At 48.1% G+C, this 57,164-nt stretch carries 58 protein-coding genes and 1 pseudogene (2 of these 59 running past the window's edge); 40 read left to right on the forward strand and 19 right to left on the reverse strand.

Features of this window, described 5'->3' with window-relative positions; genetic code table 11:
• Positions 1-1,247, reverse strand: the 5' portion of a protein-coding gene (locus BUB81_RS15310; RefSeq protein ID WP_073324209.1) for a S9 family peptidase. The gene continues 919 nt to the left of window position 1, outside the view; only the first 1,247 of its 2,166 coding nucleotides appear in the window; the start codon lies at positions 1,245-1,247; its stop codon lies beyond the left edge, outside the window.
• Between the two features lie 151 nt (positions 1,248-1,398).
• Between BUB81_RS15310 and BUB81_RS15315 the strand changes: the two genes are divergently transcribed.
• On the forward strand, positions 1,399-2,166 hold the full coding sequence (locus tag BUB81_RS15315; protein ID WP_073324210.1) for a sulfite exporter TauE/SafE family protein: 768 nt from the start codon (positions 1,399-1,401) through the stop codon (positions 2,164-2,166).
• 18 nt (positions 2,167-2,184) lie between these two features.
• On the opposite strand, the gene BUB81_RS15320 is transcribed toward BUB81_RS15315, so the two are convergent.
• Together BUB81_RS15320 and BUB81_RS15325 are read right to left on the reverse strand one after the other, a co-directional pair.
• Positions 2,185-3,363, reverse strand: coding sequence for a diguanylate phosphodiesterase (locus tag BUB81_RS15320; protein ID WP_073324211.1), 1,179 nt, complete (start codon positions 3,361-3,363; stop codon positions 2,185-2,187).
• A 107-nt stretch (positions 3,364-3,470) separates the two neighbouring features.
• Positions 3,471-4,784: a sigma-54 interaction domain-containing protein gene (locus BUB81_RS15325; protein ID WP_245819236.1), complete on the reverse strand. Its 1,314-nt coding sequence runs from the start codon at positions 4,782-4,784 to the stop codon at positions 3,471-3,473.
• 238 nt (positions 4,785-5,022) lie between these two features.
• Between BUB81_RS15325 and BUB81_RS15330 the strand changes: the two genes are divergently transcribed.
• The 7 genes from BUB81_RS15330 (at position 5,023) to BUB81_RS15360 (ending at position 13,277) form a co-directional block, all read left to right on the forward strand.
• Entirely contained in the window at positions 5,023-6,312 is a 1,290-nt protein-coding gene (locus BUB81_RS15330) for an NAD(P)/FAD-dependent oxidoreductase (protein WP_073324212.1), read from the forward strand.
• On the forward strand, positions 6,302-6,883 hold the full coding sequence (locus tag BUB81_RS15335; protein ID WP_073324213.1) for a Tll0287-like domain-containing protein: 582 nt from the start codon (positions 6,302-6,304) through the stop codon (positions 6,881-6,883). The genes BUB81_RS15330 and BUB81_RS15335 overlap by 11 nt, the downstream gene beginning before the upstream one ends.
• A gap of 449 nt (positions 6,884-7,332) precedes the next feature.
• Positions 7,333-8,907, forward strand: coding sequence for a cytochrome ubiquinol oxidase subunit I (locus BUB81_RS15340; RefSeq protein WP_073324214.1), 1,575 nt, complete (start codon positions 7,333-7,335; stop codon positions 8,905-8,907).
• The gene (gene cydB, locus BUB81_RS15345; protein WP_073324215.1) at positions 8,904-10,040 is read left to right on the forward strand and encodes a cytochrome d ubiquinol oxidase subunit II; all 1,137 of its coding nucleotides are present in this window, start codon (positions 8,904-8,906) and stop codon (positions 10,038-10,040) included. Before BUB81_RS15340 ends, cydB begins: the two co-directional genes overlap by 4 nt.
• An 11-nt stretch (positions 10,041-10,051) precedes the next feature.
• On the forward strand, positions 10,052-10,165 hold the full coding sequence (cydX, locus tag BUB81_RS15350; protein ID WP_073324216.1) for a cytochrome bd-I oxidase subunit CydX: 114 nt from the start codon (positions 10,052-10,054) through the stop codon (positions 10,163-10,165).
• Entirely contained in the window at positions 10,162-11,781 is a 1,620-nt protein-coding gene (locus BUB81_RS15355; RefSeq protein ID WP_073324217.1) for an ATP-binding cassette domain-containing protein, read from the forward strand. Before cydX ends, BUB81_RS15355 begins: the two co-directional genes overlap by 4 nt.
• The gene (locus tag BUB81_RS15360) at positions 11,778-13,277 is read left to right on the forward strand and encodes an ATP-binding cassette domain-containing protein (RefSeq protein WP_073324218.1); all 1,500 of its coding nucleotides are present in this window, start codon (positions 11,778-11,780) and stop codon (positions 13,275-13,277) included. The genes BUB81_RS15355 and BUB81_RS15360 overlap by 4 nt, the downstream gene beginning before the upstream one ends.
• Before the next feature lie 14 nt (positions 13,278-13,291).
• Here the strand turns inward: BUB81_RS15360 and BUB81_RS15365 are convergent, their stop codons facing one another.
• On the reverse strand, positions 13,292-13,618 hold the full coding sequence (locus BUB81_RS15365; RefSeq protein ID WP_073324219.1) for a YkgJ family cysteine cluster protein: 327 nt from the start codon (positions 13,616-13,618) through the stop codon (positions 13,292-13,294).
• 94 nt (positions 13,619-13,712) lie between these two features.
• Complete coding sequence (locus BUB81_RS15370; protein WP_073324220.1) at positions 13,713-14,087, reverse strand: VOC family protein; 375 nt, start codon at positions 14,085-14,087, stop codon at positions 13,713-13,715.
• Between the two features lie 162 nt (positions 14,088-14,249).
• Between BUB81_RS15370 and BUB81_RS15375 the strand changes: the two genes are divergently transcribed.
• The 7 genes from BUB81_RS15375 to BUB81_RS15405 all read left to right on the forward strand — a co-directional run bounded on the left by BUB81_RS15375 (position 14,250) and on the right by BUB81_RS15405 (position 18,796).
• Positions 14,250-15,215: a CsgG/HfaB family protein gene (locus BUB81_RS15375; RefSeq protein ID WP_073324221.1), complete on the forward strand. Its 966-nt coding sequence runs from the start codon at positions 14,250-14,252 to the stop codon at positions 15,213-15,215.
• Positions 15,212-15,535, forward strand: coding sequence for a hypothetical protein (locus BUB81_RS15380; RefSeq protein ID WP_073324222.1), 324 nt, complete (start codon positions 15,212-15,214; stop codon positions 15,533-15,535). The genes BUB81_RS15375 and BUB81_RS15380 overlap by 4 nt, the downstream gene beginning before the upstream one ends.
• Positions 15,532-15,900: a DUF4810 domain-containing protein gene (locus BUB81_RS15385; protein WP_073324223.1), complete on the forward strand. Its 369-nt coding sequence runs from the start codon at positions 15,532-15,534 to the stop codon at positions 15,898-15,900. Before BUB81_RS15380 ends, BUB81_RS15385 begins: the two co-directional genes overlap by 4 nt.
• Entirely contained in the window at positions 15,897-16,574 is a 678-nt protein-coding gene (locus tag BUB81_RS15390; protein ID WP_073324224.1) for a GNA1162 family protein, read from the forward strand. The genes BUB81_RS15385 and BUB81_RS15390 overlap by 4 nt, the downstream gene beginning before the upstream one ends.
• Positions 16,575-16,728: 154 nt before the next feature.
• Entirely contained in the window at positions 16,729-17,598 is an 870-nt protein-coding gene (locus BUB81_RS15395) for an MBL fold metallo-hydrolase (protein ID WP_073324225.1), read from the forward strand.
• A gap of 2 nt (positions 17,599-17,600) precedes the next feature.
• Complete coding sequence (locus tag BUB81_RS15400; protein WP_073324226.1) at positions 17,601-18,356, forward strand: sulfite exporter TauE/SafE family protein; 756 nt, start codon at positions 17,601-17,603, stop codon at positions 18,354-18,356.
• Positions 18,356-18,796 (forward strand): protein tyrosine phosphatase family protein, encoded by a 441-nt coding sequence (locus tag BUB81_RS15405; RefSeq protein WP_073324227.1) that lies wholly within the window; start codon positions 18,356-18,358, stop codon positions 18,794-18,796. The genes BUB81_RS15400 and BUB81_RS15405 overlap by 1 nt, the downstream gene beginning before the upstream one ends.
• Positions 18,797-18,864: 68 nt before the next feature.
• Here BUB81_RS15405 and BUB81_RS15410 read toward each other — a convergent pair whose 3' ends face one another.
• Positions 18,865-21,372 carry a glycoside hydrolase family 3 protein gene (locus tag BUB81_RS15410; protein WP_073324228.1) on the reverse strand — a complete coding sequence of 836 codons (2,508 nt, stop codon included), beginning with the start codon at positions 21,370-21,372 and terminating at the stop codon, positions 18,865-18,867.
• 2 nt (positions 21,373-21,374) lie between these two features.
• Positions 21,375-22,616, reverse strand: a complete 1,242-nt coding sequence (locus BUB81_RS15415; RefSeq protein WP_139241603.1) for a sugar MFS transporter — start codon at positions 22,614-22,616, stop codon at positions 21,375-21,377.
• A gap of 746 nt (positions 22,617-23,362) precedes the next feature.
• Here BUB81_RS15415 and BUB81_RS15425 point away from each other — a divergent pair.
• The 5 genes from BUB81_RS15425 to BUB81_RS15445 all read left to right on the forward strand — a co-directional run bounded on the left by BUB81_RS15425 (position 23,363) and on the right by BUB81_RS15445 (position 30,179).
• Positions 23,363-24,715 (forward strand): GH1 family beta-glucosidase, encoded by a 1,353-nt coding sequence (locus BUB81_RS15425; RefSeq protein ID WP_073324230.1) that lies wholly within the window; start codon positions 23,363-23,365, stop codon positions 24,713-24,715.
• A 5-nt stretch (positions 24,716-24,720) separates the two neighbouring features.
• Positions 24,721-26,058 carry a glycoside-pentoside-hexuronide (GPH):cation symporter gene (locus BUB81_RS15430; protein WP_073324231.1) on the forward strand — a complete coding sequence of 446 codons (1,338 nt, stop codon included), beginning with the start codon at positions 24,721-24,723 and terminating at the stop codon, positions 26,056-26,058.
• A gap of 15 nt (positions 26,059-26,073) precedes the next feature.
• Complete coding sequence (locus BUB81_RS15435) at positions 26,074-27,075, forward strand: LacI family DNA-binding transcriptional regulator (RefSeq protein WP_073324232.1); 1,002 nt, start codon at positions 26,074-26,076, stop codon at positions 27,073-27,075.
• A gap of 107 nt (positions 27,076-27,182) precedes the next feature.
• On the forward strand, positions 27,183-28,271 hold the full coding sequence (locus BUB81_RS15440; protein WP_073324233.1) for a methyl-accepting chemotaxis protein: 1,089 nt from the start codon (positions 27,183-27,185) through the stop codon (positions 28,269-28,271).
• Between the two features lie 327 nt (positions 28,272-28,598).
• Positions 28,599-30,179 carry a methyl-accepting chemotaxis protein gene (locus BUB81_RS15445; RefSeq protein WP_073324234.1) on the forward strand — a complete coding sequence of 527 codons (1,581 nt, stop codon included), beginning with the start codon at positions 28,599-28,601 and terminating at the stop codon, positions 30,177-30,179.
• Between the two features lie 115 nt (positions 30,180-30,294).
• On the opposite strand, the gene BUB81_RS15450 is transcribed toward BUB81_RS15445, so the two are convergent.
• A complete protein-coding gene (locus tag BUB81_RS15450) occupies positions 30,295-30,582 on the reverse strand; it encodes a YebG family protein (RefSeq protein WP_073324235.1) in 288 nt (95 codons plus the stop codon).
• A 95-nt stretch (positions 30,583-30,677) separates the two neighbouring features.
• Here BUB81_RS15450 and BUB81_RS15455 point away from each other — a divergent pair, with 95 nt between their 5' ends.
• Together BUB81_RS15455 and BUB81_RS15460 are read left to right on the forward strand one after the other, a co-directional pair.
• Positions 30,678-31,094 (forward strand): S24 family peptidase, encoded by a 417-nt coding sequence (locus BUB81_RS15455; RefSeq protein WP_073324236.1) that lies wholly within the window; start codon positions 30,678-30,680, stop codon positions 31,092-31,094.
• Positions 31,082-32,338: a Y-family DNA polymerase gene (locus BUB81_RS15460; RefSeq protein WP_073324237.1), complete on the forward strand. Its 1,257-nt coding sequence runs from the start codon at positions 31,082-31,084 to the stop codon at positions 32,336-32,338. The genes BUB81_RS15455 and BUB81_RS15460 overlap by 13 nt, the downstream gene beginning before the upstream one ends.
• 37 nt (positions 32,339-32,375) lie before the next feature.
• Here BUB81_RS15460 and BUB81_RS15465 read toward each other — a convergent pair whose 3' ends face one another.
• Positions 32,376-32,807, reverse strand: a complete 432-nt coding sequence (locus BUB81_RS15465; RefSeq protein WP_073324238.1) for a hypothetical protein — start codon at positions 32,805-32,807, stop codon at positions 32,376-32,378.
• 597 nt (positions 32,808-33,404) lie between these two features.
• Here BUB81_RS15465 and BUB81_RS15470 point away from each other — a divergent pair.
• Positions 33,405-33,658 (forward strand): annotated as a pseudogene (locus tag BUB81_RS15470) (type II toxin-antitoxin system Phd/YefM family antitoxin).
• On the forward strand, positions 33,651-33,920 hold the full coding sequence (locus BUB81_RS15475) for a Txe/YoeB family addiction module toxin (RefSeq protein WP_073324239.1): 270 nt from the start codon (positions 33,651-33,653) through the stop codon (positions 33,918-33,920). The pseudogene BUB81_RS15470 and the gene BUB81_RS15475 overlap by 8 nt, the downstream one beginning before the upstream one ends.
• 87 nt (positions 33,921-34,007) lie before the next feature.
• Here BUB81_RS15475 and BUB81_RS15480 read toward each other — a convergent pair whose 3' ends face one another.
• Positions 34,008-34,325 (reverse strand): helix-turn-helix domain-containing protein, encoded by a 318-nt coding sequence (locus BUB81_RS15480; RefSeq protein ID WP_073324240.1) that lies wholly within the window; start codon positions 34,323-34,325, stop codon positions 34,008-34,010.
• Positions 34,326-34,335: 10 nt separating this feature from the next.
• On the reverse strand, positions 34,336-34,767 hold the full coding sequence (locus BUB81_RS15485; RefSeq protein ID WP_084526632.1) for a hypothetical protein: 432 nt from the start codon (positions 34,765-34,767) through the stop codon (positions 34,336-34,338).
• Positions 34,768-35,737: 970 nt separating this feature from the next.
• Between BUB81_RS15485 and BUB81_RS15490 the strand changes: the two genes are divergently transcribed.
• Entirely contained in the window at positions 35,738-39,277 is a 3,540-nt protein-coding gene (locus tag BUB81_RS15490) for a response regulator (RefSeq protein WP_175555824.1), read from the forward strand.
• A 21-nt stretch (positions 39,278-39,298) separates the two neighbouring features.
• On the opposite strand, the gene BUB81_RS15495 is transcribed toward BUB81_RS15490, so the two are convergent.
• Positions 39,299-40,018 carry a substrate-binding periplasmic protein gene (locus BUB81_RS15495; RefSeq protein ID WP_073324242.1) on the reverse strand — a complete coding sequence of 240 codons (720 nt, stop codon included), beginning with the start codon at positions 40,016-40,018 and terminating at the stop codon, positions 39,299-39,301.
• Between the two features lie 113 nt (positions 40,019-40,131).
• Entirely contained in the window at positions 40,132-40,515 is a 384-nt protein-coding gene (locus BUB81_RS15500) for a hypothetical protein (protein ID WP_073324243.1), read from the reverse strand.
• Positions 40,516-40,671: 156 nt separating this feature from the next.
• Between BUB81_RS15500 and BUB81_RS15505 the strand changes: the two genes are divergently transcribed.
• Both BUB81_RS15505 and BUB81_RS15510 read left to right on the forward strand, forming a co-directional pair.
• On the forward strand, positions 40,672-41,010 hold the full coding sequence (locus BUB81_RS15505; protein ID WP_073324244.1) for a P-II family nitrogen regulator: 339 nt from the start codon (positions 40,672-40,674) through the stop codon (positions 41,008-41,010).
• A 127-nt stretch (positions 41,011-41,137) separates the two neighbouring features.
• A complete protein-coding gene (locus BUB81_RS15510; RefSeq protein WP_073324447.1) occupies positions 41,138-41,839 on the forward strand; it encodes a sugar-binding protein in 702 nt (233 codons plus the stop codon).
• Here the strand turns inward: BUB81_RS15510 and BUB81_RS15515 are convergent.
• The 3 genes from BUB81_RS15515 to BUB81_RS15525 all read right to left on the reverse strand — a co-directional run bounded on the left by BUB81_RS15515 (position 41,829) and on the right by BUB81_RS15525 (position 47,722).
• Positions 41,829-43,346, reverse strand: coding sequence for a sensor domain-containing diguanylate cyclase (locus tag BUB81_RS15515; protein WP_073324245.1), 1,518 nt, complete (start codon positions 43,344-43,346; stop codon positions 41,829-41,831). The two genes, BUB81_RS15510 and BUB81_RS15515, sit on opposite strands and share 11 nt — an antisense overlap.
• 153 nt (positions 43,347-43,499) lie before the next feature.
• The gene (locus BUB81_RS15520; protein ID WP_084526636.1) at positions 43,500-45,719 is read right to left on the reverse strand and encodes a GspE/PulE family protein; all 2,220 of its coding nucleotides are present in this window, start codon (positions 45,717-45,719) and stop codon (positions 43,500-43,502) included.
• Positions 45,720-45,976: 257 nt separating this feature from the next.
• Positions 45,977-47,722, reverse strand: coding sequence for a DUF4153 domain-containing protein (locus tag BUB81_RS15525; protein WP_073324246.1), 1,746 nt, complete (start codon positions 47,720-47,722; stop codon positions 45,977-45,979).
• 104 nt (positions 47,723-47,826) lie between these two features.
• Here BUB81_RS15525 and BUB81_RS15530 point away from each other — a divergent pair, with 104 nt between their 5' ends.
• Positions 47,827-48,309: an acyl-CoA thioesterase gene (locus tag BUB81_RS15530; protein WP_073324247.1), complete on the forward strand. Its 483-nt coding sequence runs from the start codon at positions 47,827-47,829 to the stop codon at positions 48,307-48,309.
• Between the two features lie 712 nt (positions 48,310-49,021).
• Here BUB81_RS15530 and BUB81_RS15535 read toward each other — a convergent pair.
• Complete coding sequence (locus BUB81_RS15535; RefSeq protein WP_073324248.1) at positions 49,022-49,216, reverse strand: hypothetical protein; 195 nt, start codon at positions 49,214-49,216, stop codon at positions 49,022-49,024.
• Positions 49,209-49,367 (reverse strand): hypothetical protein, encoded by a 159-nt coding sequence (locus BUB81_RS22190; protein ID WP_175555825.1) that lies wholly within the window; start codon positions 49,365-49,367, stop codon positions 49,209-49,211. Before BUB81_RS22190 ends, BUB81_RS15535 begins: the two co-directional genes overlap by 8 nt.
• Before the next feature lie 395 nt (positions 49,368-49,762).
• Here BUB81_RS22190 and rpsJ point away from each other — a divergent pair, with 395 nt between their 5' ends.
• The 11 genes from rpsJ to rpsQ are packed head-to-tail and all read left to right on the forward strand — an operon-like array spanning position 49,763 to position 54,699.
• On the forward strand, positions 49,763-50,074 hold the full coding sequence (gene rpsJ, locus BUB81_RS15540; RefSeq protein WP_010179497.1) for a 30S ribosomal protein S10: 312 nt from the start codon (positions 49,763-49,765) through the stop codon (positions 50,072-50,074).
• A gap of 18 nt (positions 50,075-50,092) precedes the next feature.
• Positions 50,093-50,731 carry a 50S ribosomal protein L3 gene (rplC, locus tag BUB81_RS15545; protein ID WP_073324249.1) on the forward strand — a complete coding sequence of 213 codons (639 nt, stop codon included), beginning with the start codon at positions 50,093-50,095 and terminating at the stop codon, positions 50,729-50,731.
• Between the two features lie 18 nt (positions 50,732-50,749).
• A complete protein-coding gene (gene rplD, locus BUB81_RS15550; RefSeq protein WP_073324250.1) occupies positions 50,750-51,355 on the forward strand; it encodes a 50S ribosomal protein L4 in 606 nt (201 codons plus the stop codon).
• A complete protein-coding gene (gene rplW, locus BUB81_RS15555; protein WP_073324251.1) occupies positions 51,352-51,651 on the forward strand; it encodes a 50S ribosomal protein L23 in 300 nt (99 codons plus the stop codon). Before rplD ends, rplW begins: the two co-directional genes overlap by 4 nt.
• Positions 51,652-51,665: 14 nt before the next feature.
• Entirely contained in the window at positions 51,666-52,490 is an 825-nt protein-coding gene (gene rplB / locus BUB81_RS15560; RefSeq protein ID WP_073324252.1) for a 50S ribosomal protein L2, read from the forward strand.
• 15 nt (positions 52,491-52,505) lie between these two features.
• Positions 52,506-52,781: a 30S ribosomal protein S19 gene (rpsS, locus tag BUB81_RS15565; protein ID WP_070125806.1), complete on the forward strand. Its 276-nt coding sequence runs from the start codon at positions 52,506-52,508 to the stop codon at positions 52,779-52,781.
• A gap of 10 nt (positions 52,782-52,791) precedes the next feature.
• Positions 52,792-53,124, forward strand: coding sequence for a 50S ribosomal protein L22 (gene rplV / locus BUB81_RS15570; RefSeq protein WP_073324253.1), 333 nt, complete (start codon positions 52,792-52,794; stop codon positions 53,122-53,124).
• A gap of 9 nt (positions 53,125-53,133) precedes the next feature.
• Positions 53,134-53,838, forward strand: coding sequence for a 30S ribosomal protein S3 (gene rpsC / locus BUB81_RS15575; protein WP_073324254.1), 705 nt, complete (start codon positions 53,134-53,136; stop codon positions 53,836-53,838).
• Between the two features lie 2 nt (positions 53,839-53,840).
• A complete protein-coding gene (gene rplP, locus BUB81_RS15580; protein WP_073324255.1) occupies positions 53,841-54,251 on the forward strand; it encodes a 50S ribosomal protein L16 in 411 nt (136 codons plus the stop codon).
• On the forward strand, positions 54,251-54,442 hold the full coding sequence (rpmC, locus tag BUB81_RS15585; RefSeq protein ID WP_073324256.1) for a 50S ribosomal protein L29: 192 nt from the start codon (positions 54,251-54,253) through the stop codon (positions 54,440-54,442). The genes rplP and rpmC overlap by 1 nt, the downstream gene beginning before the upstream one ends.
• Positions 54,442-54,699, forward strand: coding sequence for a 30S ribosomal protein S17 (gene rpsQ, locus BUB81_RS15590; RefSeq protein ID WP_073324257.1), 258 nt, complete (start codon positions 54,442-54,444; stop codon positions 54,697-54,699). The genes rpmC and rpsQ overlap by 1 nt, the downstream gene beginning before the upstream one ends.
• A gap of 569 nt (positions 54,700-55,268) precedes the next feature.
• Here rpsQ and BUB81_RS15595 read toward each other — a convergent pair.
• Positions 55,269-56,324 (reverse strand): NAD(P)-dependent alcohol dehydrogenase, encoded by a 1,056-nt coding sequence (locus tag BUB81_RS15595; protein ID WP_073324258.1) that lies wholly within the window; start codon positions 56,322-56,324, stop codon positions 55,269-55,271.
• 331 nt (positions 56,325-56,655) lie between these two features.
• Here BUB81_RS15595 and waaA point away from each other — a divergent pair, with 331 nt between their 5' ends.
• Positions 56,656-57,164: the start of a lipid IV(A) 3-deoxy-D-manno-octulosonic acid transferase gene (gene waaA, locus BUB81_RS15600; protein ID WP_073324259.1), read on the forward strand. The gene runs 802 nt beyond the window's last position; only the first 509 of its 1,311 coding nucleotides appear in the window; its start codon is at positions 56,656-56,658; its stop codon lies off the right edge, out of view.

Raw genomic sequence — 57,164 nt, forward strand, 5'->3', positions numbered from 1 at the left:
ATGCGTACTGTATTGGTGTCTACCTGGGTATTACCTGAAAAGTAAGCCGTGTAGATGGGATCTTCAGTGGGGATCACATAGCTTTCGCCGGTCTTCAAAGACACCGCGTTCAGGCTGAGTATGCCGTCTTTCTTCGCTTTATAAACCAGGAAATCCTGTAGTAGTTCAATGTCCTGAATGAATACGTCCGGATCATGTGCGATGACTTCCTGCCACTTACTCTTATCTGAGGTATTGGCGGCATCCACTTTCATAATACGGAAGTTCTTTGCATTGTCGTTGGTCAGGATGTAGTAGTCATCACCGTGCTTAGCAACAGAATATTCCAGACCTTCTTCAATAGGATAGAAAGGCGTGGGGGCTGCTTTAGGATTGCTGGTGGCGATCAGGGTCATACCGGTTTTCTCGGTATTGTCATGACGAATATAGATGACTTCACCATCTTTACTCATGCCCAGAGAGGTGTAGAAGGTGGTGTCTGTCTCTTCGTAAATCAGTTCATCGTCGGTTTGCGGGGTACCCAATACGTGGCGATACACCTTAGAGCCCAGTAATGTTTGTGGGTCGCGGTCTATGTAATACAGGGTTTTATTGTCTTTCGCCCAGTACACCTGTCCGGTGGTATTGGTAATTTCGTCGCTTAACAGTTCACCGGTTTCCAGGTTTTTAACCTTTAGCGTATACATGCGGCGGCTCACGGTATCAACGGTGTAAGCCAGCAGTGTATTGTCTGGTGAGGCTTCGTAGCTGCCAATACTAAAATAGTCATGACCCTTGGCCATTTCATTGCCGTTTAACAGGATTTCATTGGTGCCATCCAATGTTGCCCGGCGAACATAAATAGGGTATTCGCCATCACCTTCGTACAGTCGCTGATACCAGTAGCCGTTCTCTTTTACCGGCACAGACGCGTCGTCTTTAGGAATGCGTGCCACAAATTCTTCGTAAAGCGCTGCTTGTTGTTTTTCCAGCGGTTTGAGTACGGCTTCTGCGTAACTGTTCTCTTTCTCCAGGTGGCCAAGTACCTCGGGATCTTCGCGCTCGTCGTCGCGCATCCAGTAATATTCATCATTGCGGGTGTCACCGTGAGCGGTCATTTCGTGAGGCACTTTTTTCGCTACGGGTGGGGCTACTGATGTGGTTAAATTCATTGGCTCTTTTGCGTTGATCTGTTCTGTCGATGCTTGTTTATCGGAGCAACCGGCGAGCATGAGGCCGATGCTAAGCGTAAGCAGTGTTCTTTTCATTATTGTCCCTTGCCACGAGGCATGCTTTATTGAAGAGGGTACAACATAGCGTATCTGTATAAACGCTGCAAAGGTTGTTGACCGGTAAATCGTAACCAGTTGCAAACTGCGGGAGTGAAGGCGAAAATTACGACAACCTCCCATTTTTGTTATGGATAGCATGTTCGATTTACTCACCGCCGGCGTGTTAGAGCCGGTTACTGCGCTGGGCCTTATTTTGTTAGCGGGCTTCACTTCGTTTGTTACCGGTGCAATGGGTCTGGGAGGCGGTATGTTGTTACTGGTGGTAATGGCGTCCACTCTGCCCATTGCTGCATTGATTCCGGTGCACGGCCTGGTGCAATTAGGGTCCAATGCCAGTCGCTCGGTAATGACTTTCCGACACCTGGATCGCACCATGTTTAAGTACTTTGCGGTTGGTACTGTCATTGGTGCACTAGTCGCGTCATTAGTGGTGGTGCAACTGCCATTGCTGCTTATTCAACTGGCGATTGCGGTATTTTTGTTGCTGGTGGTGTGGGGCGTTAAGCCGAAACAACGGGAAACCTCGCCATCGGGCAGTGTGGTCGCGGGCGCGTTCACCACGTTTCTTTCGATGTTTGTGGGGGCCAGTGGTCCTATGGTGGCCTCCGTGGTTTTTCGCAACGGCTACGACAAGCTTACGCATACTGCTACCTTTGCAACCTGCATGACCTTTCAGCACAGTTTGAAGGCGGTGGTATTTACGTTCGTTGGTTTTGCTTTCTGGCAATGGTTACCACTGGTGGTGGCTATGATTGCCAGCGGCGCTGTCGGCACCTGGCTGGGGCTAAAACTGCTCAACAAAATCCCGGTAGAGAAATTCAAGCTGCTGTTTAAAATTATTCTGACGGTACTTGCGCTGCGTTTGTTGTATCAGGCTGTATTGAGTCTGTTGTGAATATCTGAATAGTCACAGTCAGGTTTGAAAACGAATTGCCTCAACACCACCCAATTTCGGTTTGGCAAATAAAAAGCCCTGGAATTTCTGAATGCCTATATGTTGCAGCCATAGCCATTCGTCCATTTTTTCTATGCCTTCTACGATAAGCGGAATGCCCAGTGTCGTTGCGAACTCCATGACTGCGTTCACAATGGCTTGCCTGGGGCCGTGCTCGTGAATATTGCAGGCAATGGCCCGGTCCAGTTTGATTTTGTCGGGCAGAAAATCGGCCAGAACAGATAATCCGGCATAGCCGGAGCCAAAGTCGTCCATAGCAACCCGGATGCCTTTTGCTCTCAGGGCTTCTATGGCACTCATAAAGGCATCGCCTTCATTGAGGATTTCGTTTTCTGTGACTTCCACAATAAGTTGTTGCGGTCTGAGTCCGTAAGTTTTTAAGTAAGACAGCAGGTAGTCGCCGGCGTCTGGAAACTGGGTAAGGGCGCCAGGCATGAGGTTGATGGAAACCGACTGACTGGGTTGTAGCATTTCACTCGCCATAGCGATGGCGTATTGTTTGGACGTCAGGTCAAATTCGTAGCGTTTTGACTTGTCTAAATCCGCTAATATTTGCTCCGGGTAACGTCCACTGTTGTCTCGTAACAGCGCTTCTATTGAAGAAATACGGCCTAAATGGGTGTCTATGATGGGTTGGAAGGCGAATTGATACTCACTTTGTTCGTCTAACTTTGCAGCTAATGGCGATGTATTAATCGCTCTATGTAAATCTGCCCGGTGTGCTTCTGGTAAGCAGCCTCGCCAGCGGCCGTTGGCGAAACTGTTGATAAGGCCGTACACCTGGCTGTCACGCTTGAGATAAATATCATCAGGTAGCCAATAACAGGAACGGTCACTTTTGAGAGTGAGGGTTCTTAAGTTCCACTCGCCGAAGTCACGTTGTGATATTGGATGTTCACAAATCTTAACGATATTGTTGTGACGGGCGTCGGCCTTTATCTTTTCGAAAAGCGCCTGTACGTGCTCACCTGGTCCTTCAATAACCTGAAAAAAGTACTCGCCGTCGGTTAGCAGTAGACCGGTAATGGAATTGTCAGTATTAAATCGCAGTGAGTCTGTTTCGATTTGCGAAATTTGCTGGAATGCATCCGAATGGGTCGAACGACTTCGGTAAACAAGTTGCCTGAGTACTGTCATTTACATCACCTTCATACCACGGGCCCAGCAAAACGGGTTTAATCAATACAAACATAGACACCAGATAGGATCATTTCAAATAACTAGCTATGGTAAGGATACAGAGACTAATTGCCCAAGCGAATGTTGTAACGCTGAAGCTTGCGGTAGAGTGTACGTGTGCTGACATCAAGCTGTTTAGCCAGCTCATCTGGTGTGCCTTCGTAGGTTTTGCAAATACGCTCAAGGTAGACTTGTTCAGCCTGATCAAGGGGCAATATCTGTTGGCTGACGTTTTCACCATCTGCAACACTGATCTCGCTCTTGCCAAGGATTTGCGGTGGTAAATCGCTGACCAGTATTTCATCATCATTCGCCATCAACGCTGATTGTTCTACCACGCTGATCAACTCGCGTATGTTGCCGGGGAAAGCATAGCGGCAGAGCGCATCGATGGCCTGTTTAGAAAAGTGTTTGTGGCGGTGCTCTCCGGCAGACAGAAAGTGTTTGCACAGCATCGCTATATCAGACTGGCGTTCACGGAGTGCCGGGAGGTGAATCGGAAACCCGGCAATGCGATAGTAGAGGTCTTGTCTGAATTCGCCTTTCTCCACCATAGACAGCAGGTTTTTGTGACTGGCACATACCAGCCGAAAGTCGGCTTTTTTCTGTTTTAGGCCTCCTACTGGCCGATAGCACTGGGTTTCCAGTAACCGCAGTAATTTAACCTGCATATTGAGCGGCACGTCACCAATTTCGTCGAAAAATACCGTGCCACCATTAGCGACTTCAATGAGCCCTTTTTTGGCATTTGTTGCCCCGGTGAACGCGCCTTTTTCGTAGCCGAAGAGTTCTGACTCAAACAAGCTTTCGTTTAGTCCGGTACATTCAATAACCACAAAGGGTTTGTCTTTGCGTCGACTGGATTCATGGACAGCCTGCGCGACCAGTTCTTTACCACTGCCGGTTTCGCCCTGAAGCAGCACCGCAATTTCAGACTGGGAGGCGCGGTTGATTCGATTCAGCATGGCTTTAAAGGCATCAGACTGGCCAATCATTTTGTTGGTCTTTGAATCAGCTGACGCGTAACTAATACGGTCGAGAATTTCCAGAAACCCCACGGTCATGCCATCCTCATCGCGTACCGGTTTCATCAGAATATCGCAGTAAGTGCGACCTGCAGCGGTATTGTGAATATGCACAACACTGCTGGGGCGAAGGGTTTGTTTACTCTGGGTCAGCGGGCAATCTTCGCCGTGGTTATCACAAGGCCCGGGGTTGTTGTGTGACACGGCGTAACACGTGCTGGTACCAACAGTGACCTCCGTATCGTAGGTTTCCCGGTAAGCTTCGTTGACAGCCTGAATGACATAGTCGGGTGTAATAAAAATGGCGGGCTTGTCGATGGCATTGATCATCGATTGGATCAGTGATGCGTTCATGGCCCCTCCCGGTACGACATTTTTGGCAAAGTTAAGCAGTTGAGCGCTGTCAAATTTGGCACAGCTATTTCTCAATCTCAACCACTTACGATTAAAGATATAATATAAATCTAATATAAACAGCAGTGTAGCAAGTAAATCCGGGTTTGGCACGATAATTGGTAACACAGTGTTAACAACTAACCGGCCGTTAACGCTGAACAGACATACACGGCCCTACAAAACAAAGAGAACGACTATGGCAAAAGTAGTGGTGTTAGGTGCCGGGACAGGAGGCATGCCCGCAGCCTATGAAGTAAAGGAAGCCCTGGGTAAAGATCATGACGTACTGATGGTCAATGAGCGTGAAGAGTTTCGGTTTGTGCCATCAAACCCCTGGGTGGCGGTAGGCTGGCGAGAGAGCAGTGCGGTAACCATGCCCATTGAAAAGTACCTGTCGAAGAAACACATCGGCTTTAAATGCGCACGAATAGACAAGATTGATGCAGAAGCTAATCTGCTGATTTCGTCGGAAGGCGAAGAAATTAGTTACGACTATCTAATCATTGCCACAGGGCCAAGACTGGCTTTCGACGCCATTGAAGGTGCAGGACCGGACGGCTTCACACAGTCTGTTTGTACGCTTGACCATGCTCAGCACTGCTACAGCGACTTTGAAAAATTGGTAGCTAACCCTGGGCCGGCTATTGTTGGTGCGTTTCAGGGCGCCAGTTGTTTTGGTCCGGCGTACGAATATGCCTTCATTCTGGACAAAGCCCTGCGCGACGCGAAAATTCGCCATAAAGTGCCGATTACCTATGTTACCAGTGAACCCTATATTGGCCATTTGGGGTTGGGAGGCGTGGGCGATTCTAAATCCATGCTGGAATCGGAGCTGCGCAATCGCAACATAAAGTGGATATGCAATGCTCAGGTCGACAAGGTCACAGATGGCGTTATGCACATTAGCGAATTGAATCGCAAAGGCGAAGTGGACTTTACCTACGAGGAAGCGTTCAGGCATTCCATGCTAATTCCACCTTTTGGCGGCGTTCCTGCAGTTGCCAACGTTGAAGGGTTGTGTAACCCCAAAGGGTTTGTGATCACGGATGAGCACCAGCGCTCACCGAAATACCCCAATATTTTTTCAGGTGGTGTTTGCGTTGCGATACCGCCGGTTGAAACCACGCCGGTACCCACAGGCACGCCAAAAACCGGCTACATGATTGAAACCATGATGACGGCCATTGCGCATAACCTGAAGCGCATTATTGTCGATAATCAGGCTCCCACGGCCAAGGGGACCTGGCATGCCATCTGCCTGGCAGACATGGGAGACACTGGCGCAGCATTTGTCGCGATGCCGCAGATCCCGCCGCGTAATGTAACCTGGTTTAAACAAGGAAAATGGGTACATCTGGCTAAAATTGCCTTCGAGAAATACTTCATGCGAAAAATGAAAACCGGTACCAGTGAGCCCGTCTACGAAAAGTATGTGTTGAAAGCCCTCGGCATTGAACGATTGGAGCAGGATGGACATGACAAATAAGACAACAAAATTATGGGTGTTCGCCGCCACCCTAGGCGTTTCTAACATTATGAGTATGGCTTTTGCCGATACACTGAATGAAGCCGAGTTCGTCAGCCAGGCCAAATCGAAATCCATGGCACTGGGTGGTGAACTGAAACAGGCGTTACAGGCGGCAATTAAACAAGGCGGTCTTACCGAAGGAATTACGGTGTGTAAAGATCTGGCCCCTGAGTTGGCTGCTAAATACAGTGTCGACGGCTGGCAGGTTGGTCGAACATCGTTAAAAGTGCGCAACCCTGAAAATGCCCCTGATGCCTGGGAAACGGATGCGCTAAAAGCAATGGAAAAAGCACTGGACAGCGGCATGCCTCCTGCACAACTCGTGCATGCACAGACTGGTTCAGCGTATGCGGAGTGGCGCTACATGCAACCTATTGTAACCCAAGCTGTTTGTCTGAACTGCCATGGCGTTTCTTTAACGCCAGCGGTGAAACAGGCCCTACAAGCACAGTACCCCCAGGATCAAGCGACCGGGTTTGACGCAGGGCAACTTCGAGGGGCCTTTACCGTGCGCTTTGAGCGCAATTGACTATGCATTTGTTATGAACAAGGGGCAGGCAAGCCTGGCCCTTGTTCAGCATCGGCCTTACTGCACAGTACTTATCACTCCCTACTTACCACGCTCTCTTTGATTACGGTCAACATCACCTTCGCCAATCTTGGTTAGTCTCTTCTCACTGCCTGGCAGCGTACCGCAACGACACATCTGACAACGCATTGTCATTTTTGTCATTGCGGTAAACGCAATCTCTGGTTTGTGCCTGAAGTTTAGCGCGCCATTCATCTTTTTATTAACTTTTTCAGGGTCTTATAGATTCATTAATGGTTGGCGCAGGTTATGCAAAGCGGTGGTGTATTGAGTTAGATGTTGTACGAGCAGTTGGTGAGGAAACGTCGATTGTTCGAGATACCCCGGCCTTAACAGGCGCTTTGTACGGGTAAAGAAAGCGTTTTTAATTTTCCGAAGGAGAGAGTCCCATGAGCGATACGTTAATAGAACTATCGCGGTTACAATTTGCTTTGACAGCAATGTTCCACTTTATATTTGTACCCCTCACGCTGGGGATGACCTTTCTGCTTGCCATCATGGAGTCTGTGTATGTGATGACTGGCAAAGAGATCTACAAACAAATGACCCAGTTCTGGGGAAAGCTGTTTGGTATTAACTTCGCCATCGGTGTGGCTACCGGCCTGACCATGGAATTCCAGTTCGGCATGAACTGGTCTTATTATTCGCATTACGTGGGCGACATCTTTGGTGCACCGCTGGCTATCGAAGGCCTAATGGCTTTTTTCCTTGAGTCGACCTTCGTGGGTTTGTTTTTCTTTGGCTGGGACAAGATGTCCAAAGTGAAGCACCTGATGGCGACCTGGCTGGTGGCATTAGGGTCTAATTTCTCCGCGCTGTGGATCCTGATTGCCAACGGCTGGATGCAACATCCGATAGGTGCCGAGTTCAATACCGAAGCGATGCGCATGGAAATGACCAGCTTTTCAGAGGTGATTTTTAACCCTGTTGCTCAGGTTAAGTTTGTACATACCGTGTCTGCTGGTTATGTAACCGGCGCTATTTTCGTACTGGCCATTTCCAGCTACTACCTGTTAAAACACAAACATATTGCCTTCGCGCGACGCTCATTCGCTATTGCAGCCAGTTTCGGTTTGGCGTCGGTGCTGTCGGTTATTGTGCTGGGCGACGAGAGTGGCTATGAGTTGGGTGATGTACAGAAAGTGAAACTAGCGGCAGTTGAGGCTGAGTATGAGACTCATGAGGCGCCGGCAGCTTTTACCTTGTTTGGTATTCCCAACGATGACACCGAGCACACGGATTATGCAATCCAGATCCCTTGGGCCATGGGTATTATTGCCACTCGCTCGCTGGATGAAGAAGTCACCGGTCTTAAAGATCTAAAAGAGATCCATAGGGTGCGTATCCTGTCTGGTGTCCAGGCTTACAAACAGTTAGACAAGGTACGAGAAGGTACGGCAAGCGACGCTGAACTGGCGATGTTTGAACAAAACAAAGGTGACCTGGGTTATGCCTTGTTACTGGAGCCCTTCACAGATGACATTACCCAACCTACACCGGAAGCGCTGGAAAAAGCCGTAGACTACAGCATTCCGCCGGTAGCGCCATTGTTTTACAGCTTCCGCCTGATGGTTGTTTCCGGTTTCTTAATGCTGGCCCTGTTTATCTGTGCATTCTATTACAGCACTAAACACCAGATCACTAAGCCTCGCTGGTTGCTAAAGGCCGCGTTGTGGAGCTTGCCCTTACCCTGGATTGCCTCAGAAGCTGGTTGGTTTGTGGCTGAGTATGGTCGTCAGCCCTGGTCGATTGCCGAAGTACTGCCAGTGCACACCGCGGTCTCAAATTTGAGTGTGTCAGACGTCGTGACAACATTGGTTGCGTATACCCTGTTCTACATCGCCATGTTCATTATTGGGTTCTATCTAATGAAGAAATACGCCAAACAAGGGCCGGTACCGCCGGAAGACAAAGCTGCTCTGGACAGTGAAATGGGCCTTGATATCGAAGGAGCAAAAGCATGATTGATTATGAAGTACTACGGGTAATTTGGTGGGTACTGGTTGGTGTACTGCTAATTGGCTTTGCCATCACCGATGGCTTTGACTTGGGAGTAGGTGCACTGCTTACTCTGATTGGTAAAACCGACGACGAACGCCGGGTGATGATTAACACCATTGGTCCGCACTGGGATGGCAACCAGGTGTGGTTTATTACCGCGGGTGGCGCTATTTTTGCGGCCTGGCCGATGATTTACGCTACCGCGTTTTCCGGGTTTTATTTAGCCCTTGCGTTAACGCTGATTGCCCTGTGGATGCGCCCGTTAGGGTTTGATTTCCGCAGTAAGCTACCTGATAAACGCTGGCGTTCTAGCTGGGACTGGGCGCTATTTGTGTCAGGTGTCGTCCCGTCGCTGATTTTTGGGGTGGCGTTCGGCAACCTGCTGTTAGGTGTACCTTTTGAACTGGAACCCACGCTTAAAGCTACGTATACCGGGTCTTTCTTTGGCTTGTTAACCCCGTTTGCTTTGTTGACCGGGTTAGTGTCGGTGGCCATGCTGCTTAATCATGGCGCTACCTGGCTGCAAATGAAAACCGACAGCTTCATTCAGGTACGCGCCAGAGCGGTATCGGTGATCCTATCGTTAGCGACTGTTGCATTGTTCGCACTGGCAGGAGTCTGGGTGGCATTTGGTTTAGACGGCTTCGTGATCACGTCTGTGGTTGATACCGCCGCAACCTCTAACCCGCTTAAGAAAGAAGTGGTGATGGAAGCGGGTGCCTGGATGAACAATTATGGCAAGTATCCGTGGATGGCTGTCGCACCGGTGCTGGGCATTTTGGGTGGATTAGCCTGTGCATACTTCTCAAAAGCCGGTAAAGGCGGCTGGGCGTTTGTTAGCAGTTCAGTCATGCTGGCTGGTGTGATTCTGACAGCCGGGTTCTCCATGTTCCCGTTCCTGATGCCTAGCGTGACTATGCCTGCAGCCAGCCTGACAGTTTGGGATGCGACATCCAGCTTACTGACGCTGAAAATCATGTTCGGCGTAGCCTGTATCTTTGTTCCCATTGTGCTCGGATACACCGCCTATGGGTTTTACGTTATGCGCGGTCGTGTGAAAAACAGCGACCTTGATTCGTCTCACGCCATTTATTAAGGAGTACTTTTATGTGGTATTTCACTTGGATATTAGGGGTTTTACTGGCCTGTTCCTTTGGCATCATCAATGCCATGTGGTTAGAATCAACTGAAAACATGGACCGTCCTGAAGAAGACTCGTGACCGAAACGCCTACACTTGCAACCTGGTTTCGCACCACGGTAGAAACACAGGGTGTTGCCTCGCGCAGCACCCTGTATACGTTGGTGGGGTTAAAAACCTGCCGCATTGTGATCATGATTGCTGGCTTCTGGCTGTTTGCGCACATGATGCACTCGCTGGTGGTATTGGCCCATGCACCGTCTATGGCTGACTGGATAGGCTTGTCGGTTGCATTGTTACTGGCCTGGTTGCTTCAGGGCGAAGCGAATCGGCGAACGCTGGACGCTAAAACACAGTTATTGCAAGATCTTGAGGTGCGTTTTGCACGCCATCTGGCAATCGGGCAGCTAGCCATGGTGAGTCAGCAGAGCCCTTATTACTGGCAATCCTTGTGGTTGCATCATATACCCGCCCTGGCGAATTGGCGTTACGACTACCAGGTACAGCAATATGTAGCGGTACTGGCACCGACAATCGCACTGGCTGGGTTGTCTATGGTGAATTGGCTGATTGGCCTGAGTTTGCTGATCACCCTACCGATTGTTCCGCTGTTCATGGTGCTGGTTGGTAAAGGGGCCGCGGCCCAGCAGCGCAAACATTTTACCGCCTTGACCCGTCTGGGTAGTTTGTTTACCGACAGGTTAAAAGCACTTCCTCTACTGGCCACATACCGTGCCCATGACAGCGAACTGGCGCTGCTTAAACAAGCCAGTGACGACTTAAATGACCGCACGATGAGCGTCGTGGGGGTAGCGTTTTTATCAAATACCGTATTGGACTTCTTTTCAACGGTGGCTGTTGCGCTGGTAGCAGTGTTTATTGGTTTTACCTTACTGGGCGAATTCGCAGTTGGACCGGTGATCAACCTGCACCATGGGCTCTGGTTATTGCTTACTGCACCTTTGCTGTTTTCCGAGCTGAAAGCGCTGGGGCAGTACTATCATCAAAAAGCCGAAGCCGAATCGGCCCAGTCCAGCCTGGGGCACTGGGTGGAGGCTATTCCCAATGAGGCTCTGGATGCCGCTTTGAACAAAGCCAGGGTATTTGATGAGCCCCAGCAATTCACACTTCGACATGAACAACCGCTGATATCGGCGACGAATTTAGTACTGCGCCCTGGTGACAAGGTTGCTGTCAGCGGACCGTCGGGGAGTGGTAAAACGATACTGTTACAAGCCCTGGCAGGCCAGTATCAAGCTGGCTATTCGCTGCCTTGTAGGGTAGCCCTGCTAACGCAGCAGCCCGTTTTGTTGCCGATGAGCGTGCGTGCCAACCTGGAATATCAACAAGCCCATACCACTTCTGCTCTCTGGCAGGTGTTGGCGCAAGTAGAACTGGATGATTGGGGACGCACACTGCCACAGCAACTGGATACCCCCTTACATGAAACACCAGCAATTTCCGGTGGCCAGGCGCAACGTCTGGCGCTGGCAAGAGTGCTGTTGAGTGAGGCGCCCGTGTGGCTGCTAGATGAACCCACAGCGCATTTGCCTACCGAGCAACATTCCCAGATAAGTGAGCTCATTCAGCGTTTATCTGAACAAAAAACTGTGTTGTGGGTGTCGCACAAGCCTTTGCCAACGGCGTGGTTTACGCGTTATTGGCAAGTAAAAGAGGGCGAGGTAACGGTGCAATGATGGCCTTTGCTACGGTGTTACTGGCGGTGGTACATGGCCTGGCTGGTCTGGCTATTCTGATTGTATCGTCCTGGTTTATTGCTGCGTGCGCGATTGCTGCGCCCGGGTTTAATTACATGTTGCCTGCCGTGGTGATCAGAGCATTGGCGTTGCTGCGCATTGGCAGCGGCTATGCCCATATGTGGGTGGGTCACAAACACCTGTTGGGATTAACGGCACGATTACGAATTTCACTTTTCGCCCGGTTGCACTCGCAAAAAATCAACTCGCGTGGCGAGGAAGTTGAGGCGCTGGCAACCCACACCGAGGCCATCGCCGCGCTGTGGGTGGGTTGGGTCTCCCAGCAAGCGTCAGCAGTAATGATGCTGTTGGTTTCCTGTATTAGCTTGTGGTGGTTGCATGTGCCACTGGGTGGTTGGGCGATTGCTCTGGCTGTTATCTGGCTAAGCGTAATAGTTATTTTATGTGTGTTGGGACTTACTTACGCAGTAGAGATTGCCAGTCAGGAAGCGAAGTTTCGAACGCAATCTGATGCGCAGCTCTCAAGTGCGCCTATCTGGCATTTAAAGTCGGGCGATTCATTCCTGCAAGCGTTGCCAAAAGCAACGTCACTCTGGCGCTCGAATTTGTTATTACAGCAACGCGTCTTGCAAGCGCAATGGGTGTTTCAGGGCGGAGCATGGCTGCTTTTATTAGCTAGTTTGCTGGGATTGGTGCACTTCTCTACAACCACTGAACTTGCAGAGCCTCTGTTACTGATTGTGCCAATGCTGTTGCTAAGTGCCGGAGATTGGCTGGGACGAAGTTTTCATTCCCAACCTGCTCTGAACAAAGCGGTGCAGGGGCATAAAGTGCTAAATGCCTTACCAGCCTCTTCACTCGCAACGTTGCCCTTGCCTACCAGTACCGGGTCGCTTGTATTAACTGGGTTTGGTTCGGTTAACGTGCCTGAGCAGGCTATCAGTGCAGAGTTACCCGAGCGTGGGCTTGTGTGGGTCACCGGTCCCAGCGGCAAAGGTAAATCACAATTATTGCAAGCCATTGCCGGGCTGGAAGCGAGCCGTGGAAGTCGTGCATACGCGGGTCAGGTGCTATCCCCTGGGCTGGTGAGCGGTTGGTTGTATCTGGAGCAACAGCCATTGGTGATGGCGGCCACGCTGAAACACAACTTGTGTTTGGGGCAGTCTTTCAGACACACAGAGCTTGAGCATGCATTGGTGACGGTGGGGTTGTCGTACTTATCCGAACCTGGCGAATGGTTAGGTCCGGGGGGCAGGCAGTTATCGGGTGGCGAGCGAAAGCGACTGAATATTGCGCGAGCACTGTTGCACGGTGGACCAGTGTGGCTGGTAGATGAGCCGTTTGAAGGCCTCGACTCGGAGGCTGCTTCACTCATCATGTCAGTGCTGCAAACGAGTGCTAAAGACAGACTCGTGGTGATTGCCAGTCATGTGATCCCAGAACACACTAGGCCAGCGCTTACCCTCAGGCTGTAGCAGAGTGGCAGCGTTCAAGCTGCCACAATGGGGATCTGGTCGGTTGTTATACCGTGTTTAAAACGGGCTTTCAGGCACTGTGCCGAGCCAGCCTCGAACTCCCGGCATGTTGAAGAACGCTGGGCATAGATACCACAGGCTACTTGTTGCCCAATATCTCCCTGCAGGGCGTCGCAACGCGGTTGCGGTCGGTTGGTGCCTTTCATGGCAACCCGGGTAGGTGAAATTTTTTCTGTTAACTCAGTTGGTACTGTTCCGCCCGTGAAAGGGTCGGCTTCTGACCAGTAAAAAGACACGCGAAAACTTGCGCAACAAGCGCCACAATTCACGCAAGACAACATAGTTCCTCCGTTGCTACCAAAGACGGTAAAAAAGCGGATTATGCCATCTGATTTGATCTCTGGAAATTAAAATAAAATCAATAATAACAATGTTTTATTTTAATGAGTGCAACCCAATCAGGTTGCCTTCGGTGTCTTTAGCCAGACTGACAAAACCATATTCACCGATGGCGAATTTTTCGCGTTCCAGTACACCGCCGGCCTCAACTACTCGTGACGCTTCTGTCGCGCAATCTTCACAGGAAAAATACACCACAGTGCTGTTGTTGCCGGCTTTTACTGCTGGGGACGATACCAGCGCTCCTGAGCTGCCGTAGCTTTCCATATCCGACGGGAATCCATACATTGAAAACCCGTCTACCGGATCGACCATGCTGGTCAGGCTAATGTTCAATACGGTTTCATAAAAGGTTTTTGCGCGTGACATGTCGTCGACATAAATTTCAAACCAACCAATGGGATTGTTCATCTTCCGTTCACCCTTATTTCACTATAGTCATCGTAAAGTACTCACTGCTGCAAAAAAATATATACGTTAGGTTAAACTTTTTTACAAATTACGATTCTTAGCTTTAGCGCCTGTGTGCTAACGTGATTGACGTATCCACTTGGTAATAATAGGAAAAATGACATGAGGATGTTATCCAATAAGCTGTTCATTGCCGGTCTGCTAACTGCAACAACATTAGGCGGTTGTACCAGTGCTACTCGCGGTGTTGTGAACCCGACTCCGGCTCCCGCGCCGCAAATTAGCCCGGTATTGCAGGAAGAACAATTAGGTTTGAAGCGCGTAGTGGCCATTGCGCGGTTTTCTGACGAAACAACCAGAGCGAATAACTTTCTGGTCGACAAACAAGGTAACCGATTGGGTAAACAGGCTTCTGATATTCTGGCCAGCCGCCTTACCGCAACGCAGAAATTCATTATGTTAGAACGCGATGCGATGGAAGACGTAATGAAAGAAGCCAAACTCGATGGCGAGCCGCTGGACGAGGTGGGTGCTGATTATATTATCGTGGGCTCCGTGTCCGAATTTGGCCGCAGCAATGAAAGTGAAGTGGGTGTTTTCAGCCGCAACCGCATTCAGGTCGCAACTGCGACCGTCAATGTACGATTAATCAATACCCGTACTGGTGAAATTGTTTATGCCGAGGAGGCGACAGGCCAGGCGCAGAGCGAAGCTAACCAGGTACTGGGCGTGGGGCAAACTGCTGGATACGACACCAGTCTGGATGACCGGGCAATATCTGCTGCGATTTCGAAGCTGGTAAGCAATGTGATGGAAAACCTGTTAGACGCGCCATGGCAAGCGTATTTGGTTGGGCAGCACAATGGCCAGTGGTTAATGACCGGTGGTAAGTCTCAGGGCATTGAAAAAGGCCAGCGTTTTACGGTAGTCACACCGGGCAAGCTTGTAAAAAACCCACAAACCGGCATGAATATGGAACTGCCTGCCTCTGAAGTTGCCACTATCGAAGTGGTTGGCTTTATGGGAAGTGGAAACAATGAGATGTCGCTGTGCAGCCTGGTAAACGGCAATGTGAACAGCGAACGATTAACGGATTATCGCGTACGCGAAGAGGAGTCAGCGCTATGAAATTTAACTTCTTTGTTAGCGTTATTGTAGCGCTTGTTTTGTTGTCGGGTTGTAGCAGTCAGTTTCAACAGGCCACACAAGTAGATGACCAGGCTGTGATCCAGTTCATTGGTGATTTGGATGGATACAGTCTGAGTATTAATGATCAGCCTATTCCTCTGGATAACGTTGAGTCTTTTAGCCTGAATGGCGAGACGGCCACACAATTTTCTGTCGGCAGCGGCACCCATGTTGTTGAGTTGCGCAAAGGCGGGCAAACTCTGGTGAAACGTAAGATTTACGTTTCCAACGGCAACGTTTTTGAGGTGCGCATACCGTGAACTTAGCCAGAACATCGTCCGTTCTGGTAATTGCAATAATCGTTCTGAGTGGGTGTGTGAATACCCACTCACTATACTATTTTGGCAATTACTCAGCAGCATCCTACGCTTACAAACGCACGCCTACTGCGGAAACCCGCGCAGAACTCAAACAAAGTTTACTGACCATTATTATAGAATCGGAACGACGAGAAAAACGGGTGCCGCCCGGAATTTATATTGAACTGGCAATAATGGAGTTTGAAGATGATCGTCCCGGTCGGGGGAATCAGTATCTGGCCTCAGAGCTTGCTTTGTACCCTGAATCCGCGACGTTGGTTAATCGGCTTAGTGCACAGATGGCGCCCAAGGATGGTGAGGAATGAAGAAATTTTACCCCTTCATTGGCGTACTGGTATTGCTGGTGTTGCAAGGATGTGAGTCGACTTCGCGCTCATACTCCAAACGAGACGCTTATCCTTTGATGTACGAAGAGGCCGTCAAAAGTATTCTCGTTGTGCCCGCAGTAAACCAGACGACAGCAGCCGACGCGCCGGTATTGTACGCCACTACCGTATTACCTCCGCTAGCGGAAGCAGGATATTATGTTATGCCCATTCCGGTTGTAGAGCAGCTGTTTCAGCAGCAGGGTATCACCGACGGCTCGCAACTTCGCGAGGTTGATACCGGGCAATTCAAAAATTTGTTTGGTGCTGACGCGGTATTGTTTGTGACGATTGTACGCTGGGACACCAGCTACTATGTGACCGGCGGGAATGTCTCTGTAGGGTTGGATTTTACACTGGTATCTACCACCACCTCACAAACTATCTGGTCGCAGGCTCAAACGCTGAATGTCGAAACATCGGGGAATTCCAACGACTTATTAGTCAGTATTATTGCGACAGCGCTGAATACGGCGTTTACGAAATATATCGATTTAGCTCACGATATAAATGGCGCAGCTATTCGCCAACTCCCTGTTGGACCTTACCACCCGAACCATCGACAGGATGGAGAGGAGCCCGTGAGTCAAACGGGGCGTGTGGTAAACCGCTAACGCAAACAGCAGGTAACTTAGGGCCTGTTAGTCAAACAGGCCCTGGTTTCTTACCTGCTTTTTAAATACGTTGCCAGCAATGTGGCAAACCTCTTGCTCTTCCTGCCTTAGATTATTCGCAAAATCCCTATTTTCTGACAGGCAAGAGTGAAGCATGAGTAAAATACAAATCACGTCTTTTTTTCACGAACCCACGTTTACCGTGACTTACGTGGTTGCAGACCCGGCGACAAGCGCCTGTGCTATCATTGATCCGGTGATGGACTACGATGCAGCGTCGGGCACATTATCCAGCGAATTTGCTGACAAAATTGTCAGCTTCATTGACAAAAATGGCTTGAATACAGAATGGATCCTGGAAACCCATGCCCACGCTGATCACCTGACCGCAGCACCTTACCTAAAAGCAAAATTAGGTGGCTTGATTGGTATCGGTGAACATATACGCCGGGTTCAGTCTACGTTTAAATCCATTTACAACCTCGAGGACACCTTTCCTTCGGACGGCAGCCAATTTGATCAGCTATTTGGTGACGGTGAGGTAATCAGTCTCGGCCATTTGGATATTGAAGTGTTACACACGCCCGGTCACACACCGGCTTGCGTTTCCTATTACATAGAAGATGCCGTGTTTGTTGGCGACACCCTGTTTATGCCGGACTACGGCACCGCACGAGCGGATTTTCCCAACGGCAGTGCCAATACCCTGTATCAGTCGATTCGCAAGATACTGGCGCTACCAGAGTCAACTCGCATGTTTGTAGGGCATGATTACAAAAGCCCTAACCGTGACGCGTTCAAGTGGGAAACCTCCGTGTTTGAACAGCGCAGAAGCAACATTCATGTGAAAGACGGCGTGAGTCAGGCTGATTATGTGACTATGCGTGAAAAGCGTGATGCTGGTCTGGCAGTCCCAAAATTGCTGCTGCCGGCCATACAGGTAAATATTCGCGCAGGGCAGCTTCCGCCAGCAGAAGACAACGGCAAACACTATCTGAAAATACCGCTGACTGTGAGTAAGTAGCGATGCTAGCGATCTTACTTGGGGCCAGTGTGATTGGCCTTAGCCTTGGCATTCTGGGCTCGGGCGGTTCCATTCTGACAGTGCCACTACTGACTTACGTCATAGGTCGGCCACCGAAAGTGGCGATTGCCGAGTCCCTGCTGATCGTTGGCTGCATTGCAGCGACAGGCGCAATGAGGTTGCACCGTGAGGGACTAATCGACTGGCCAAAAGTAGGGTGGTTCGGGTTACCGAGTATGGCGGGTACCTATCTGGGCGCAATGACATCGCAGTATGTCTCCGGTACAACCCAACTCGCTGTGTTTGCTGTTGTTATGCTGTTGGCCAGCGGTTTTATGTTGCGCCCCTACAAGCCCAATACAATCACAGGTATTAGCGTGTTTAAGCTCAGTGTCGTCGCTATCTGTGTTGGCAGCGTTGCCGGGTTTGTTGGGGTGGGCGGCGGATTCCTAATTGTGCCAGCTCTGTTGGCGACGGCGGGTGTATCAATGCGACAGGCAATAGGCACCAGCCTGGCAATTATTGTTATGCAATCTATCGTCGGCTTTAGCAAATACTCCTGGTTGTTTTGGCAATCGAGTGAGCTTCCTTACGACTGGCTGCTGATAGCGGTGATGGCTGGGGTAGGCGCAGTCGGGTCTGTATTTGGCGTACGTTTGGCTGCTGCACTTCCTCAACATCAGCTTAAACGCGGTTTCGGCGCGTTGTTGGTAGTGATGGGACTCAGCATTTTCTTTTCAGCTATTGGAGGTATCTAATGCCGGTTAATACAATCACCGCAGAGTTCAGCGTCTCAGGACCACTGGACCAAAACGCAATTAACAACCTGGCTGCTAAGGGCGCAACACTGCTTATTAATGTGCGGCCAGATAACGAATGTGCCGGGCAAACTAACGATACAGCATTGGCGGCAATGGCTGAAAAAGCGGGGCTTACCTATGCCTTTATTCCGGTAACAAGCGGTGACTACCCAGACGATAAAATTGCGGCCTTTGCCAGTGTGCTGGCTTCCTGTGATGGCGCTGTTCATGGCCTGTGTCGCACAGGAACCAGGGCGGCGCATTTATGGGCATTGGCTAAATGCAAAGCCGGGGTGAATAAGGTGTGGTTGCAACAGCAATTGGTTCAGGCAGGCATTGATGTGGCTCCCTTGCTGGCAAACTGTGAACCATTGAATAATAAAAAAGCGGCAGCCTGAAAAAGACTGCCGCTACGTTTGGAGGGTGGCCAGGCAATCGTTGCTCAAGCCACCGGGCACATGAAAACCTAAGGGCAGTGCGTGGTCGGCTTACCGTGCTGTGTTAAGCGCAGGTTTGAAACCGATAGTTGAGCCTGGCCTTTCACGCTAAGCTGCAGGGACGCATACACTTCTTTTAAGTTTGCACCTGCTTCAATGAGGCATTTGGTTGGGATCTCCACGGCCTGCCATTCGTTAGAATCGACCATAAAGTCGCCCAGTTGCACCATGCCTGCACAGTTATCGCCACATGCAATCCCGGCCTGAATGCCGGTACCAGATTGCAATTTAACATCAAATGCCAGTGCTGAATTTGGAGTCGTGAAGTCGAGTAAATCCACCGGGAAAGGAGCGAAGAACGCTACCGTTGCAGGTGTTTCCCCAAACTGCATTAACAGGGTATCTTCCTGAACATGCCTGTCGGCAGTACGGATAGCCATGTCACCAACGGTAAGCACACTGCTGTTCATAGTACCGGTTTCATCATTGACACGGGCCACGAGCTGCCAAGGTGGCTGTACACTCTGTTGGAAAATTACATGGTCGGCGGCTTCGCTACTGTCTGCCTCAACGGTTTCGTTCAGCATGGGTAAGTTTGTGTTGTCGGCGTAAGTCAGACCATAACCATATTCGAATTGTGGCGTTTTGCCGTCGCCTCGATTAATGGGGTTCTGGTAAGGTGTTGCTGGCCAGGTAAACGACAACTTGCCCTGCATAGGGTAAGCAATTTCACCGTTTTCATTGGTGAACAAAACGTCGGCGACACCTTGTCCTTCAGAGCCAGGCAGCCATGCAACAACAAACGCGTCGGTTGCATTAATTTCCGGGTTCACCCATAGAGGTCTGCCGGTGATGAACACGCCTACAACCGGAATACCGTCAGCTTTTAGCTTTTTAAGTAACGCTAAGTCCGACTTCTCACCGCGTTGATACTCAACATTGGCAATGTCACCATTCCCCTCTGCGTAAGGGTTCTCTCCGAATACAACAATAGCGACGTCAGGCTTCTCATCGTAGCTACCGTCAACGCTAAGCACTGCGCTACCGCCGGCTGCACTCACTGCCTGCCGGATTCCCTGATAAATAGACGATGCGCCTGGGAAGTCGCTGTTTTCATTGCCTGTGCCTTGCCAGGTGATTGTCCACCCGCCCGATTGTTTGCCGATGTTATGCGCGCCATCGCCGGCAACCAGTACCTTGCTGTTTGGTTCAAGTGGCAGCAGGTGGTCATTATTTTTCAGCATGACCAGCGATTTACGCACCGCTTCGCGCGCGATGGCGCGGTGCTCAGGATGCCCGATAATCGATTTGTCACCGGACAAGCTGCGGTTCGCCGGTGAAGGAAGATCAAACAGACCTACGCGAACCTTAACCCGCAATACACGGCGCACGGCATCGTCGAGGCGTGACATCGGGATTTCGCCACTTTCTACCTGGGCAACGAGGTTGTGGAACAAGGGCTTCCAGGTCGGCGTTGGTGCCATGTACACATCCAGGCCAGCAAGCAGCGCCTGCGGACAGTTATCGTTAGAGCAGCCTTCAATCTGACCATGCCCGTTCCAGTCACCTACTACGAAACCATCGAAACCCATTTTGTCTTTGAGCACGTCGGTGAGTAAGTACTTATTGCCGTGAAGTTTTTCACCATGCCAGCTATTGAACGATGCCATTACTGACTGCGAGCCTGCACCAAGACCTTCGACATAGCCTTGAGCATGAATGCGAAACAGCGTCTCTTCGTCGGCGATGTTGTTGCCCTGATCGTCACCGTGTTCGGTTCCACCGTCGCCGACAAAGTGTTTAACCGTTGAGACAACGTGCTGGTCGTCGATGTTGCCATCGCTAATATCGCCTTGCAGACCAGTAACAATCGCTCTTGCATAGGCGCCAACTACTTCTGGATCTTCAGAATAACTCTCGTAGGTACGACCCCAACGGTCGTCGCGCGCCGCTGCCACGGTGGGGGCGAATATCCAGTCTATCCCCGTTACGCGTACTTCCTTTGCTGTCGCGGTTGCGATTTTTTCAATCAGTGCCGGGTCTCGCATTGCCCCAAGACCGATATTATGAGGGAACAACGTGGCGCCAATGACGTTATTGTGGCCGTGAACTGCGTCGGTTCCCCACATGGTCGGAATGGTGCTGCCATCCAGGCTATCGTCTATTGATGCTTGGTACATCGCTTCTGCTAATGCAATCCATTCATCGGGCGTAGCATGTTTATTGTTGTTTGGAAAAGAACCACCGCCGTTGAGATACGAGCCAAACCCATACTCACGCATATCTTCTACGGTGACGTCGCGAATTTCCGGCTGGACGATTTGCGCCACCTTCTGCTTAACCGTCATAGTGGCCAACATCTCAGAGACTTTCTTCTCAACCTCGTCTGATTTAGCGATGGGTGACTGAATGCTTGGCCAGTAATCTGGTACGGCTGCGTTGTTTGTCGTTGATGTTGCTTCAGGGTTACTTGAACAAGCCCCCAACAATAAGGCCCCCAGGGCTGCTGCAACTGAAGTAGCTAATCGGTATTGCATGGTTATTCTCCAGTCTGTAAGTCGGGCTTAGCGCCTTTCAGGCCATAAAATCCGATGTACAGATAGCAAATAGCAGGTAGTAAAAATGACAGAGTTAATCCCAGTGTGTCAGCCAGGACACCCTGCAACAAAGGAATTAGCGCACCGCCAACGATAGCCAGACACAACAAGCCCGATGCTTTTGCGGTTTGTTCACCCAATCCTTTCAGTGCAAGACTAAAGATTGTTGGGAACATGATCGAGTTACACAAACCGACGGCCAGCATTGACCACATTGCGATATCGCCATTTGTGAGCACGGACGTCACAATGAGAACAACAGAAGCCAGGCTGTTAAAGCCGAGTAAAACACCGGGTTGAATTCGCTGCATTAACGCTGCGCCAATAAATCGGCCTACCATTGCACCACCCCAGTAATAAGCAATGTAAGCGGCTGCCTGACTTTCCGGCATGGAGAGCACATGGGCAGAACCAAAATAGTTTACCAGGAAGCTGCCAATCGACACTTCCGCACCCACATACACAAAAATGCCAATAACACCAAACTTCAGGTGGCGGTGATGCAGTACAGAGCTGGCCTGCCTGTCTTCTAACTGAGCGGGTTGGGCTTCTGCGGGTAACGCCAGGCGACGCGTGAGCAATGCCATTACAGCCAACACGATAGCCAGTGCCAGGTAGGGCACGATTACAGACTCTGCATCGGCCTGAGCATTGGTGGCGGTGTGAGCTGAGAAGATCAGAACCCCACCGATAATCGGCGCGATGGTGGTTCCCAAAGAATTAAACGCCTGGGTCATGGTTAGACGGCTGGAAGCGGTATTGGGGTTACCCATAATAGTGACCAATGGGTTCGCCGCGACTTGCAGTATCGTTATGCCACCTGCCAGTACAAATAATGCCAGCAAAAACATCCAGTATTGCGCCAGTTTCGCTGAGGGAATAAACATGAGGCAGCCCACCGCGGCGGCTAATAAACCGGTGATAATGCCTTGCTTGTAACCTACTTTGCTAACCAGTTTGCCTGCGGGAACAGACACCAGAAAGTATGCGCCGAAAAAGCAAAATTGCACCAACATAGCCTGAGTAAAATTGAGTTCGAACAGGGCTTTAAGGTGTGGGATCAAAATATCGTTCATGGCGGTAATGAACCCCCACATAAAAAACAATGATGTGAGACTCACAAGCGTTGACATAGTGAGCGGAGCAGATGTTCCGGTTGTGGCTGACGCCGATGGCATAGACATAATTGTGCGCCTTGTTTGCAACTTACGAAGCCCGATCTCTTGGGGTGGTGAGATGGAATGTTAATATTTTGTTGGTTGAGTATAGGGCGATTTTATAAAAATGCAAGCGCTTACATTTTGTGTGTGAAATTTCCCTTCAAATTGAAATAGCCTCGCATTTTTATGTTGCTCAACCGGTACCGCTTTCTGATTGATATTTTTTTAATATACTGATTTTTAATTTATTTTTTAATTTTTACGAGTGCTTTATAAAAAGTGGTGCAGCTATTTTGGCTTGCCGGTGTTGTCTTTAATGATAGCGCTTACAGTATTGATATGTATGGAAATTTTTCGATCAAACGAGTGCAAAAGTAACGTGCTGTTACAAAATGTCAAAGACAGACATTATCAATCGTTTCATACTCCATTTACGTTAATAGTTACGTTGGTTTTGAGCATGAAACGGTGGATTGTCTTGTTTGCGTGCCTGTTTGGTGCGTTGGCTTGCTATACCCTCGGATTTAGTGAGGGTTCTTATATTGTTATCGGTATTGGCGTGGGACTCGAGTTGGCATTTTGGTTGAAATTAATAAAGCCTTAGCAGTTCGCATTCTCTACTTCAGTATTCAGGCTACAGTGAATTGTAAATAACTTGTATATTTAATGAAAGCGCTTACAATTGGTCTTGTGACACGATTAGTTTACTTCGTTTTTTGACTCTCAGTTGCTTCGAAAGAATGCCAGACTGGTGTGTAAGGCGCTCCTCAATGACTAAAAATCTTACTATAAATCAACGGCTAAACTCCAATCTGTTTCCTGTCGGTGTAGCGACGTCTTCATTTCAGATAGAAGGCGCCAGAGACGGCCGGGAAGCGAGTATTTGGGATACATTCTGTGCCACGCCGGGGGCGGTGAAGGATGGCTCGGATGGCAATGTTGCTTGTGACCATATTCATCGTTGGCAGGACGATATTGAGTTGGTGTCTTCACTGGGGTTTGACGCTTACCGGTTTTCTGTCAGCTGGCCGCGAATAATGAAAGCGTGCGGCAGTGTCAATCAGACGGGGCTTGCGTTCTATGTGGATTTGTTGAAAGCGCTGAAAGACAAAGGACTAAAAGCCTACGTAACCCTATACCACTGGGATTTACCGCAGTATCTTGAAGATAAAGGCGGGTGGCTTAACCGTGAAACGGCTCTGGCATTCGCCGAGTATGTAGATGTAGTCAGCAAGGCATTTAACGGTTATGTGGATTGTTACGCAACCCTAAACGAACCATTTTGCAGTGCGTATTTGGGGTATGAAATTGGTGTGCATGCGCCAGGCAAGGTGGGCAAACAGTTTGGAAAAAAAGCGGCTCATCACTTACTGCTCGCACACGGCATGGCCATGCAGGTGTTGCGTAGGAATGCACCGGATGTGACAAGCGGTATTGTACTAAACTTTACGCCTTACTATGCGTCTACGGCCTCTGAAGCCGACGCGGCTGCGGCTAAACTGGCACATGACCATCACAACGACTGGTATGTGAAACCGGTACTTACAGGTTGCTATCCCGATATTCTGCATACCCTGCCCGAGAATGAGAAACCAGACATTCACGATGGCGACCTGGCGTTAATCAATGCGCCGCTGGATTACCTGGGCGTAAACTATTATACCCGTTCATTCGTAGCAGCTTGTAGTCATGACGGTTTCAGAATCCTCCCTCCCGCAGCAGACGCCCCGGTTTCTGCCATGGGTTGGGAAATTTTTCCTAATGCTTTAAGGGACTTGCTATTACAGCTGCACCGTGATTATGATTTACCACCAGTGCAAATCACCGAAAATGGCATGGCCTGTGATGACGCACTTATAAACGGCGAGGTAGACGACCCTGTTCGCGTTCAGTATCTGCAGGATCATATGAACGCGGTGGCTGAAGCAATGGAAGCTGGGGTTGATGTGACCGCGTATTTTGTGTGGAGTTTACTGGACAATTTCGAATGGGCTGAGGGCTATCTTAAGCGGTTCGGTATTGTGTATGTCGACTACGACACGCAACAGCGTATTCCTAAACGCAGCGCTTTGGCGCTTCAGCGATGGTTAACGCGGCGTAAAGCGTCAAACGGGGAAATGTGACTAGTATGATCAGTGTGAAAGAAAAAGTTGCTTATGGACTGGGTGATACGGCGAGTAACTTTATCTTTCAGACGGTGATGCTCTTTCTGACCTATTACTACACCGATATCGTTGGCTTGAACCCGGCAACAGTAGGCAGTATGTTCCTGCTGGTTCGTTTAATAGACGCTGTTACCGATCCGCTCATGGGCTCACTGGCAGATCGCACCCGAACCCGTTGGGGGTCATACCGCCCCTACCTGCTTTGGCTGGCCCTGCCGTTTGCTATTATCAGCGTGCTGGCGTTTACCACACCTGACACCGACTACCAGGGTAAGCTTATGTACGCCGTTACAAGCTACATTGCCCTCATGTTGATGTATACCGCCATTAATATTCCCTATTCCGCACTGGGCGGCGTAATAACGTCTGATCCCGACGAACGGGTTTCAGTGCAATCTTACCGATTCATTTTCGCTATGATTGGCGGTCTTATCGTGTCGTCATTTACATTGCCGTTGGTTGGCTATTTAGGCGAAGGTGACGACGCCAAAGGTTATCAGCTGACTATGCTGGTGATGGGCGTGGTTGGCATGTGTTTGTTTTTACTTTGCTTTGCTGGCACTCAGGAACGCCTCAAGCCAGAAAAACCCTTGTCCATGCCGTTGATTGCACAACTGAAGTCGGTCTGGCGTAACGATCAGTGCAGAATATTGTGCTTGGTGAGCGTGGTATTACTGACCGGTATCCTGCTGCGAAACTCTCTGACAATTTACTACGTCAAATACGTGCTGAATCGCCCTGAAGATGTCACCCTGTTTGTTACCATTGGCATGGTGGGTGGCCTGATTGGTTGTGCGTTTGCGCATCCCCTTGCCAAACGACTGGGTAAAATCCGTCTGTATATTCTGCTTCAACTCGGCGCCGGTGCGGCCTGTCTGGTAAATTTCTTTATCCCTGTGAATCTGTGGCTAGTGGCTTTAGCGGTGCATTTCGTATGGGGGTTCTTATTGCAAATGTCGTCACCGCTTTTGTGGGCGAAAATGGCCGATGTGACCGATTATGGCGAAGCACAAACGGGGGTGAGATTAACCGGTGTCACCTTTTCTACTATCGTGTTCTTCATCAAAGTTGGTGTGGCTTTGGGGAGTGCAATGTCCGGTTGGCTACTGGCGTTCTACGGTTATGAAGCAGGTTCTGTTACTGAGCAGGTCAGCAACGGGATAGCCTTCTCATTTTGTATTTTACCCGCGCTAATGTCAGTTTTGGTTGTCATAATTATGCGCTGGTATACATTAGACACACAACGAGTAGAAGCAGCACAGCAACAAATTCAGGCAGCGCGCCTGAGCGCAACACATTAGAAACAGTGAACAAACATGGTAACCATAAAACAGGTAAGTGAAAAAGCAGGGGTATCGTCTGCAACCGTCTCGCGTGTCATTAATGATACCGGCACCGTAAAAGAAAAGACCCGTAAACTTGTGGTCGCGGCCATGGAAGAGTTGGGTTATCGGCATAATGTGGTTGCAGCATCTTTAGCTTCCAATAAAACCAACACCATTGGTTATGTGGTGCCAGAGTTACACGGCTCCTTTTTTGGCGCAATGATGGGAGGGACCGAGCAGGCCTTACGGGCTGCGCGCAAACACATGCTGATTGCTACCGGACACTCAGACGAAACCATCGAGAAAGCCCAGATAGAGGCTTTGTTAAGCCGCCGCTGCGATGCATTAATTCTTCATGTTGAAGCCGTAAGCGATGACTACCTTGTAAACCTGGTTCAACAGGGTGTAAAACTTGTCGTGGTAAACCGCTATATCGCTGAAATTGACGACAATTGTATTAGTTTGGAAAACGTTAAAGGGGGCTACCTGGCCGCACGGCATTTACTGGATATTGGTCATACCGACATTGCTTATATTGCGGGGTCGTTATTTAAAGCTGATGGTATAAATCGACTGACGGGCCACAAGCAGGCTCTGGGAAGTGCCGGTATTGAGTACGACGAGTCTCTTATGTATGAAGGGAATTTCCAGGCCAAATCAGGTGCAGAAGGCATTCGGGCGTTAATGGCGCGGGGAAAACCGTTTTCAGCCGTTGCCTGCGCAAACGATGAAATGGCGTCGGGCGCTATGAACGCGCTGCGCGAAATGGGTAAACGAGTGCCTGAAGACGTCTCGGTAATCGGTTTCGATAACGTGGACTTTGCGAGCTATTTGTCGCCTGGGCTAACTACGATTGATTATCCGGTGACGCAAATTGGCACTATGGCTGCACATTGGGTGCTTGACCGGGTTTATGGAAAAGGTAGTCATGAGTTCACTCACGTTGTAGAGCCACGGTTAATTCTGAGAGGTACGACAAGTAGCCCTGAATAGTGACTGGCTTTTTTTCACCTAATAGCGCTATGCTAACCGGGATTGCTGCCGATAAGGTCAGTAATACACATTAATAATAATATGCCCCCACAGAAGGAGCCTACTCTGTGTTTGTATCCCGCTCAACTCACGACAGCGCTTTGCAGAAAGTCTCAGCGCTACAAAAAGAACAGTCTCAGTTAGCAGAACGTGTTGCCGCACTGGAAGCTGAAAACCACCAGTTAAGACAAGAGCTGGCCGCTGCTCAGGAAGCAGACAACAGCGAACAAGGCGTTATCGGTAGCCTGTTGGATTCGTTGTGTCAGGTCGAAGGGATCCGCGAAACCGTATTGGCGTCTTACCATCAGGTTTCCGCGCAAACAGACAGTCTTGCCGATAACCAGCGTTTGTTCTCTGAGTCATCAGAATCATTGCAGCAAATCATTGACGATATGGCCGGATTGAATGAGATGATGAATACGATGAGTACCAGCATTGAGGGCTTGTCGGAAACCGCTGACAACATTAATAAGTTTGTATCTACGATTACCAGTATTTCTGATCAAACAAACCTTCTGGCACTGAACGCCGCAATTGAAGCTGCACGTGCAGGTGATGCCGGACGAGGTTTCAGTGTTGTTGCCGATGAAGTACGGTCGCTGGCAAATGAAACTAATCAGTCTGCCAATGAAGTGTCAGAGCTGGTGAAGAGTATCATTCAGTCTACTCAGAAGGCTGTATCGTCGGTGTCTGAACTTCAGCAAAACAATACACATCTGGCCGAAGGTGTTACCCGCTTAAACGGCAACTACGATGAAATGGTGTCGCATTGTGACGTCATGGAAGCTGCTATTCGTGGTGCCAGTGCACAAACATTTATTCAGACCGTTAAGCTGGATCATGTAGTGTGGAAGTCGGAAGTGTATGCCGTGATTTGTGGACGCACGTCTAAGTCTGCTGAGGACTTTTCCGACCATACCAGTTGCCGCCTGGGTAAATGGTACAGCGAAAACAATCACTTGCCTGCTGGCAAACTCGATGCTTTTAAACGCCTGGATGCACCGCATGCTTCCGTTCATCGCTTCGGTGTGCAAGCTGTGCGGGCTTCATTACAACAGGATACTCAGGCATGTGAAAGTGCGCTGGCTTCTATGGAAGAGGCGAGTCGCCAGGTTGCGACTTTGCTCGACCAAATTGGGACTGAGCTGAGTAACTAGAATAATAATCTTCATGGTCTGAGGGCGTCTGCATGAAATAATGCAGAAATGATCCTGTAACCCTTCGTGATTCGGACTTAAAACGGCACCTTCAAGGTGCTGTTTTGCGTCGTAGACCTTTTAATTTCCTGCTTATCCGATTTATTACGAATTTACTCTTAAATATCCCCACAGAAGTTGCCGAAATCTTAAAGCTTGGTCTACTTTAGTATAAACATATGATAATTCCGCTCATTGCCTATCTTTGCGGTGCACAGATTTTCGGTGAAAACCATTCTGTGAAATAGAGCACTCTGGTGCTTTGGATTGAAATGGAGCAAGTACAGTATGCGTAATAATCAGCCCGTCACGCAACGGGAGTATAAATTTCCAAAAGAGTACAGATTGATTTCCGCCACGGACGAGCGCGGGATTATTACTCACTGCAATGAGGAATTTGTCGAAGTCAGTGGCTATTCGCGAGAAGAGCTGATTGGTAAGAACCACAATTTGGTGCGGCACCCGGATATGCCACCGGGCGTGTTTAAAGAAATGTGGCAAACGCTGCAAGCGGGTCGCATCTGGATGGGCCTGGTGAAAAACCGTCGTAAGAATGGTGACCATTACTGGGTATCCGCTTTCGTAACACCGGTTTATGAGGGAGATCGAATTGCAGGGTATGAGTCTGTGCGTGTGCCAGCTCTGGAACATGAAATTGCCCGAGCCAGTTCGCGTTACGCCCGTATTCTGGAAGGTAAATCTGCTGCCCCTGCATCGGAGCTGTATAGCTACTTCATCAAGAAATTCAGTATGTACTGGGTCCCTGGCATTCCACTGGTCGCGTTTCTTGCTTTTATGGCGGGGTGGATGCCAGCGGTCGCGACCGCTGTTGTACTTGTCATAATGGCATTCTGGCAGTTCAAAGCGACGGAGAGTGACTGGGAAGCATTAATTTCACTTAGCCCGGACTCCTATGACAGCCCCGTGGTGTCACAAACTTATTTTAGTGATTTTGGGGCCGTAGCCAGAGGCAAATTGGTGCTAGGCTGCGAATTAGCAAGAAGCCGCACCGCGTTGACCCGGATAAAAGATTCGGCCAGCGGGTTGGAGGAAATTGCCAATACGACCCATCAACAAGCGGAGCGCACCAGTTCTGCGGTGGTGCAGCAGAATCAGGCCACGCAACAGATTGCCTCTGCGGTGACACAAATGTCGCAGTCTATTCAGGAAGTGGCAGAACGGGTAGAAAACAATGCGGAAAGCGCAAAAACAGCAGCCAGCAATGTAAATACCGGGAATCAGAAAGCAGAGTCTGCCGCCGCGGCCATCGTTGAATTGAAAGAAGTGGTCGAATCTATTTCAAAGACGGTTACGGAATTAGCGCAGTCAACCAGTGATATTGGGGAAGCTGCAAGTATTATTTCTTCCATTGCCGACCAAACTAATTTGTTGGCCCTGAATGCCGCTATTGAAGCTGCTCGTGCAGGCGAGCAAGGGCGAGGGTTCGCTGTGGTTGCCGACGAAGTTCGGGCTCTGGCATCTAAAACCCGCGAATCAACCGACAAGATTCACGACATTATCCAGGTATTGGCAAGTCGCAGTGAACGCGCTGTTACGGTGTCTACACGAGGCCTTGAGTCAGCACAACAAGGTGCTGAAATTGTCGAAGAGACACGGCGCGCCTTGTCTGAAATTAACACGGCCGTTAAAGGCATCAGTGAAATGACTATGGAAATGTCTGCGGCAGTAGAAGAGCAGAGCTCTGTGGCTGAGCATATCAACCAACAGGTTGTTGAAATTGCTGACGGTGCAGCCGACACGCAGCGTAGTTCCGAAGCTTCTCTTGCCGCCAGTGAACGCCTGCACGCGACAATTGGTGATGTAAACGGCGTTATTAAACGCTTTAACTTCAAAGGCGAAATAGGCTAGCAGTCGCTATACGCTATTGTTAGTAATTCAAAGAGTAGAAGGCGGCACTGTTTCCACAGTGCCGAGCCTGACTCTCAATGACTAATCTTGCTGCGCGGCTAGCGCCTTTTATAAACTAGCCGTTAGCCTTTAGCTTTACTACATCAGCGCCTTCCTGGGACAAAATGCTGTCTGCGGTTGTGCCTTTGAGTAGCTTGGCAAGGTTGTCTTTGTTCTTTGCCAGCATGATCGACAAATCTTCGGCAATGTCGTCACTTAATTTTATGCCTTTCGCCTGAATATATACCGCCAGGTTGTCGGCAACGTCCAGCATCTTATCGTACTGATCGGCTTCTTTTTTATCGGTAGTAACCAACTTTTCTACCCCTTTGTGCGAGACCACATATTGTGTTGTGATAGCCATGGTAAAACTCCGTTGTTGTGAAATACCTTGTCACTGTATCGCAAAATACTGTATAAATAAACAGTATTTTTTAAACAGTGAAATGGTATCCATTCATGCTTCAAATTATTCCAGTCGCAGCACAGGCAGGGATTAGTGGGTTCGAGTCGCCTGCAGCTGAATACAAGCAACTCGCGTTGGACTTAGATGAACTGTTAATCGAACACCCCAATGCCACCTTCATTGGGCAGGCCAAGGGAGACTCTATGACAGGGGTTGGGATCTTCGACGGAGATCTGCTCATTGTAGATCGCGCCGCCGCGGCTACCTCACTGGATGTGATTGTGGCGAACCTGAACGGCAGTTTTGTTTGTAAGCTCTACGACAGAAATTCTCAGGTTTTATTGTCACCAGGGCTCGATCACCAGCCCTACGCGTTGGGTGAGGGCGATATTTTTGAGATAGAAGGCATTGTTGTACGATCTGTGCGGATGCACCGCTACGTTAGGTGGTTGAGTCAATGTATGCGCTAGTCGATGCCAACAGCTTTTATGCCTCGGCGGAAAAGGTTTTTGACCCGGCAATACGCCAGCGCCCTGTTGTTGTGCTTACCAACAACGACGGCTGTATTTGTGCGCTGTGCGAAAATGCCAAACAGCTGGGCGTGAAGAAGTTTGGCCCTTACTACAAAGTGAAAGGGTTGCTAGCACGACACAATGCGGTTATCCGTTCGTCAAACTATGAGCTGTACGATTATTTGTCGAACAAGATGATGCAAGTGATAGGCGAGTATGCGCCCGACCAGCACGTTTACTCCATCGACGAATGCTTTTTGCATTTCGATACCTGGCAACCAGAAGCCGGGTGGAAGGCTCATGCTGCCGCAATACAACAGGCGGTTTGGCAGCAATTGCGTTTGCCAGTCGGCGTAGGAATCGCCGCTACTCCTACATTGGCAAAGGTAGCCAGCTTTGCAGGAAAACGACTTGGCGACCAAAACGGCATTGCCGTGTTGGACTCACCCCAGAAAGTAGAAGAAGTATTGCGTGCCATGCACGTACAGGACGTGTGGGGAGTAGGAAAACGCATCGCTGCCCGATTGGAGAATCAGGGGATTCACAGCGCATGGGAGCTTGCAAACAGCTGCCCGAAAGCACTGCGAAAGCAATTCTCTGTTGAGCTGGAACGCACCGTGCGCGAGCTCAATGGTGTTACTTGCATACAGTGGGACGCAGAACGAGCCAATAAAAAGCAAATCTACTCAACCCGCGCATTTGGACATCCGGTTACTATGCAACAGGCGTTGCGTGAAAGCCTCTGTTGGCATGCTGAAAAAGTCGCTGAAAAGTTGCGGCGGCAGGGGAGTAAAGCGAGTTTACTGACGTTGTTTACGCATGCCAATCCGTTTGCCAATACCCGTCAGTATCACAAGGCCGTACAGCATAGGTTTGCCCAGCCTACCAACGACACGAGGGCGTTGGTAGAAGCCGCCAGCAGAGCGTCTGTCGATTTATTCAAAGCGGGGATCCTGTTACATAAATGCGGTGTGGGTGCGATAGAGATCGTCGATACAGAACAAGAGCAGACAGATATGTTTGCACAACTAACGCATAACCCAAAGCTTATGCAGTGCATGGACGCCATTAATACCCGCTATGGCAGCCAGACAATTGGTGCTGCTGCCAAAGGCATTCATCCGGATTGGAAGATGAAACGGGAGTACTTGTCACCGCAGTACACCACCAATTGGCAGCACTTGCCTAAAATTGCCTGCTAGAACAATGCAGCGTTAGGCGTGGCTGCCTAACCAAACATTAAAGTGGCAATACAGAAGTGACCCATAAGGCACAAGCCACTGTCCAGGCTATTGCGACTGATATCTTGAGGATACTCGGCAAGGACGTGTAGGGCTTCTCGATAACGGCTTTGTGCTGAGAGCCAATGAGTAAGTCGTTACGGTATAACTTACACTCCACATTGCCAGTAAGGATATTGGTGATGTGGAGACCTACACGGTATTCACGACCATCATGGGTAATAATGTGCTCACTACTGGTGCTTGTGAGCACGCGCTTATCTGAGATCAGTTCGCCGTTAATCACTACAGACTCTTTCCCTGACCAGGATGAGGCTTGAACCTCGATGTTTGTGTCTTGGTCTGTAAATTCAAAGTGGTATCCGGTGAACGCAGACGCTTTGGCCGGTGTGGGAATATTAAACTGCACTGGTTGTGTTTGAGTGGTCATCGTGTTGGTCCTTTACATATTGAACAGGTCGTTGAAGGTCATTGCATCAGCGCCGTGCTGAAGTGGCATCAAGTACACCAGAAAATAGGAACAACGGTGACGACAGCGATATGACCGAGCAATGCCTGTCATATGCCAATCAATATGACAGTGCATGTGATATATTTATTTTTTTGTTTTATGTGGTAAGTAAGCACTTGCATTCTTGGTGATTCATTTCACGTGAAAACATGTGTGCAATGCTAATTATGAGTCGGGGGATCTGTGTTGGATAGACGCTTCTGAGAAGAGCTTGGATGATCTGCCAAGATCCACGTGGATTGGATTGCAGGATAATGTACGTACCGGTAACTATGTGAATTTGTCTGTCTTTTAAAGTGTCGAAAAAACGGGAATTAGCCCTTTGGGAACTAGCATTAGTACAAAGACAGGTATGCCTGTTTTATGATGAGGCCACGTAAGCTGCGCAGATTGACCCTGCCAGTAAAGCAAGGCTTCTGTATGACTAGATAAAATTACGCCACCAAACAATGTTTCTATTGCTGAATGAGCAAATCAATATTTCATGTTCAACTTGTTGTACATGTTGAGGCTTTTATGAAAATCGTATCTTTTACTGAAGCTAGAAATAGTCTCAAAGCCGTTTAGATGGTGTAGTTAATGATGCTGATACAACAGTTATCACGCGTCGCGATTCTGAAGATGCAGTGGTTATGTCTTTAGATTACTACAATAGCCTAATGGAGACTGTTCACTTACTGCGTTCTCCTCAAAACGCTGAGCATCTAAACCGTTCGATAGCGCAGTACTGTGCAGGTAAAACAACATCACGAGAGTTAATTGATGAGTAGTAGTCAACGTTTGCCGACGTGGACTGATGACGCGTGGAAGGACTACTTATATTGGCAAACTCAAGATAAAAAAACACTTAAGCGCATCAATAATCTGATCAATGATGATAAGCGCTCTCCGTTTGAGGGTATAGGTAAACCAGTGCCCTTAAAAGAAAGCCTATCTGGCTTTTGGTCTCGTCGAATTGATGATACCAATAGGCTTGTTTATGCAGTCGACGAGCCCGCGATAACAATCATTTCGTGCCGTTACCACTACTGAATCAAGTTCAACGCTCAGGTGTCTGACGGACACAAGGAAACGACTTACCTTCTCTAGTCCGACAGCAAGGCACATGTTATGACTGAATCAGCCACCCAACATCCAGTACATAATCGCTGCGCCAGTAACGAGCCCGCTAACGGCGGCGCCAATGATCATCACAAACTGATTACCAATTTTAATGGTCTGCCATTCAGACTCATCGAGTTTGGGCACCACTAGCAGGTCTTCACGCGGTACCTCAAACACTGCACACAAACTCATTATGGTTTCAGACGCTGCGTTGCCTTCTTTCTCAACGCGCTGGATTGTACGCAGGCTAACCCCGCACATATCCGCAAGCTGCTGCTGTGTCCACTGATGCTGTTGTCGAATCGCTTTGATGCGCGATGCGTTAATTTCCACCGAACTCTCCTTATGCGGTGAAATATTTAAACAAAGCAGCAGTGGCGGCGCCAAAACCTACGCCTGCCAGAAACATACCCACTACAAACAACCACGAGCCTTTAGACTTGCCTAAAAAGCCCTTGGTTTGTGAGGCTAGCAGTTTATTGTCGCGGTAAAGTGAGCATTCAAGTGAACCCGTTAGTACGTTAGTCAGGTGGTAGTTAACCCGGTAATTAAACCCGTTGTGAGTAAACTCATGGTTACTGGAAAATTTGAACAACTCGCGTTTGTCAGAGACCGGGTTGTCGTTAACATACACCGTCTCTCGACCTGACCAGGCAGAGCCATGCACCGCAATTTCTGTATCATTGTCATTAAAATAAAACCAATATCCATTTACTAAAGATGCAGTTGCCATAGTTGCCTGTTTTGTATGTGAAGCTGTTGATAATCTTGCCATAAATATGTCCTCTTACCTATGAATTATGCAAATCATTTAGGTTTGCCGTGTTGGGAGGTATTTAACCGCAACAGAGAAAAAATAGTGACGACAGGGCTGTGACGACAGGGTGACAGCGATATGACAGTGAAAGTTATCTATATGATAAACAATGGTATTTGAGACAGACTTGGGTTTTAGGGTAAACACCAGACAACCACGCACTTAAAGGAGTATGCGCTACAAACTGGTGATTGATACAGGTTAGATATTTGTTGAGATACCTGTTGTTGGCTTCTCAATCTCATTCGTTAGATTCTCTTTACCTAGTTCGAGAAGTAAAAACAGCTCGCTGGAGGGGGCTTGTGTACCCCCCTGTACCAAAAGACAGTCTTGCTCACTTATCTCGAAGTTGCTTAAATTGTGTTCTATAGTCATATCTATTACCTTTCTTTTGCTTGTGAATGGATGTCGAAAGCAAATGTACTGCGAATAATTAAGAGAAGGATCGATGATAAGGACAGGGATGCGTAAATTCGGGACAAGTATTATTCTGGTCCTAATCGGACTGTTTTCACACATCAAGAGCTACGCGGTAGAGCCTTCCTGGGTTGGTAAAGGCAAATTTAATGAAGAGCCAAGTGGTGTCATACGATCTTTGATTTTAGATGAGGGACATATTTTCGTAGGGGCCGAAAATGGATTTATCGATATCGTAGGAGGATCCTCAATTACGCTAAATCGGCAAAACTCTATATTGGGTGATGGTTATATTTCAAACTTAGCCATAGGACCACATCAAAATATTTGGATGACACAATTTGGAACAGGCGTATTTGTATACTCGCGCCAAGATAAAAAACTAACCAAAATAGAATTACCCCACAAAATTTCGAAATTTGCCTGGGCAATTGCGGTTAACGAAGATATAGCTGTGATAAGCCTTATCTCTCATATCTTAGTATATGATCTGAGAGATAAGTCTTATGAAATGTTTGATAAACCTAATGACAGCAGAAGCTTTAAACAAATTTACAGCGTGGAATATTCAGAGATACACGGCTTTGTATTATCAGACAGTGACGGCGTGCATTTTTACGACCATACAAACAAATCATTTAGAAGTATTAGCAGAGAGTCAGTTTTCCCGGAACTACAACGAATTACTTACATAAAACTGTATTCGGAAGAGATCCTTGTTGGCGGCGTGGGTGGTGTTTATCGCTGGGCAGGTGTTGAAGATAGCAGCTTTATAAAGCTTTCCTATCCGAAGGCTGTCGGTCGCGATGTAGATCGAGTCATTAAGCTCTCAGACAACTCTCTTTGGGTTGCTGCTGGTGGTCTATTTTACGCCAAGCCCGGTGCTAGTAATTTCGAGTTAGTAAATTATGGACGGCCCAGATATTCCTTTGAGCAAATAAGGTCGGTAGGGGATATTATCGAAACCGATGAAGGTCGGGTCTTGATAGCTTCGAGTCAACTCGGCCTAACAAGCGTTAATCCGGCAGATTTGGCGATGGACTATGTGCATGAAACAGATTTTCCGTTCCGGAAAGATATTTATGCCATTGCGCCTGTTGGAGACGAGCGATATCTGGCTAAAACAGCAGACAACTGGCATGTGTTAGAGGGAGAATCCGGCAAGCTTTCGGCGTTATCGAGCGGTGCGTTTGATGCAGAGCCGATACCGCTGGTTTCAGGAGAGTTATTCGATCCAGCCTCATGCGCTGTGTACCAATTTGAAAACAACCATTTTCAGCTTCGCAAAAAACTACTCGACCCCAACCAGTACTGCCCCAACATCCATCCTCTTTCGTTCACCTTAAACAACCAAACCTATTTCTATTTTCAGAAAGAGAGCCATGCGGGATTCATTTCAATCCAAAATGGAACGTTTGCGCTTTTTACCAACGCGCCAAAAAATATAAAGCTGGCAACCCTCAATACCGACGGCAGTTTGGTATTGATGGATAAAAGCAACGCGTTATTCGTTAGCGATTCCATTGGGGTATGGATTAAACACGATATCGACGCCCTAAAGGGACTGTTTGTGTATTGTCTTTATGAAGACAGTCGCACAAATCAGATGTACTTGTGTACGTCCGGTACCGGCTTAAAACAATTTTCCCTGACTGATAAAACGTTAGCAGAAGCGTTCCCAAATAGTGGTATACCCCGGTTTATCCGCGACGGCCATATCGATAAAGACGGCAATCATTGGCTAGCGACAAATAAAGGCTTAATGCTGGTCAATCAGCATTTTGCGTTTGAGTTTGATAGCAGCGACGGGGTTATCGACACTGATTTCAATTATCGGGGAATATTACCGGTAGGGAACACAAAAATCCTGCTTGTCGGCGACCAACTGAGCTACGTAATCGACACTGTCCAAATGATCGAGTATGTAGAAAAGCGCCGTAGCCATCTTGCCTACGCACAGGTGGTGGATTTACAGACCAGAACCAGACTGGGTAAGTTGGCAATTTTGGACAGTTCAGCGAAAGACGTGGCTTTCGACAAAGCGCCGGAAGAAATTACCTTTGCATTCGCTTCTGCCGACTTTCACTACGCGCATCTGCAGCACCTGGAGTACCGTTTATCAGGCTTCCACAATGAATGGAGCGCCTTGCCTACGAACTACGGCACGATCACATACTCGGGCCTTCCCTATGGCGAGTTCAAACTGGAAATAAGGGTAGTAGACAAGAAAAGTGCAGCAGAACAACCTATCACTTCATTCTCCCTGAATATTGCCAAGCCCATCTGGCTCACCTGGCAAGCGATATGTTGCTACGTAGTATTAGCTGCGCTTTTAGTCATTGGCATGGTGTACTTAGTTAAACAGTACGCAGAGGAAAAAAGCCGGGTATTAGCGGAAATTATTCGGCAAAAGCAATCAGCACTGCGTGAAATGAATGTGTCCATGTCGGAGTTGCTTGCAAAGAAAGATCGGTTATTCAGAAATCTGGCGCATGAGCTTAGGACGCCTGTTATGTTGATGATGGAGCCGTTGCTGGAGCTGAAGCAAAAAGCCGGGACAAATGAAGAAGCTGATACGCTGGATTCACTCTATCAGCACACCAGTCGAATACGCTCTATAGTGGACCAATTCGCAGAAGTTGAACGGGTAGACTCGATTACGCAACACGAGCTAGCCGTTTATGATGTGGGCAAATCGGTGCAATATGTTATTGAGTCATTGAGGCCAAAAGCCACGGCCAAGCAACAAGTCTTGTCATTTGAAAACAAAATAAAGCACCCGCTATTACTCGTTGAAGACTCGCTGGAGAAGATCACACATCAACTTATCGAAAACGCTATCGCTTTTACCCAGGAGGGCGGGTTTATAAAAGTGGTAGTGTCAGAGTCAGAAAACCAAATGCACCTGTCGGTAACTGACAATGGTGTGGGCCTCACACCGGAAGAGCAAAGAGTGCTAACTGAGCGGTTTGGTGAGGGCGCAAACAACCGCGGGCTGCCCCATATGGGCATTGGCCTGAATCTGGTCAATGAGCTTGTACTGGCTAACTATGGTTGGTTAGAAATACACAGCGAACCGTCTGTAGGTACTACCTGCACAATACACATTCCGATAAAGCGAACACAAGCACCTGATGAGACGGCAGAGCATACTGAGGCCATGGATGAAATAAACCATGATGCAGAAACAGGAGAGGCGAAGCAGGTAACTGAGCCTGAGAGTGAATATCAATCGAATAAGCTGCCGTTAATACTGGTTGTCGACGACAATGAACCTTCGGCAACGTATATAACCGGTATGCTAAGCGACACGTTCAAGTGTTACGACGTGCACAGTGCGGAGCAGGCGCTTGCAATGTTAGGTGTACTAAAACCAGATCTTATTTTATCGGATTTGAAAATGCCGGGCATGAACGGTATTGAGCTTACCCGAGCGGTACGAGCATTGCCGGAGTTTGAGGACACGCCCATTATTTTGCTGACGGCAGAGACCGACAAAGCCATGCAAATTGAGAGCTTCAAGGCAACGGCAAATGACTATCTCACCAAACCAATAGAGCGTGAAGAGCTGGTTCTGCGGCTGCAAAATCAGCTCGCTATTTCTGCGCTCGGTCAGCAACAGGCTGCAGAGCCAAAGGATGGCTTCGCCGATATTCAGTCTGACTATGTAAAATCTATTATCCCTGAATCGGCTACAGACAAGGACCGAGCATTTATACTTAAATTACTGACTGTCGTTGAACAGAATTATCAGAAAGAAAACTTCAGTCGTAAGGAGGCGGCGTCTGCCTTAGCGATGAGCGAAAGGCAATTGAATCGCACTATGGCCAAACTCATGCCAGACAACTTTACATTATTCTTAAAGCGTTACCGGTTGGAAAAGTGTTTACCTATGCTGGCAAATGGACTGCAGGTTACTCACATAGCATTGGAAGTAGGGTTCGGATCGCCGGGTTATTTTAGTCGCTGTTTTAAAGCGGAATACGGATGCTTGCCTACCCAAATGGAATTTACACAGCACGGTGTTAAGTTAAAAGGCGATGAAAGCTAACACTAATGAGTAAAATGCCAATTAATGTTGTGGCTCTTGCTGCGCCAGGTAAAAACGATGCCGAATATGAGCAAAGTCACTATTGGCCACGCCATCGCGAAGAATTTTCTCCAATTCTGCTTTGTGTAAATACAACCAGGAGTCTTTATTTATAGCAACGTGCTGCTCGAGCTCCTTCGGAGGCTGAAAATCAGCTGGTCGAATACGACTGCACAAGTTTTCGGTGATCAGCCTGGAAAAAGTACTTTGCCTAACGTGAAGAAACGCATCAATACGCCTTTTGAACAGCAGGTCAATTTTTTGCTCCAGCGACACAGCCGGCACAATGTGCTCTTCGGGAATGTGTTTTAACAGGCTTTGTCGACTGGCATTCCGGGTAACGCCGATTGTGAGGTGATCGAAGCTGTCGATGGATTGAATTGTCGACTCGTTCCCCGCTAACACAAAAATAGCCAGACTGAGTGACTCATAGGCTGGGTTCAGACGTTCGGTGTTGCTACCAATAGGCGCGACGCTTGACACCCCAACCATAATGTCCAGTGTTCCATTGTCTATAGAACGTAGCCTTCTGGCATAGGGCATAGTGCCAATCTCACTGGGCACATGCAGTTTGTCTGCAAAGTAGGTTAAATATTGCGTATGCAATCCGTCAGGAAAGTTGGTCGAAACGGCCGAGCGTAATACATCATTGCCGTATACTCCCCATGACACTATGCCAAAAAGCAACACCCAATACCGCATAATGAACAGGTTCCTTTGCGAACGAATATCTCATCATACGGTAGCCGCCCTGACTTGCAAATAACCTATCAACATGCTGGCAACAGGGCGGATGAATTATTCCATGGACAATATTATTCGCACAAAGGCTTGCCCCACCAGTCACCGTCTTCTACGTATTTTACGACTAAGCCATTGTGAATCAGTAACGCATGGGAGTTATAACCGGTGTCCTTGCCCACCATATTTCGGTAATTGACGGTGGCACACACCAGGTAGCCGTAATACACATTATCTAATTCGTTGCCCAACCAGTACCGACGCGGTTTACTGATTGCAGCATAGTCAATAGAGTCAGGGTGAGTCAGATGATAACCGTAATACGTTTTTACGATATTCTCGTAGTCTGTGGGGTAACTGCCATAATCTGCTTCGTCAATTTCTTTCTCGGTTGGCAAGGTAGTACACCCAGTTAGCAAGGTTGCAATACCTGCTGCACACAACAACGCTTTGTTCATAATCATCCTCAAACAAAATTGATTATTTTCGTAAACCCGATATGGCGATTAATAACTTAAATCACAAGCACCGAACTTGCCGTTAAGGTAAATTCGTTGGTAAATCAGTGATAAATAGTACAGACTGGGCATATTTAGTACCAGTATCACTCGGTTATGAAAAAAGTCACAGCAATTATTAAACCCTTTCGATTAGAGGAAGTCCGTGAGGCTTTGGCGCAAGTCGGCATTAATGGACTGACTATTGGCGAAGTGCATGGTTTTGGTCGCCAAAAAGGGCACAGCGAATTGTATCGCGGTGCGGAGTACGAAATAGATTACGTGCCCAAATTGCGACTGGAAATTGTGATATCTGATGACCTGCTTGACCGGGTTTGTGAAGCCATTATAACGGCTGCCCGAACCGGTAAAGTCGGTGACGGAAAGATATTTGTAGCGGATGCTGAGAAAGCCATTCGCATCCGTACGGGTGAAAAAGGCCTGGATGCCCTGTAGGGGCCGAAGCGTGAAGGAGCGGTAGCAGGTGTTGAACAAAACTATCCAAAAAAACAAGATAGCCAGCGTGACCAAAACGGTATCTAAATGGCTGACCAAAGGTACGGTTGTGGGTGCATTGGCTACCATGCCGGTATTTGCCAAAGACATTGAGGTAACAAAAGCAGCAAGCCCTATCACCATAGATGGTGTGGCTAGTGAAGCTGCCTGGCAGCAGGCTGAATGGTTGCCAATGACAGAGTTAATGGTTGGTGACATGCCGACGCCAGAGGATTTCTCGGGCCGATACAAATTATTGTGGGACAACGAACAGTTGTATCTTATGGCTGAAATTGTCGATGATGTATTGTGGGACAACCACCCGGACCCGACCGACAAATACTGGGACGACGACTGCCTTGAAATCTTTATCGATGCCGATGCGTCCGGCGGTAACCACTTAACCAGCTACAACGCGTTCGCCTACCACATTGCGCTGGATGGTAATGTGCTGGACATTGGTCCGGACAAAGGGGAAGAACAAAACTACGTTATTTTGAATGACCATGCCAAGAGTCGTTGGACCCGTTCCGATAAAGCGCCATTTGCAATAACCTGGGAAGTCAGCATTAAAATATTCCCCGACACGTTTACCGAGGCTAAACCCGGAGAGCCGTTAGCATTAAGCGCAGAGCAAGTGATAGGCTTTATGCTGGCGTATTGCGATAACGATGGCAGCGTTGAGCGTGAGCACTTTGTTGGCTCTCACGCCGTCGAAGCGGTAAACGGCAGCAAAAACCTGGGCTATATTGATGCTTCGGTTTTCGGCAAAATCGTTCTTAAGCCATAGCTTTTTGCTGTTGCTTTTGCTCGTACATGAGCATGTCGGTTTGATGCAGCAACGTTGATAAATCTGTGTGGGGCACATCTATAATCTGAGCACCCACACTGGCTGACACAGGCAAACTGAGTGCACCGATGCGCAAATCCAGATGCATCAGCCGCTGTTTAATACGCTCTATCATACGCTCGCCAATCGCCCGGCTATGACAATGACTCATGATCACAAACTCATCGCCGCCAAGTCGCCCAACAATATCTTGCGGGCGGCATTGCGCATTCAAGATCTTAGCTAATATTACCAATGCGTCGTCGCCTACTGCGTGACCATGAATATCGTTTACCTGCTTGAAGTTGTTCATGTCTATAAACATCATCACCAGGAAGCCTCCTTCATGACGATGCTGTTTCAGTAACTGATTGGCGGCATCTTCCCATCCACGTCGATTCAACACCGGACACAAGGTATCGCTGGCGGCATTTAAATAAGCCGCAATTTTGTCTTTCTGCAGCCGTTTGACTTTTTCTGAGGCGGCGACCGCCAGTAAAAATGCCTCAATGGTGACTGCAATGATTAAGGCGTAGCGATGCAGGAATTCACTGAAATGAGGGAGGTAGACTCTAAATATCATTGCCGCGAGCAACAGCAGCAGCGACACAAATACCAAACCTGAACAGTGAATTTTTCGAATCATGGCATAGATAGTCGCCACAATAATTGCCACCATGCTGAGCACCGTTAAACTGCCCATTGCGAGACTGGTAAAGTGGTTGTAGGGAGAGGGCAGTAGTACGGTTATCGCGCCCAAAAACAGCACCAGTAGACCCGCGTAGCGAATTAACATGTGTTCCCACTGCCGCAGTATCAACTGGAATTCAAGCAGCTTGCTAATAAAACGCTGTGCGGTATAAACAGTGAGTCCGGCGAAAATCAGTTTCAGGCCAACACTGTGTAACCAGGCTGCTTGCGGCAGCAGCACTTTCAATACGCCTTCTTGAAGGACAAAAAAGAAACCAGCGCTTAGAATGTATGCGCTGTAGGCGTAAAAGCCTTCGTTTCGCAGGCTTCTGCCTAACACGCCAACATATAAACTGAGGGCAATACACAATCCGGCAAACCCGCTAATTGTCAGCAAATGCATATTATTGTATTGCTGAAATTGCGCTAAAGGAGCCAATTGCAATAGTAATTGCCTGTCTCGCTCTGCATCTACTGTGAGTGTGAAAGTGAAATTGCCCGCCGGAAGCAAATACGCGGCTCTGGCACTGCTTAACGGCACAATATCGACATCGGAAGCTGTAAAAATTCTTGGATTATTAACAATGTCTAAGGGAAAACTGAGTGCGCGTGGGCGATCGAGGTAACAATGCACCTGAATATCAACAATGCCAATACTCAGGTTTATGGGGGTATTTATTGCCTGGCGGGTTGGTTGAGTAACAATACAATCTGCCAGGGTATAACCCGGCGCGCAGCACAATAAGCAGAGTAGAAAACGCAACAACACTCTGTACATCTTTCGTCCATGAATTTAAGAATATACAAAGGACTATGTTACGATTTATAGACTAAAGTTGAAAGAGCAGGTCGCAGATTTATACTATCTTACGACCATTTAACTCAGCGGAACAGCGAAAAGCCAGGTGAGCAACGAGGCGTGTGTCGGGAGTTAATCTCCCCCAACAATTTGCACCTGGGCCAAATCGGTATCACCTTTTATTACCTTAAAGATGGCATCCTGCACCAGAGTACGCATGCCGTCTTGCATTGCTTGTTGCTTCATCTCTGCCACAGAGGCTTCTTTGTATACCATTGAGCGCAGAGCTGGCGTCATACCAAGTAATTCGTGCACCCCGGTCCGGCCGCGGTATCCGGTATCACCGCACTCTTCACAGCCTTTCGCTTTGTATAGCTCAAGCGGTTCCGGTAGGTTCAGTTCCGCCAGCAATTGCTCGCCATACTGGCGTTTAATAAAGGCCATATCGGTGTCGGTGGCGATATATTTTTCTTTGCAGTTTGAACATAAGGTTCTGATCAGACGCTGAGCCAGAATACCCACACAGGCATCAGAAAAGTTAACCGGGTCCAGACCCAAATCCAGCAGACGGGTAATGGTTTCAGGCGCTGAGTTTGTGTGCAGGGTAGACAATACAAGGTGGCCTGTTAGTGAGGCTTCAATGCCCGCATGCGCGGTTTCCTTGTCACGCATCTCACCGATAAGAATAATATCGGGGTCGGCCCGCAGGAAAGCGCGTAATGCATTCGCGAAGGTAAAGCCAATCTTTGGACTTACCTGGACCTGCTGTAGTCCGGGTTGGGTGATCTCAACCGGATCTTCTGCTGTCCAAATTTTCTTCTCAGGGGTGTTTAAGTAGCCGAGAATGGCATGCAGCGTGGTGGTTTTACCTGAACCGGTGGGGCCCACCACCAATAAAATACCGTGAGGTTTTTTAATCATTTCCTCGAGGCGCTGCATATTGGCCGGTGCCAGGTTCATTTTATCGATGGGCATAGCGCCCCCCGATGCCAGGATACGCATTACTACGCCTTCACCTGCAACGGTTGGAATGGTAGCTACCCGCACTTCAACCAGCTGACCACTCATACGAAATGCCAGCTTACCATCCTGAGGAACACGTTTTTCGGCGATATTCAGGTTAGACATGATTTTAATACGGGCGATTACGGCACTGTGGTGCGAGGCGGGTACCTGGTTTATGTCACGACATACACCGTCGATACGCATACGCACTCTAGTGGGCCCGTTTTTCTCAGGGTCTATGTGAATATCTGAAGCATTGAGTCGTTTGGCGTCATGCAGAATCCGGCTTACCAGACGAACAACTGCAGGTGCGTCGTCGGATAATTCGTCGATGTGTTCGTCCGACTCCTCGGCAGACGTGCCGATTTCGTCGAGGATTTCACTCATTTCGCCTGGCGCGCCACCGCCTACAGAATCCCCTAAATACTGTAAAATATGGTTAGGCAGTCCTACCGCGATATCGTAGCTGTCTATACCCAGCGCGCTTTCGATTTCCATCAACAGCGAAGCATTATTAGGCTCAGCCATTAATACCGTGGGCTTATCCCGGGCGTCAGCAATAACTGCTACAAAATTGCGCTTCAGGTATGAGCTGTTGAGTTTGCTTTCACTCTGAAACAGATGAAACTTGTCCGGGTCGAACGGAATAAATGGCACCTGATAATGAATAGACAGCGAATTCCCAAGCTTGCCTTCATTTATGCGATATTCCGACATTAAGCGCTGAACCGTCTGACGCATGTCTGCACTGGATTCTTGCAGGTCTTTCAACGCCTTTTCACTGATCAGTTCTTCGTGCAGCAGCAGGTCGAAGGGGTTTTTCGTTCCACCCAGTTCATAGCGGAATTTGTTGCCAAGGACTTCAGTTAGCGCTTTAGCAATCGCCATGTCGCGGTTGGTAAATGGCCCCTGTTCTTTGTTGATAATTTGCATTACGCCCATCATCACACCGGCGTTTAAAATGGGCATGCACAGAATATTTCGGGTTTTGAAATCGCTGCTTTTGTCAAAGCGATCGGCAAATCGAAGGCGGGGGTGAATAGCCGACAATTCTTCGGTGTCGTAAGGGTTAGATATAATTAGCGAACGCTGCGACAACGCCACATAGCCTGCAATCGACAACGGACTGATCGGCACTTTGATTTCGAGAGTTTCTTTACCCGTTTTAAACCTGGCGACCAAATCCTGATGTTGGCGGCGACGCTGGAAAATACTCATGCGCTGAGCATTAAACAAACCCAGTATCAGCGGCTCGAGATCTTTATAGGCATCCATAAGCGTAGGATTGTTCGCTAGGATGGTGTTGATATCGTTAAACACCTGCTGATGATTATTTTGTTCAGACATACACTACAACATTTAACTGGAAACAGAGTTCAAAACACTCAGTGGGTGGCAACGCCACAACTGACTGGCTGTGCGGGCTTCGTATTTATTCGTACAAGTAGCCCAAATTACTAACGTTTGCTTTAGTTTAGCACCATATACCCTAAGTACACGCCGGGCAATAGTCTATAGGGCAAAGACGACGTAAAGCGTCAGGCCGGACGGCTAGGCCTGGTATTAAGCGTTACGTCCAACGCTACCATTTGGATGCACATGCGCTAATCGTCGTCTTTTACGTTGTGTCGGAGAGACACGTCTATTGTCCATTCGCCAATATGCATTTGCTTATATTTGGGCGTCTTGTATTCGATACTGAGGTCACCCAGCGATTCAATCAACGGGACTTCGGGCTGGTTTTCAGCAGGATGAAGCGTTTGAATTGTCAAAGATTGCCAGGCCTGCTGGACGCGGGCGTATAGGTAAAATGAACGAAATCCGTTAATATTCTCTTGTATCAGCAGGTACTCCATTTCGCCATCCTCATTGGGGTCGGCTTCCAGCAGGTACATGTGTTTGTTGTTCATTAAGCACCAGCGGTTTTGGCTACGGTCTGTGTAAATTTGATCCAATAGTTCGGTTGGAGCATTGCACCCATTAAGACACTCAATGTTGCTTAACACCAACAGCTTGTCATCTTCACTGTTTAACAGCTCATTACTCATATACAGCCGATTCAGTCGCACAACGAAGTTTGGGTTCGTGGTTTTGTAATCTGACTTCCATTGCTGAATAACGTCATAGCCGGGCTTAGCAAGGTGACGCTCAAAGTATTGAATATCGATCTCTTCCAGGGTTATATCGCCCGATGAAAGCCGGGCTACCTGGTCCTGAACAGTGAGCTTTCTGAGATCGAGAGCCGGGCTGTTGATGGCTATAAGTACCAGCATAAACACGCAACCCATCGAGACATTGACTTTACCCAGCGAGCTAATCCATGCATCGCGTTGGCGTATTATCCCAGCCACATAGCCAAGAGCAAACAACGCCAATAAGGCCCAGACAATCATTCCCCAATAACGGCTTAGCGACCAGCCATATTGATCGATACGCGCGGTGAGACCATAAAATACCAGTGCGCTGTAGCAGGGAAGCAGAAGAATACCCAGATAGATAAAGCGATGTAATAGCAGGCCATAGGGACGCTCTTCAGCGTCGTTCTGATACACGCTGTTAAGAGCAAATAGAATGCATGCCTGCATCCACAGAATTAAATAGCTACCCGGCCCATTTTCCCAAATCGGCGCCAGCCCGGTGAATGGCAAAGCAATGAGAAAGAGCAGAGAGATAAACACCAATAGCACTAACAGGTATTTGAGCAACGCTTGTTGGAGCCGCTTAATGGTATCGACAATAAATGTAAGGCTTCGAATAAGAATGATGCCAAAGGCGAGCGCCATCGACAAAATAGGATAGTAAAACCATTCTTCAGTAAACAATTCATAAAAGAAGTCGACGTTAATGACCTTGAATAGCCCGGCCCAAAGCATCAACACGCCCCAGGTAACCAACGTGAACACCAGCGCCAGCCCGAAAGTAAGCAGGTTTCGCCAGGAATAGCTAAACAGCTTTGGGTATGCAAATGCCTCTTTATTGGCCCAGACTTGCAAGTACATCAGTACCTTGAATGTTAGCAACGCAGTGGAAAAACAAAACGGAAACAACAAGTCTTCTACGTCAGCAAAGGGCAGCGGAATAACCTGCAGGCCGGTGTAGTAAGCCAGTGAAGAACAGAGCAAAGAGAAGCCAACAGCCCCCAGCGTAAGTCGTTTAATGTTGTGTTCATTGACCGCTAACAAGAAGAGCGTAGGGCATATCAGTACAAAGGCGTAGAGCGAATATAGTGCAGTAGGTGAGGTGGCCGGCCAAAAACCAAACTCAATAGATTCGTGCAGAATGAGTAGGCAAAAGCCCTGCACTAATGCAACTAACAGCATTATTAATGTGGGGTAGCGCGACGTATCCATACGGTATCATCCTGAATTGTAATGCATTCCAATGTACAGTAAGTTGGTAGTACAAAGAAAGCCTGTCAACTTCACAGGCAAAAAACAAAAACAGGACTCAGTAAATGCCCGGACAACAACGAACGCTTACCCTGCGCTTTTTAGCAGAACCTGCAGATGTGAACTTTGGTGGAAAGGTTCACGGCGGCGCAGTAATGAAATGGATAGATCTGTGTGCCTACGGATGCGCAGCAGGATGGAGTGGTAAATACTGTATAACAGCTTATGTCGGTGGCATGCACTTTGTAAAACCTATACTGGTTGGCAGTATGGTGGAGGTAGATGCCAAGGTTATTTACACCGGCAGAACCTCTATGCATTTGCGTATTCACGTACGAGCAGGTGATCCCAAAAGCACAGAGCGCGAATTGTGCACCCATTGTATTGCGGTGATGGTCGCAATGGACGAAAACGGCAAACCAGCGCAAGTACCAGAATGGATACCAGAGACCGAGCAGGACAAACGTCAGCACGAGTCAGCGGTTAAACTCATGGAAATGCGTAACAGCATACACGAGGAAATGACCACGTATCTGGATGCCGATTAATTGCCAGAATGCTTCCGGTAAAAGCGAATGCTGGTAAACAGCATGGGTATCGGTGCTATTAAAAGCAGCTTACTTTCAGGTGCCGACCAATCTACGGGGTGACCACTCGCAAAAGTAATAAGGCTAGCTGCAAGCCAGAGTAGCCAGCAAGCGATAGTGAACAAGCGTGCATAACAGCTGAATCGGGTAACCATTCTATTTATTCGTGTATTCTTTTGATTTCGCAGAATTTGAAAGTAAACCATTAATAATAAATAGAAGGGTGGTATTAGTGGTGGGGTTTGCATATATGCTTAACCCTGCAGTGAAACAGCTATAGGTCATGTCAAGCAAACCAAAAGTGATTACGGTGATTAAGACAATTCTGAAACCTATCCAGCTTTCTTCTGTCGGAGGAACTGATTACCAACATCGAGACATCCTTATAAAATTATTCTTGCTTTGGTTCATTGCCATGTTTCGAGTCACAGCTATCCGTTAAATTCTATTTTTAAGCCAATGTATATTCATGAGTAAGTAAGCAATACCTGTGAACAATACTAAGCATAGAGCTGAAACAAGACTTGGATTCGGTTCGCTAGTGAAGACCAGAAGCAAGATAACAAAAGCGAGGATTACGACAATGACTGCTAGGACTAGCCAAAGAAATCGGAACATAAATTTACCTAGTTAAATGTAAAAGGGATGGGGGAGTCCCGTCCCTTTTTTCTCATTAATTACGAATAGAGTGAGCTGCCATCGCTATGCCGTATAAGCCTGCGCCAATTGCCACTCCATACCCGATGCCTTTTCCTAGTCCAATAAGAAATGGGACAATAACAAATCCACCATTAACTGATTCCATTTCAGTGAAAGTTAGATCAGTTATATTATCTGTACGAGAGTCAACATGCCCAAACTCAGTCATAAGAAGCCCCCGCGCCGGCTGCAAAAGCAGCAGTTGCTAGGTTTAAGCCAATATCGATACCAATAATTATTGCTATTAAAGGTACGCCCCCTGATACACTTGTAGTAACTTCATCGTCTAAGACGGTGATGTGGTTTGAAGTTGAATTCATAAGTCATTTTCCTTTTCCGTTTTACAAAATATCATTTCCAATGAAATGCATTTGCAGAATAGTGAAGCTATTGGAAATAAACAGCTGGGCAGAAGTACGGTTATAAATCCTGTAATTACGCAAATAAAATTAGATTCGTTGTTGCATTAATCACATCAATCTGTATAATTCGCGCCCACTTGCCCTGTGTTCAACACAATTTGGGCATGGTTTCGGCCGCAGCCACACTGCTTTTAGGGTGGGTGCCAAAGCAACGTCGCAAGACGAAGCGGGCGTGTCAGAAACAAAGAACAAGGTTCCAATTGGGAATCACTGGTTTATACGCACATCTTTTCATCCCGTACGAAGGGGAGTGAGGAGATGATTTTTTTGTTCTTTCGATTGGAGCTTAATCGATGCCAAATCAAAGAATTCGTATTCGTTTAAAAGCGTTTGATCACAAGTTGATCGATCAGTCTACGGCTGAAATCGTTGAAACGGCGAAACGTACTGGTGCTCAGGTCAGCGGTCCAATTCCACTGCCTACTCGCAAAGAACGCTACACAGTTCTGATTTCTCCGCACGTTAACAAAGACGCGCGTGATCAATATGAAATCCGTACTCATAAGCGTTTGGTAGACATCATCGAGCCAACTGACAAGACTGTTGATGCTCTGATGCGTCTGGACTTGGCAGCCGGCGTTGATGTTCAAATCAGCCTGGGCTAATAGAAGAGGGTTATAACAATGGCGATTGGTCTAATCGGTCGTAAAGTGGGTATGACTCGCATCTTCACTGAAGATGGCACGTCTATCCCTGTGACTGTTATTGAAGCGACCCCAAACCGTGTTACTCAGGTTCGTTCTGAGGAAACTGACGGTTATCGCGCACTGCAAGTTACTGCAGGCACCAAAAAAGCGAACCGCGTAAACAAAGCTTCTGCAGGTCACTTTGCAAAAGCTGGCGTTGAAGCTGGTCGTGGTCTTTGGGAATTCCGCCTGGAAGATAACGAAGGTGCAGACATTGAAGTTGGCAGTGAAATCACTGTAGAAATCTTCAATGACACCAAGAAAATTGACGTAACTGGTACGTCTAAAGGTAAAGGTTTTGCTGGTGCAATCAAGCGTTGGAACTTCAGTTCACAGCGTATGACTCACGGTAACTCTTTGTCACACCGTGCTCCTGGTTCAATTGGTCAAAACCAAACTCCAGGTCGCGTATTCAAAGGCAAGAAAATGGCTGGTCAGCTTGGTAACAAGCAAGTGACTACTCAGTCTTTGGAAGTAGTACGTGTAGACGTAGAAAATAACCTGTTACTGGTTAAAGGTGCCGTACCTGGCGCAACTGGCGGCGACTTGATCGTTAAGCCAGCTGTTAAAGCGTAACGTCTGGGAGTTGAACTGATGGAATTAACATTGAAAGACGCGCAAAGCGCTCTTGAAGTATCCGAAGCGACCTTTGGACGTGAATTCAACGAAGCTCTGGTTCACCAGGTTGTTGTAGCTTACGGCAACGGTGCTCGTCAGGGTTCTAAAGCGCAGAAGACACGTTCTGAAGTACGTGGTGGTGGTAAGAAGCCATGGCGTCAAAAAGGTACTGGCCGTGCACGTGCTGGTACTATCCGTAGCCCAATCTGGGTTGGCGGAGGCCGTGCGTTTGCTGCTAAGCCTCGTAGCTTCGAGCAAAAAGTTAACAAGAAAATGTATCGCGGTGCGATCAAGAGCATCTTGTCTGAACTGGTTCGCCAAGAGCGTCTGGTTGTAGTTGAGAAGTTTGGTGTTGAAGCACCTAAGACTAAAGCTCTTCTTGCTAAGCTTAACGAACTGGAACTGAACGATGTATTAATCGTGACTCCAGAGGTAGATGAGAACCTGTTCTTAGCGGCACGCAACTTGTACAAAGTTGACGTACGTGACGTTGCAGGCATCGACCCAGTAAGCCTAATCGCGTTTGAAAAAGTGCTGATTACTGCAGATGCAGTTAAACAGCTTGAGGAGGCGTTAGCATGAACGAAGAACGTCTACTGAAGGTGCTTCGTGCACCTCACGTTTCAGAAAAGTCTACTATGGCTGCTGAAGCGAACAACACTGTAGTATTCAAAGTAGCTAAAGACGCGAACAAAGCTGAAATCAAAGCAGCAGTTGAAAAACTGTTTGAAGTTGAGGTTGAAGGTGTTCGTACTGTAAACGTTAAGGGTAAAACCAAGCGTCACGGTATGTCTTTCGGTAAACGCAGCGACTGGAAAAAAGCCTACGTAGTGCTTAAAGAAGGTCAGGACATCGACTTTGTCGGTGGCGCTGAGTAAGAAGGGGATTAGAAATGCCATTATTGAAAGCTAAGCCAACTTCTGCCGGTCGTCGTCACGTAGTTCAGGTAATCAACCCTGATCTGCACAAAGGTGCACCTTATGCACCTCTGCTGGAAAAAAACAGCAAGTCTGGCGGCCGTAACAACAATGGTCGTATTACCGTACGTCACATCGGTGGTGGTCACAAAAGTCACTATCGTGTAATTGACTTCAAGCGTAATAAAGACGGCATTCCAGCGAAAGTTGAGCGTTTAGAATATGATCCAAACCGCTCTGCAAACATTGCTTTGGTTCTGTATGCAGATGGTGAGCGTAAGTACATCCTGGCGCCTAAAGGCATCCAGGCTGGTGACACAGTTCAGTCAGGTTCTAACGCACCAATTAAAGCGGGTAACGCTATGCCTATGCGCAACATGCCAGTGGGTACTGTTGTTCACGCAATTGAAATGAAGCCTGGCAAAGGTGCACAAATTGCACGTTCTGCTGGTGCTAACGCTCAAATCCTGGCACGCGACGGTAACTACGTTACTTTACGTCTGCGTTCTGGCGAAATGCGTAAAGTATTGTCTGATTGCCGCGCCACTATTGGTGAAGTAGGCAATGCAGAACATATGCTTCGTTCACTGGGTAAAGCAGGTGCCAACCGTTGGCGCGGTGTTCGTCCTACCGTTCGTGGTGTTGCCATGAACCCGGTAGACCACCCACACGGTGGTGGTGAAGGTCGTACTTCTGGTGGCCGTCACCCAGTAACTCCTTGGGGTGTTCCTACTAAAGGTAAGAAAACCCGAAGCAACAAGCGTACTGATAAGCTTATCGTACGTCGTCGTAACAAGTAATAGCGAGGATTCACCATGCCACGTTCTCTCAAGAAAGGTCCATTTATCGACCTTCACTTGCTGAAGAAGGTAGAGGCTGCAGTGGAAGCGAACGACCGTAAACCAATTAAAACTTGGTCACGTCGTTCGATGATCATCCCAGATATGATTGGGTTGACCATTGCGGTCCATAACGGTCGCCAACATGTACCTGTCATCGTAAGTGACGAAATGGTCGGCCACAAGTTGGGCGAATTTGCGCCAACGCGTACTTACCGCGGCCATGTCGCGGACAAGAAAAGCAAACGTTAAGGGGTAGGAAATGGAAGCTTTAGCTAAACACCGTTTTGCCCGCACGTCGGCTCAAAAAGCACGCTTGGTTGCGGATCAAGTTCGCGGACTGCACGTTGAAAAGGCTCTTGAGCTTTTAACGTACAGCCCTAAGAAAAGCGCAGCGCTGATTAAGAAAGTATTGGAATCAGCCATCGCCAACGCAGAACATAACGAAGGTGCAGACATTGATGAACTGCGCGTTTCGAAAATCTTCGTTGACGAAGGTCCAACAATGAAACGTATCAAGCCACGTGCCAAAGGCCGTGCTGACCGTATCTTTAAGCGCAGCAGTCACATCACTGTGGTTGTAGCGGATAACTAGGAGTAGATAATGGGACAGAAGGTACATCCTACGGGCATACGCCTGGGTATCAGCAAACCATGGACTTCTACCTGGTACGCTAATACTGCGGATTATGCAGACAACCTGTATAACGATCATCAGGTACGTCAGTACCTGACTAAACAATTGAAGAACGCTTCACTTTCTAAAATCGTGATCGAGCGTCCTGCTAAGAGCATCCGTGTGACTATTCACACTGCTCGTCCAGGCGTTGTAATCGGTAAGAAAGGTGAAGACGTTGAAAAGCTGCGTAACTATGTTTCTAAGCTGGCCGGTGTGCCTGCTCAGATCAACATTGCAGAAGTACGTAAGCCTGAGCTTGATGCACAGCTAGTAGCTGACAGCATCTCAAGCCAGCTGGAACGTCGTGTTATGTTCCGTCGTGCTATGAAACGCGCAGTGCAAAACGCGATGCGTCTAGGCGCCAAAGGTATCAAAGTTGAAGTTAGCGGCCGTTTGGGCGGTGCAGAGATTGCACGTTCTGAATGGTACCGTGAAGGTCGCGTACCTCTGCACACTTTCCGTGCGGACATCGATTACGCAACCTCTGAAGCGTCAACTACTTACGGTATCATCGGCGTTAAAGTATGGATCTTCAAGGGTGAAGTTCTAGGTGGTTTACCTACAACTCAAGAGCCGGCTGCGCCAGCTCAACCTAAGAAGAAAGGCCGCAACGCTAAGCGAGAGGGCTAATCATGTTACAACCAAAACGCATGAAATTCCGTAAGATGCACAAAGGCCGTAACCGTGGTTTGGCCGCTGGTAACTCTGTTGCCTTTGGTACTTTCGGACTTAAAGCGACTGGCCGTGGTCGTATGACTGCACGCCAAATTGAGGCTGCTCGTCGTGCCATGACTCGTCACGTTAAACGTCAAGGTAAAATTTGGATTCGAGTTTTCCCTGACAAGCCAATTACTGAGAAGCCTCTTGAGGTTCGTCAAGGTAAAGGTAAGGGTAACGTTGAGTACTGGGTATGCCAAATTCAACCAGGCCGCGTACTGTATGAGATGGAAGGTGTTCCTGAGTCTCTGGCACGCGAAGCGTTTGAATTGGCAGCGGCTAAACTGCCATTTAAGACAACCTTTGTAACTCGGACGGTGATGTAATGAAAGCAGCTGAACTGAAAGATAAAAGCGTAGAAGAGCTGAATGCAGAGTTATTAAACCTGCTACGCGAACAGTTCAACTTACGCATGCAGCATTCAACTGGCCAGCTTGAAAAAACCGACCAGTTGAAGAAAGTGCGTCGTAGCATCGCGCGTGTTAAAACCATTCTGACTCAAAAGGCTGATGCGTAATGACTGAACAAAAAATTCGTACAGTACAAGGTCGTGTGGTTAGCAACAAAATGGACAAGTCTATTGTTGTTGTTGTAGAACGTTTCGTTAAACACCCTATCTATGGGAAGTTCATTAAGCGTACTACTAAACTGCACGCTCACGACGAAAGCAACGTGTGCAACGAAGGCGATACAGTAACTATTCGCGAATGTGCACCTATCTCTAAGAAGAAAACTTGGATGTTAGTTGACGTTGTTGAGAAAGCTGGCGTTTAATCGCTGACTTTTGTCAAAGCTTAAAAAAGCCGCTCTTTGAGCGGCTTTTTTGTGCTTGTTATTTGTGGTCAAAACCTGCCAAATCTCCAAGATATTTTTCCTGACTATTCAGTCAGGTTACTTTATAAATCAAATTAATATAAATCTTAATAAATAGCTTTTTGTTCGACATTGATAATACAAGCTGCAAAAACTATAGAATTCATAGTTAAACTACTGATATAGATAAATAACATAAAGGTATTCTTGATTTTATGAATAGCCTCTACAGCCATATGTGCTGCTTAGAAAGCATAGATTTAAATGTTTTAAGGAAAGCGTTGGGTCGAGGGCGAGTTATTTTTGCTTATGTGGTGTGTTAAATACAAAGACGCATTCTTCGATATATATAAGTGCATGATTATATTGTTTTAAAATGACGTTTTAGCAGTAATTTGAAAGTGGTTCAAAAATAAACAGCTGATCAATTTGCAACTTAAGTTGAATTATTTACCGGTTGATTGCTTTGGCTGGTTAGGCGGGAGTGAATACTGTCGGCCAACAACAATGCTGTTGGCCGATATATGGCATTACGCGTTTTTCAGAGATGCCATATCAATGACAAAACGATATTTAACATCGCCTTTTTTCATGCGTTCGTAAGCAGTGTTTATGTCCTGCATATCCAGCATTTCAATGTCGCAGGCTATATTGTGCTCAGCACAGAAATCTAACACTTCCTGCGTTTCGGCTAGTCCGCCAATCAATGACCCCATGATAGAACGACGCTTTAATACCAAGGCTGCGGTATTAAGCGCAGGTTCAAGAGGCGTTAACTGACCAACCACAATGTGAACGCCGTCATACTTCAGGCAATTCAGATATGGATTAAAGTCGTGTTCTACCGGAATGGTATCTAGCAAATAATCGAATTGTTCTGCAGCAGCGGTCATCTGTGCTTCATCTGTCGATATAATCACATGATCTGCCCCCTGGCTGAGTGCTTCTTCGACTTTGCTGACTGAGCGCGTAAAAATAGTCACTTCAGCCCCCATCGCTTTGGCAAACTTAACGCCCATATGACCAAGTCCACCCATGCCGAGTACACCTACTTTGTCACCCTTTTTAACACCAACGTGTTTCAGCGGAGAGTAGGTTGTAATACCTGCGCACAGAATCGGCGCTGCGGCGGCTGGATCAAGTGCTTCGGGAATTGAAAGCACAAAGGATTCCTTTACTACGATAGCCTCTGAGTAACCGCCGTGATTTGGTGTACCATCTATGCGATCTACACCACCGTACGTACCATGAATACCTTCTTCGCAGAACTGTTCCTCGTCGTGCTCACAGGCACCGCAATGGCCACACGAATCGACCAGACAGCCCACACCTACTTTATCACCTACACTAAACTTAGTGACGTCAGGCCCGACAGCGGTAACAGTACCAACAATTTCATGACCAGGTACAATTGGGTAGCTGGTGCCGCCCCAATCATTCTCTACGGTATGAAGGTCTGAGTGACACACACCACAATAGTCTATGGAAATCGCGACATCGGTATCACGCAGATCACGACGTTCTATATCGAGCGGGTGAACTCCCGAGTCTGGTGCAGTAGCACCGTAAGCTTTTACTGTCGTCATAATTCCTCCTTCTTTGAGTCGTTTAATTTTGACGGATAGCCGCTTTGAATTCAGCCACGATACTCTCCAGTGTTTGCACAATCCTATAAAACTAAAGGCAAATGTTGTAAGTCATTCCTGTGAAGTACGCGGTTATATCGCCGCAGGCTTTGATGTTGTTGTTACTCGAAAAAGAAGGGCTACGATCAAAACTAACCAGTTACTTTTAGGGCATGCGCAAAAGGTTTTGCAATATCATTGGTAAGAAGGCGTTATAATATCAGCCTTGGCTTCGCCATTTAGTCGGCGCAGTAAACCACACTAATAATGATTGCAGTGATTATAACTAACAATGAATAACGACACGCCTACCTACAAGCCTACCCTCGCTCAGGAAGCCTTTCGCTGGTTCTATTCACTATTGCTGTTAATGGCGATTCCCTTCGCGTTCGTTAATTTTTTACTCAAAGGCAAGGAGCAAAGGAAACAGTCCGGGCGGACGCGCTTTGAACGATTTGGTCTGGTTGCCCCTGTTCCCAAGAAACACGGGTATTTATTTCATTGCGTGTCGGTAGGTGAGGTGGTTGCCGCATCCTGCCTTATAAAACGTATTATGCAGGAGCAGCCGGATGTTCAAATTACCGTTACCACGACTACTGCAACCGGCTCTGCCCGCGTAACGGATATGTTCGGTGATACTGTTCACCACTTTTACTTACCCTATGACTTACCTGTAGCCATGAGCGCCATGCTGAAACGTGTTCAACCACGACAGGTATTAATTACTGAAGTAGAGCTATGGCCGAATTTAATCCACACGTGCTGGAAACAAGGTATCCCGGTTGTTGTTATTAATGCACG

This window comes from Marisediminitalea aggregata (assembly GCF_900129565.1).
GTDB classification, from domain to species: domain Bacteria; phylum Pseudomonadota; class Gammaproteobacteria; order Enterobacterales; family Alteromonadaceae; genus Alteromonas; species Alteromonas aggregata.

Coding starts and splice junctions, on each gene's coding strand:
- BUB81_RS15505 (WP_073324244.1), top strand. CDS start 40,672: ATGAAAAAAGTCACAGCAATTATTAAACCCTTTCGATTAGAGGAAGTC.
- BUB81_RS15465 (WP_073324238.1), bottom strand. CDS start 32,807: ATGACCACTCAAACACAACCAGTGCAGTTTAATATTCCCACACCGGCC.
- BUB81_RS15490 (WP_175555824.1), top strand. CDS start 35,738: ATGTTTGATAAACCTAATGACAGCAGAAGCTTTAAACAAATTTACAGC.
- BUB81_RS15525 (WP_073324246.1), bottom strand. CDS start 47,722: ATGGATACGTCGCGCTACCCCACATTAATAATGCTGTTAGTTGCATTA.
- BUB81_RS15425 (WP_073324230.1), top strand. CDS start 23,363: ATGACTAAAAATCTTACTATAAATCAACGGCTAAACTCCAATCTGTTT.
- BUB81_RS22190 (WP_175555825.1), bottom strand. CDS start 49,367: ATGAATTCAACTTCAAACCACATCACCGTCTTAGACGATGAAGTTACT.
- BUB81_RS15595 (WP_073324258.1), bottom strand. CDS start 56,324: ATGACGACAGTAAAAGCTTACGGTGCTACTGCACCAGACTCGGGAGTT.
- BUB81_RS15445 (WP_073324234.1), top strand. CDS start 28,599: ATGCGTAATAATCAGCCCGTCACGCAACGGGAGTATAAATTTCCAAAA.
- rplW (WP_073324251.1), top strand. CDS start 51,352: ATGAACGAAGAACGTCTACTGAAGGTGCTTCGTGCACCTCACGTTTCA.
- rplB (WP_073324252.1), top strand. CDS start 51,666: ATGCCATTATTGAAAGCTAAGCCAACTTCTGCCGGTCGTCGTCACGTA.
- BUB81_RS15335 (WP_073324213.1), top strand. CDS start 6,302: ATGACAAATAAGACAACAAAATTATGGGTGTTCGCCGCCACCCTAGGC.
- BUB81_RS15320 (WP_073324211.1), bottom strand. CDS start 3,363: ATGACAGTACTCAGGCAACTTGTTTACCGAAGTCGTTCGACCCATTCG.
- BUB81_RS15325 (WP_245819236.1), bottom strand. CDS start 4,784: ATGAACGCATCACTGATCCAATCGATGATCAATGCCATCGACAAGCCC.
- BUB81_RS15330 (WP_073324212.1), top strand. CDS start 5,023: ATGGCAAAAGTAGTGGTGTTAGGTGCCGGGACAGGAGGCATGCCCGCA.
- BUB81_RS15410 (WP_073324228.1), bottom strand. CDS start 21,372: ATGCAATACCGATTAGCTACTTCAGTTGCAGCAGCCCTGGGGGCCTTA.
- rpsQ (WP_073324257.1), top strand. CDS start 54,442: ATGACTGAACAAAAAATTCGTACAGTACAAGGTCGTGTGGTTAGCAAC.
- BUB81_RS15390 (WP_073324224.1), top strand. CDS start 15,897: ATGAAGAAATTTTACCCCTTCATTGGCGTACTGGTATTGCTGGTGTTG.
- BUB81_RS15515 (WP_073324245.1), bottom strand. CDS start 43,346: ATGTACAGAGTGTTGTTGCGTTTTCTACTCTGCTTATTGTGCTGCGCG.
- BUB81_RS15415 (WP_139241603.1), bottom strand. CDS start 22,616: ATGTCTATGCCATCGGCGTCAGCCACAACCGGAACATCTGCTCCGCTC.
- rplP (WP_073324255.1), top strand. CDS start 53,841: ATGTTACAACCAAAACGCATGAAATTCCGTAAGATGCACAAAGGCCGT.
- BUB81_RS15370 (WP_073324220.1), bottom strand. CDS start 14,087: ATGAACAATCCCATTGGTTGGTTTGAAATTTATGTCGACGACATGTCA.
- BUB81_RS15510 (WP_073324447.1), top strand. CDS start 41,138: ATGCCGGTATTTGCCAAAGACATTGAGGTAACAAAAGCAGCAAGCCCT.
- BUB81_RS15450 (WP_073324235.1), bottom strand. CDS start 30,582: ATGGCTATCACAACACAATATGTGGTCTCGCACAAAGGGGTAGAAAAG.
- BUB81_RS15500 (WP_073324243.1), bottom strand. CDS start 40,515: ATGAACAAAGCGTTGTTGTGTGCAGCAGGTATTGCAACCTTGCTAACT.
- BUB81_RS15455 (WP_073324236.1), top strand. CDS start 30,678: ATGCTTCAAATTATTCCAGTCGCAGCACAGGCAGGGATTAGTGGGTTC.
- BUB81_RS15375 (WP_073324221.1), top strand. CDS start 14,250: ATGAGGATGTTATCCAATAAGCTGTTCATTGCCGGTCTGCTAACTGCA.
- BUB81_RS15400 (WP_073324226.1), top strand. CDS start 17,601: ATGCTAGCGATCTTACTTGGGGCCAGTGTGATTGGCCTTAGCCTTGGC.
- BUB81_RS15380 (WP_073324222.1), top strand. CDS start 15,212: ATGAAATTTAACTTCTTTGTTAGCGTTATTGTAGCGCTTGTTTTGTTG.
- BUB81_RS15360 (WP_073324218.1), top strand. CDS start 11,778: ATGATGGCCTTTGCTACGGTGTTACTGGCGGTGGTACATGGCCTGGCT.
- rplV (WP_073324253.1), top strand. CDS start 52,792: ATGGAAGCTTTAGCTAAACACCGTTTTGCCCGCACGTCGGCTCAAAAA.
- BUB81_RS15365 (WP_073324219.1), bottom strand. CDS start 13,618: ATGTTGTCTTGCGTGAATTGTGGCGCTTGTTGCGCAAGTTTTCGCGTG.
- BUB81_RS15430 (WP_073324231.1), top strand. CDS start 24,721: ATGATCAGTGTGAAAGAAAAAGTTGCTTATGGACTGGGTGATACGGCG.
- BUB81_RS15435 (WP_073324232.1), top strand. CDS start 26,074: ATGGTAACCATAAAACAGGTAAGTGAAAAAGCAGGGGTATCGTCTGCA.
- BUB81_RS15475 (WP_073324239.1), top strand. CDS start 33,651: ATGAGTAGTAGTCAACGTTTGCCGACGTGGACTGATGACGCGTGGAAG.
- cydX (WP_073324216.1), top strand. CDS start 10,052: ATGTGGTATTTCACTTGGATATTAGGGGTTTTACTGGCCTGTTCCTTT.
- rplC (WP_073324249.1), top strand. CDS start 50,093: ATGGCGATTGGTCTAATCGGTCGTAAAGTGGGTATGACTCGCATCTTC.
- cydB (WP_073324215.1), top strand. CDS start 8,904: ATGATTGATTATGAAGTACTACGGGTAATTTGGTGGGTACTGGTTGGT.
- BUB81_RS15460 (WP_073324237.1), top strand. CDS start 31,082: ATGTATGCGCTAGTCGATGCCAACAGCTTTTATGCCTCGGCGGAAAAG.
- BUB81_RS15535 (WP_073324248.1), bottom strand. CDS start 49,216: ATGACTGAGTTTGGGCATGTTGACTCTCGTACAGATAATATAACTGAT.
- rpsS (WP_070125806.1), top strand. CDS start 52,506: ATGCCACGTTCTCTCAAGAAAGGTCCATTTATCGACCTTCACTTGCTG.
- rplD (WP_073324250.1), top strand. CDS start 50,750: ATGGAATTAACATTGAAAGACGCGCAAAGCGCTCTTGAAGTATCCGAA.
- BUB81_RS15520 (WP_084526636.1), bottom strand. CDS start 45,719: ATGTCTGAACAAAATAATCATCAGCAGGTGTTTAACGATATCAACACC.
- BUB81_RS15485 (WP_084526632.1), bottom strand. CDS start 34,767: ATGGCAAGATTATCAACAGCTTCACATACAAAACAGGCAACTATGGCA.
- rpsC (WP_073324254.1), top strand. CDS start 53,134: ATGGGACAGAAGGTACATCCTACGGGCATACGCCTGGGTATCAGCAAA.
- BUB81_RS15530 (WP_073324247.1), top strand. CDS start 47,827: ATGCCCGGACAACAACGAACGCTTACCCTGCGCTTTTTAGCAGAACCT.
- rpmC (WP_073324256.1), top strand. CDS start 54,251: ATGAAAGCAGCTGAACTGAAAGATAAAAGCGTAGAAGAGCTGAATGCA.
- BUB81_RS15495 (WP_073324242.1), bottom strand. CDS start 40,018: ATGCGGTATTGGGTGTTGCTTTTTGGCATAGTGTCATGGGGAGTATAC.
- rpsJ (WP_010179497.1), top strand. CDS start 49,763: ATGCCAAATCAAAGAATTCGTATTCGTTTAAAAGCGTTTGATCACAAG.
- BUB81_RS15405 (WP_073324227.1), top strand. CDS start 18,356: ATGCCGGTTAATACAATCACCGCAGAGTTCAGCGTCTCAGGACCACTG.
- BUB81_RS15395 (WP_073324225.1), top strand. CDS start 16,729: ATGAGTAAAATACAAATCACGTCTTTTTTTCACGAACCCACGTTTACC.
- BUB81_RS15340 (WP_073324214.1), top strand. CDS start 7,333: ATGAGCGATACGTTAATAGAACTATCGCGGTTACAATTTGCTTTGACA.
- BUB81_RS15315 (WP_073324210.1), top strand. CDS start 1,399: ATGGATAGCATGTTCGATTTACTCACCGCCGGCGTGTTAGAGCCGGTT.